Origin of the sequence: Streptomyces fructofermentans (assembly GCF_014651055.1) — a bacterium.
GTDB classification, from domain to species: Bacteria; Actinomycetota; Actinomycetes; order Streptomycetales; family Streptomycetaceae; genus Streptomyces; species Streptomyces fructofermentans.
Genome location: NZ_BMWD01000015.1, coordinates 57,672 through 115,342 on the forward strand (window position 1 = coordinate 57,672; position 57,671 = coordinate 115,342).

Annotated in this window: 41 protein-coding genes and 2 pseudogenes (2 of these 43 cut by a window edge); 29 read left to right on the forward strand and 14 right to left on the reverse strand. The window is 71.6% G+C overall.

Annotation, left to right across the window (positions count from 1 at the left end; translation table 11 throughout):
* Positions 1 to 178 carry the 3' end of a GTPase HflX gene (hflX, locus tag IE265_RS21030; protein WP_190037195.1) on the forward strand. 1,316 nt of this gene lie to the left of the window's left edge, so only the last 178 of its 1,494 coding nucleotides appear in the window; its start codon lies off the left edge, out of view; it ends in the stop codon at positions 176 to 178.
* Between the two features lie 226 nt (positions 179 to 404).
* Here hflX and IE265_RS21035 read toward each other — a convergent pair whose 3' ends face one another.
* Together IE265_RS21035 and IE265_RS21040 are read right to left on the reverse strand one after the other, a co-directional pair.
* A complete protein-coding gene (locus tag IE265_RS21035) occupies positions 405 to 1,604 on the reverse strand; it encodes a trypsin-like serine peptidase (protein WP_190037196.1) in 1,200 nt (399 codons plus the stop codon).
* A gap of 218 nt (positions 1,605 to 1,822) precedes the next feature.
* Complete coding sequence (locus IE265_RS21040) at positions 1,823 to 3,052, reverse strand: trypsin-like serine peptidase (protein WP_190037197.1); 1,230 nt, start codon at positions 3,050 to 3,052, stop codon at positions 1,823 to 1,825.
* A 329-nt stretch (positions 3,053 to 3,381) separates the two neighbouring features.
* Between IE265_RS21040 and IE265_RS21045 the strand changes: the two are divergent.
* The 4 genes and pseudogenes from IE265_RS21045 to IE265_RS21060 all read left to right on the forward strand — a co-directional run.
* Positions 3,382 to 4,812: pseudogene (locus IE265_RS21045) on the forward strand (diaminobutyrate--2-oxoglutarate transaminase family protein); the annotation flags it as partial.
* 531 nt (positions 4,813 to 5,343) lie between these two features.
* On the forward strand, positions 5,344 to 7,551 hold the full coding sequence (locus IE265_RS21050) for an IucA/IucC family protein (RefSeq protein ID WP_373302992.1): 2,208 nt from the start codon (positions 5,344 to 5,346) through the stop codon (positions 7,549 to 7,551).
* A gap of 30 nt (positions 7,552 to 7,581) precedes the next feature.
* Complete coding sequence (locus IE265_RS21055) at positions 7,582 to 8,409, forward strand: GNAT family N-acetyltransferase (RefSeq protein WP_190037198.1); 828 nt, start codon at positions 7,582 to 7,584, stop codon at positions 8,407 to 8,409.
* A gap of 283 nt (positions 8,410 to 8,692) precedes the next feature.
* Positions 8,693 to 10,705 carry an ATP-dependent DNA helicase gene (locus IE265_RS21060; protein WP_190037199.1) on the forward strand — a complete coding sequence of 671 codons (2,013 nt, stop codon included), beginning with the start codon at positions 8,693 to 8,695 and terminating at the stop codon, positions 10,703 to 10,705.
* 108 nt (positions 10,706 to 10,813) lie between these two features.
* Here IE265_RS21060 and lexA read toward each other — a convergent pair whose 3' ends face one another.
* On the reverse strand, positions 10,814 to 11,596 hold the full coding sequence (gene lexA, locus IE265_RS21065; RefSeq protein WP_190037200.1) for a transcriptional repressor LexA: 783 nt from the start codon (positions 11,594 to 11,596) through the stop codon (positions 10,814 to 10,816).
* Positions 11,597 to 12,170: 574 nt separating this feature from the next.
* On the opposite strand from lexA, the gene nrdR reads away from it, so the two are divergent.
* The 3 genes from nrdR (at position 12,171) to IE265_RS21080 (ending at position 17,134) form a co-directional block, all read left to right on the forward strand.
* A complete protein-coding gene (gene nrdR / locus IE265_RS21070; RefSeq protein ID WP_190037201.1) occupies positions 12,171 to 12,746 on the forward strand; it encodes a transcriptional regulator NrdR in 576 nt (191 codons plus the stop codon).
* Positions 12,747 to 12,897: 151 nt separating this feature from the next.
* Positions 12,898 to 15,801 (forward strand): vitamin B12-dependent ribonucleotide reductase, encoded by a 2,904-nt coding sequence (locus tag IE265_RS21075; RefSeq protein ID WP_190037202.1) that lies wholly within the window; start codon positions 12,898 to 12,900, stop codon positions 15,799 to 15,801.
* Positions 15,802 to 16,009: 208 nt separating this feature from the next.
* The gene (locus tag IE265_RS21080) at positions 16,010 to 17,134 is read left to right on the forward strand and encodes a hypothetical protein (RefSeq protein WP_190037203.1); all 1,125 of its coding nucleotides are present in this window, start codon (positions 16,010 to 16,012) and stop codon (positions 17,132 to 17,134) included.
* Between the two features lie 130 nt (positions 17,135 to 17,264).
* On the opposite strand, the gene IE265_RS21085 is transcribed toward IE265_RS21080, so the two are convergent.
* Positions 17,265 to 17,798, reverse strand: coding sequence for a TerD family protein (locus tag IE265_RS21085; RefSeq protein WP_190037204.1), 534 nt, complete (start codon positions 17,796 to 17,798; stop codon positions 17,265 to 17,267).
* A 155-nt stretch (positions 17,799 to 17,953) separates the two neighbouring features.
* On the opposite strand from IE265_RS21085, the gene IE265_RS21090 reads away from it, so the two are divergent.
* The 4 genes and pseudogenes from IE265_RS21090 (at position 17,954) to IE265_RS21105 (ending at position 22,896) form a co-directional block, all read left to right on the forward strand.
* Positions 17,954 to 18,559 carry a YdbC family protein gene (locus IE265_RS21090; protein WP_190037205.1) on the forward strand — a complete coding sequence of 202 codons (606 nt, stop codon included), beginning with the start codon at positions 17,954 to 17,956 and terminating at the stop codon, positions 18,557 to 18,559.
* A 196-nt stretch (positions 18,560 to 18,755) separates the two neighbouring features.
* Complete coding sequence (locus tag IE265_RS21095; protein WP_190037206.1) at positions 18,756 to 19,415, forward strand: histidine phosphatase family protein; 660 nt, start codon at positions 18,756 to 18,758, stop codon at positions 19,413 to 19,415.
* 12 nt (positions 19,416 to 19,427) lie between these two features.
* Positions 19,428 to 20,351 (forward strand): ADP-ribosylglycohydrolase family protein, encoded by a 924-nt coding sequence (locus IE265_RS21100; RefSeq protein ID WP_190037207.1) that lies wholly within the window; start codon positions 19,428 to 19,430, stop codon positions 20,349 to 20,351.
* 782 nt (positions 20,352 to 21,133) lie between these two features.
* A pseudogene (locus IE265_RS21105) lies at positions 21,134 to 22,896 on the forward strand (DUF4153 domain-containing protein).
* Between the two features lie 179 nt (positions 22,897 to 23,075).
* Here IE265_RS21105 and IE265_RS21110 read toward each other — a convergent pair.
* Positions 23,076 to 24,623: an MFS transporter gene (locus IE265_RS21110; RefSeq protein WP_190037208.1), complete on the reverse strand. Its 1,548-nt coding sequence runs from the start codon at positions 24,621 to 24,623 to the stop codon at positions 23,076 to 23,078.
* 199 nt (positions 24,624 to 24,822) lie between these two features.
* Between IE265_RS21110 and IE265_RS21115 the strand changes: the two genes are divergently transcribed.
* The 3 genes from IE265_RS21115 (at position 24,823) to IE265_RS21125 (ending at position 26,938) form a co-directional block, all read left to right on the forward strand.
* The gene (locus IE265_RS21115) at positions 24,823 to 25,446 is read left to right on the forward strand and encodes a TetR/AcrR family transcriptional regulator (protein WP_190037209.1); all 624 of its coding nucleotides are present in this window, start codon (positions 24,823 to 24,825) and stop codon (positions 25,444 to 25,446) included.
* Between the two features lie 92 nt (positions 25,447 to 25,538).
* Positions 25,539 to 26,240, forward strand: coding sequence for a ribonuclease HII (gene rnhB / locus IE265_RS21120; protein ID WP_190037210.1), 702 nt, complete (start codon positions 25,539 to 25,541; stop codon positions 26,238 to 26,240).
* A gap of 68 nt (positions 26,241 to 26,308) precedes the next feature.
* Positions 26,309 to 26,938, forward strand: coding sequence for a hypothetical protein (locus tag IE265_RS21125; RefSeq protein ID WP_190037211.1), 630 nt, complete (start codon positions 26,309 to 26,311; stop codon positions 26,936 to 26,938).
* A gap of 680 nt (positions 26,939 to 27,618) precedes the next feature.
* Here IE265_RS21125 and IE265_RS21130 read toward each other — a convergent pair.
* Together IE265_RS21130 and IE265_RS21135 are read right to left on the reverse strand one after the other, a co-directional pair.
* Positions 27,619 to 28,242 (reverse strand): hypothetical protein, encoded by a 624-nt coding sequence (locus IE265_RS21130; RefSeq protein WP_190037212.1) that lies wholly within the window; start codon positions 28,240 to 28,242, stop codon positions 27,619 to 27,621.
* Positions 28,243 to 28,465: 223 nt separating this feature from the next.
* Positions 28,466 to 30,628: a RecQ family ATP-dependent DNA helicase gene (locus IE265_RS21135; protein ID WP_190037213.1), complete on the reverse strand. Its 2,163-nt coding sequence runs from the start codon at positions 30,626 to 30,628 to the stop codon at positions 28,466 to 28,468.
* 133 nt (positions 30,629 to 30,761) lie between these two features.
* Here IE265_RS21135 and IE265_RS21140 point away from each other — a divergent pair, with 133 nt between their 5' ends.
* The 7 genes from IE265_RS21140 to IE265_RS21170 all read left to right on the forward strand — a co-directional run bounded on the left by IE265_RS21140 (position 30,762) and on the right by IE265_RS21170 (position 42,207).
* Positions 30,762 to 32,330 (forward strand): DUF4192 domain-containing protein, encoded by a 1,569-nt coding sequence (locus IE265_RS21140; RefSeq protein WP_190037214.1) that lies wholly within the window; start codon positions 30,762 to 30,764, stop codon positions 32,328 to 32,330.
* A gap of 395 nt (positions 32,331 to 32,725) precedes the next feature.
* Entirely contained in the window at positions 32,726 to 34,801 is a 2,076-nt protein-coding gene (locus tag IE265_RS21145) for a glycogen debranching N-terminal domain-containing protein (RefSeq protein ID WP_190037215.1), read from the forward strand.
* A gap of 130 nt (positions 34,802 to 34,931) precedes the next feature.
* Positions 34,932 to 35,732: an NUDIX hydrolase gene (locus IE265_RS21150; protein ID WP_190037216.1), complete on the forward strand. Its 801-nt coding sequence runs from the start codon at positions 34,932 to 34,934 to the stop codon at positions 35,730 to 35,732.
* 212 nt (positions 35,733 to 35,944) lie between these two features.
* Positions 35,945 to 38,257: an ABC transporter ATP-binding protein gene (locus IE265_RS21155; protein ID WP_190037217.1), complete on the forward strand. Its 2,313-nt coding sequence runs from the start codon at positions 35,945 to 35,947 to the stop codon at positions 38,255 to 38,257.
* Between the two features lie 161 nt (positions 38,258 to 38,418).
* Positions 38,419 to 39,306, forward strand: coding sequence for a FadR/GntR family transcriptional regulator (locus IE265_RS21160; RefSeq protein ID WP_190037218.1), 888 nt, complete (start codon positions 38,419 to 38,421; stop codon positions 39,304 to 39,306).
* 409 nt (positions 39,307 to 39,715) lie between these two features.
* The gene (locus tag IE265_RS21165) at positions 39,716 to 41,257 is read left to right on the forward strand and encodes an RNA polymerase sigma factor (protein ID WP_190037219.1); all 1,542 of its coding nucleotides are present in this window, start codon (positions 39,716 to 39,718) and stop codon (positions 41,255 to 41,257) included.
* Positions 41,258 to 41,391: 134 nt separating this feature from the next.
* Positions 41,392 to 42,207: a S1 family serine peptidase gene (locus IE265_RS21170; RefSeq protein ID WP_190037220.1), complete on the forward strand. Its 816-nt coding sequence runs from the start codon at positions 41,392 to 41,394 to the stop codon at positions 42,205 to 42,207.
* Positions 42,208 to 42,320: 113 nt separating this feature from the next.
* On the opposite strand, the gene IE265_RS21175 is transcribed toward IE265_RS21170, so the two are convergent.
* Entirely contained in the window at positions 42,321 to 42,551 is a 231-nt protein-coding gene (locus tag IE265_RS21175) for a DUF7455 domain-containing protein (RefSeq protein ID WP_190037221.1), read from the reverse strand.
* A 437-nt stretch (positions 42,552 to 42,988) separates the two neighbouring features.
* Here IE265_RS21175 and IE265_RS21180 point away from each other — a divergent pair, with 437 nt between their 5' ends.
* The 6 genes from IE265_RS21180 (at position 42,989) to IE265_RS21205 (ending at position 50,198) form a co-directional block, all read left to right on the forward strand.
* Complete coding sequence (locus IE265_RS21180) at positions 42,989 to 45,112, forward strand: DNA gyrase/topoisomerase IV subunit B (protein WP_190037222.1); 2,124 nt, start codon at positions 42,989 to 42,991, stop codon at positions 45,110 to 45,112.
* Positions 45,113 to 45,662: 550 nt separating this feature from the next.
* On the forward strand, positions 45,663 to 46,187 hold the full coding sequence (locus IE265_RS21185) for a DUF1453 domain-containing protein (RefSeq protein ID WP_190037223.1): 525 nt from the start codon (positions 45,663 to 45,665) through the stop codon (positions 46,185 to 46,187).
* Positions 46,184 to 47,335, forward strand: a complete 1,152-nt coding sequence (locus IE265_RS21190) for a sensor histidine kinase (protein ID WP_190037224.1) — start codon at positions 46,184 to 46,186, stop codon at positions 47,333 to 47,335. The genes IE265_RS21185 and IE265_RS21190 overlap by 4 nt, the downstream gene beginning before the upstream one ends.
* Positions 47,332 to 48,015 (forward strand): response regulator transcription factor, encoded by a 684-nt coding sequence (locus IE265_RS21195; protein WP_190037225.1) that lies wholly within the window; start codon positions 47,332 to 47,334, stop codon positions 48,013 to 48,015. The genes IE265_RS21190 and IE265_RS21195 overlap by 4 nt, the downstream gene beginning before the upstream one ends.
* A gap of 105 nt (positions 48,016 to 48,120) precedes the next feature.
* A complete protein-coding gene (locus IE265_RS21200; protein ID WP_190037226.1) occupies positions 48,121 to 48,609 on the forward strand; it encodes a DUF485 domain-containing protein in 489 nt (162 codons plus the stop codon).
* Positions 48,606 to 50,198 carry a monocarboxylic acid transporter gene (locus IE265_RS21205; protein WP_190037227.1) on the forward strand — a complete coding sequence of 531 codons (1,593 nt, stop codon included), beginning with the start codon at positions 48,606 to 48,608 and terminating at the stop codon, positions 50,196 to 50,198. The genes IE265_RS21200 and IE265_RS21205 overlap by 4 nt, the downstream gene beginning before the upstream one ends.
* Positions 50,199 to 50,324: 126 nt before the next feature.
* Here IE265_RS21205 and IE265_RS21210 read toward each other — a convergent pair whose 3' ends face one another.
* From IE265_RS21210 to IE265_RS21230, 5 genes are all read right to left on the reverse strand, one after another.
* Positions 50,325 to 51,017 (reverse strand): response regulator, encoded by a 693-nt coding sequence (locus IE265_RS21210; RefSeq protein WP_190037228.1) that lies wholly within the window; start codon positions 51,015 to 51,017, stop codon positions 50,325 to 50,327.
* A gap of 380 nt (positions 51,018 to 51,397) precedes the next feature.
* The gene (locus IE265_RS21215; RefSeq protein WP_190037229.1) at positions 51,398 to 52,078 is read right to left on the reverse strand and encodes a response regulator; all 681 of its coding nucleotides are present in this window, start codon (positions 52,076 to 52,078) and stop codon (positions 51,398 to 51,400) included.
* A complete protein-coding gene (locus IE265_RS21220) occupies positions 52,075 to 53,790 on the reverse strand; it encodes a sensor histidine kinase (RefSeq protein ID WP_190037230.1) in 1,716 nt (571 codons plus the stop codon). The genes IE265_RS21215 and IE265_RS21220 overlap by 4 nt, the downstream gene beginning before the upstream one ends.
* A 68-nt stretch (positions 53,791 to 53,858) precedes the next feature.
* Positions 53,859 to 54,809, reverse strand: a complete 951-nt coding sequence (locus IE265_RS21225; RefSeq protein WP_190037231.1) for a ferredoxin family protein — start codon at positions 54,807 to 54,809, stop codon at positions 53,859 to 53,861.
* A gap of 51 nt (positions 54,810 to 54,860) precedes the next feature.
* Positions 54,861 to 56,120, reverse strand: a complete 1,260-nt coding sequence (locus tag IE265_RS21230) for a citrate synthase (protein ID WP_190037232.1) — start codon at positions 56,118 to 56,120, stop codon at positions 54,861 to 54,863.
* Positions 56,121 to 56,219: 99 nt separating this feature from the next.
* Between IE265_RS21230 and IE265_RS21235 the strand changes: the two genes are divergently transcribed.
* Positions 56,220 to 57,386 carry a citrate synthase/methylcitrate synthase gene (locus IE265_RS21235; protein WP_190037233.1) on the forward strand — a complete coding sequence of 389 codons (1,167 nt, stop codon included), beginning with the start codon at positions 56,220 to 56,222 and terminating at the stop codon, positions 57,384 to 57,386.
* Between the two features lie 174 nt (positions 57,387 to 57,560).
* Here the strand turns inward: IE265_RS21235 and IE265_RS21240 are convergent, their stop codons facing one another.
* Positions 57,561 to 57,671 carry the end of a hypothetical protein gene (locus IE265_RS21240; RefSeq protein ID WP_190037234.1) on the reverse strand. The gene runs 126 nt beyond the window's last position, so only the last 111 of its 237 coding nucleotides appear in the window; the start codon falls outside the window, past its right edge; the stop codon is at positions 57,561 to 57,563.

Sequence of the window (57,671 nt, forward strand, 5' to 3'; positions counted from 1 at the left end):
CTCGGTCGAGATCGAGGCACTCGTGCCGTACACACTCGGCCGGCTGGTCGCGCGGGCCCACACCGACGGCGAGGTGATCTCCGAGGAGCACACGCCGGAGGGCACGCTGCTGAAGGTGCGGGTGCACGAGGAACTGGCCGCGGAACTGACACCGTACGTACCGGCTCGCGCGGTCTGATCCGCAGCACGGACCGACCGAAGGCCCGACCCCCTTGAGGGGGCCGGGCCTTCGCCGCGTTCGGGCCCGACTCCCGTGAGGGAGCCGGGCGTTCGACGCGTCCGGGCCCGACTCCCGTGAGGGGTAGGGCCGGTGTTGTGTGCGAGCCCTCAACTCCTCCAGGAAGCCAGGGGCCTTCGCCGTATGCGGGGCGACCCTCCTCGCGAGAGGGTCACGCGCGGGGCGCCTACTTGGCGCCGTACGTCCTGCTCATCGTGTCGTAGAGCTCCTCGGCACCCGCGCCGAGCCGCGGTCCGGCCAGCCAGGTGTTGTCGGACGGGCCGATCGACGTGTTCGAGACGAGCTTCGTCGTGCCGCCGACGACCCTGAACCAGCCGCCGCCGGACGAGCCGCCGGTCATCGTGCACCCGATGCGGTACATCGTCGGCAGTTCCTGGCCGAGCGACAGCCGGCCGGGCCGGTCGACGCACTTGTGCATGATCAGGCCGTTGAACGGGGGCGCGGCCGGGTAGCCCCAGGCCCCCATGGAGCCCGCCTTCGCCGCGTCCGGGGTGGAGAAGTCCACCTCCAGCGCGTTGCCGACGGTCTCCTCCAGGGACTTGGAGCCCGACTGGGGCTTCACGTGCAGCACCGCGTAGTCGTACGCGGCACCCGCGCCGCCCGACTCCGAGCCGCCCTCGATCCACTCCTTGGACGTCGAGGCCCAGTCGGCCCAGTACTGGCCGTACGGGGCGATCTCCCGCTCGGTCGCGCCCGCCAGCCCGGACTCGGACTTGCCGAGGTCGTTGTACGCGGGCACGAAGGCGATGTTGCGGTACCAGCCGCCGCCACCGCCCGCGTGGACGCAATGCCCCGCGGTCCACACGAGGTTGGACCGACCAGGGTTGCGCGGGTCCGCGACGACCGTGCCGGAGCAGACCATCGAGCCCTCGGGGGAGTCGAAGAAGACCTTCCCGACCGGCGCGGCGAAGTCGTGGTACGGGGTCTTCTCGCGACGGGCCGGCACCGGTGCGGGCGCGGGGTCGCTGACCCCCTGGTTCGCGGCGGCGTCCTTCGACGAGATGGTCTTGTCCGGGTCCTCGGCCGACTTCATCCGCTCGGGCTTCCAGAGGCCCTCGATGACCGGGTTCACGAAGTCCCGCGCCTCGCTGAGCCACTTGTCGCGGTCCCAGTCCTTCCACTCGCCGTCGCGCCACTTGTCGACGTCGATGCCGTGCTCCGCGAGCCGGTCGGCGATGTCGCGCGGAATCCCGATCCGGTCGTCGCCCGAGGACTTCGACCCCGTGGCGGACGGCTTGCCCGCGGCGCCGTCGTCGCCAGGGCCGCAGCCGGTGGCGGTGAACAGCAGGGCCGCCGCCAGCCCGCTGGCGGCGAGGACACGGCGCCGGTCGCGACGCCTCGTGAAGGACGGACGTATGGAACGCATGGTGCTGCTACCCCCGATGGGACGTGAAACGGTCGACTGGGCGCCGGGTCGCGGGGATCGCACCCCGCGAGTCCCGCACCGCACACCTGCCGTGCCCGGAACGGGGTGCGCGGGTGCCGGTGCGGCTTCCCGGGCCCGAGAGCGGGACCGGGACGGACCGGTGGCCGGCGGGCGGGGCTCCCCGGCCCCGTTCCGCCGTCCGTCCGTCCCGCCCACCGCTACTGCTTGTCGGCGAACTTCTCACTCACCGCGTCGTACAGCCCCTCGGCCTCCTTGCCCAGACGCGGGCCGGCCAGCCAGCCCGCGGTCACCGGGCCGATGGAGGTGTTGGACACCAGCGCGGCCTTGCCGTCCGCGCCGGTGGCCACCCAGCCGCCGCCGGAGGAACCGCCGGTCATCGTGCACCCGATGCGGTACATCGTGGGCTCGGACCTCGCGATGGACAGCCTGCCCGGCTTGTCAGCGCACTGGTACATGGTCTCGCCGTCGAAGGGCTTCGCCGCCGGGTAGCCGGTCGCCGTGATGGCGGCGACCTGCGGTACGGCCGGGGCGTTGAAGTTCACGGGCAGCGCCGAACCGACCGTCTCCTCCAGGGACTTGCCGTCGCCACCCTTCTCCGGCGTCACGTGAATGACGGCGAAGTCGTACGAGGCGCCCTGGCCTCCGGTGGCACCGCCCTGCTCGATCCACTGGTCCGAGGTCTGGGCCCAGTCACCCCACCAGACGCCGTACGGAGCGACCTCCTCCTTGGTGGCGCCCTGGAGCTCAGCGGCCGACCGGGCGTCGTTGTTGTACGACGGCACGAAGGCGATGTTGCGGTACCAGCCGCCCTTCTTGCCGGCGTGCACGCAGTGGCCCGCGGTCCACACCATGTTGGACTTGCCGGGGTGGGCCGGGTCCGCGACCACGGTCGCCGAGCAGACCATCGTGCCCTCGGGGGAGTCGAAGAACACCTTGCCCGCCTCGGGCGCGCTGTCGTGGTAGCCGGCGGGAACGGCCTTCGCCTCGACCGGCGCGGGCTCGGGGTCGGTCACACCCTGGTCGCCCGAGAGATCGCTCTCGTCGACACCCTTGCCCTGGTCGGGGTCCTCGGCCTCGCGCATCCGGTCCGGGTCCCAGAGGTCCTTGATGATCGGATTGACGTAGTCCTCGGCCTCGCGGAGCCAGTCGTCCCTGTCCCAGTCCTTCCAGGCGCCGTCCTTCCACTTGTCGATGTCGATCCCGTGTTCTTTCAGCCGGTCCTTGAGGTCGTCCGGGATCTTGATCTTGCCGTCGCCCGCCGCGGAGGCCGTGACGCCGGCGCCCGCCTCGGTGTCCTCGCCGGAACCGCACGCGGTGGCGGTCAGCGCCAGCGCGGTGGCCAGGCCGACCGCGCCCAGCTCGGGGAACGCTCTGCGGCGCGGGCGCCGCCCTCGGCGGTCGGCGAAGAGCGGGCGTATGGGTCGCATGGTGTGACTCCCCCTGGAGGTGAACGTTCAACTCTGTGCTGCCAGATGGGGCTTCGCGCGGATCCGGAACCCGCGCGCTCCCCCGGTGGACCGTCGGCGCTGATCAGCGGGAACCGCTGAACGGCACCACAGACTATGCCGTTGCTGTGGGGGACTTCCGACGGACCCGCAACGGTTCCGTCACGGCCCGGATCTTCGGTGCGCCGTTGCCCCTCGCGATTCCCGTCGTTGGTACGTACGGGGGACGTTCGGGCTGCGTTCATCCCCCCGCCGCCTGCCACCGGGCGGGCCGGCAACTCGCCTCTGAGCAGCGGGAGGACCAGACAGACGTGGCTGTGACCGAGCCCGCGCCCGAGGCGGCGCCCGCCGTGCCCGAGACCGCGGGCGCGCCCGCGTCGAGCGACGGCACGGGGGCGCGCGGAGCGCACGAGGGCATCCTGAGGCGTCAGTCGGCGCGCGAGTCCGCGGCGCGCACCTACGCGCGCGCCCTGCCGATCGTTCCCGTGCGGGCGCGCGGAATGACCATCGAGGGCGCCGACGGGCGCCGGTACCTCGACTGTCTCTCCGGCGCCGGGACACTGGCCCTCGGTCACAACCACCCGGTCGTCCTGGAGGCGATCAGGAAGGTCCTCGACTCGGGCGCCCCGCTGCACGTCCTCGACCTGGCCACCCCGGTCAAGGACGCCTTCACCACCGAGCTGTTCCGCACCCTGCCGCCGGGCCTCGCCGACCACGCGCGCGTGCAGTTCTGCGGCCCCGCCGGCACGGACGCCGTCGAGGCGGCGCTCACCCTGGTGCGCGCCGCGACAGGGCGCAGCGGAATCCTCGCCTTCACGGGCGCCTACCACGGGATGACCGCGGGGGCTCTCGCCGCGTCGGGGGGCGCCTCCGACGTACGGGTCGCCCGGCTGCCCTATCCGCAGGACTACCGCTGCCCCTTCGGCGTCGGAGGCGCGACCGGGGCCGAACTGGCCTCCCGCTGGACCGAGTCGGTCCTCGACGACCCCAAGTCCGGCGTGCCGCAACCCGCCGGGATGATCCTCGAACCGGTGCAGGGCGAGGGCGGGGTGATCCCCGCGCGCGACGACTGGATGCGGCGGATGCGCGAGATCACGGCGGCCCGCTCCATTCCGCTGATCGCCGACGAGGTCCAGACGGGAGTCGGCAGGACGGGCGCCTTCTGGGCGGTCGAGCACAGCGGGATCACCCCGGACGTGCTCGTCCTCTCCAAGGCCGTCGGGGGCAGCCTGCCCCTGGCCGTCGTCGTCTACCGCGAGGAACTCGACGTGTGGGAACCGGGGGCCCACGCCGGGACGTTCCGCGGCAACCAGCTCGCCATGGCGGCGGGCGCGGCGACCCTCGCGTACGTCAGGGAGAACGGTCTCGCCGGGCGCGCGGCCGACCTGGGCGCCCGCATGACGGCCCGACTGGGCGGCCTGGAGACCGACTTCGACCTCGTCGGCGACGTACGCGGGCGGGGCCTGATGATCGGTGTCGAGCTGGTCGACCCGCAGGCACCGCCCCCCACCACCGGGGGACCGCCGCCCCCCGCTCCCGGGCTCGCGGCCGCCGTCCAGCGCGCTTGCCTGCGGCGCGGGCTCATCGTGGAGCTCGGCGGACGGCACTCCAGCGTGGTGCGCCTGCTGCCTCCACTGACGATCAGCGACGAACAGGCGGACGCGGTGCTCGACCGGCTCGCCGACGCGGTGGCCGAGGTCGCGAAGAGCGCGGTGCCCGGGGTCGCGACGGAACGGGTGCCGGGGGCTCGGGCTGGCGGGGTGCCCGGAGGCCGGACCGAAGGGGTGCCGGGGGCTCGGGCCGGCGGGGTGCCGGTTCGCTCGGGTGCGGTGCCCGATGTGCGGATGGGCGCTGTGCCGAAGGTGCGTCCGGGCCCGGCCACGACTCCGGGCCCGGCCACGACTCCGGGCCCGGACCCGGGCCCGGCCACGGCTCCGGACCCGGCCGCGGCTCCGGGCGACGGGAACCGCCGGCGTGCGGTGAACGTGCACGCCCCGCGGTGCGAGCCCTCCGGGTGGCCGGCCCTGGTCGGGCCGCAGGGCTGCCCGCCGGAGGCCGCCGCGAGGGCCGAACCGGACGGACGCCTCCCCAGCCGCGCCCCGGAGGTTCCCACCCTGCCGAACCCGGCCACGGAGCCCGCCGGTTCGAACCGGTACCCCTGAGCCGGCGCGGACCGGCACCCCCGACGGCGAGGAATCAGCCAGGCGCCGCGTACGCCGGAACAACCACGGTTCGTCGCCGTACGAGCCCGAACCATCCAGCGAGGAACGCTCTTGAACGCCACTCCCGTACCCGACGGCAGTCCCCGCACCCTGGAACGGGGAGCCCGCGCAGGGCAGGATCCGCCGACCCCGCAGGTCCCGCCGAGCCCGCACGCGCCCGGCCCGGCGTCGCTCCCCGGGCAGCAGGGAGGCGCCGGAACCCCGGAGCACCCGCACGCCGCGGACCTGTTGGACCACCCCGACCCGTACACCGCTGCCCAGGCCGCGGGCATCGAGAACCTGCTGCGCTGCTGGGTACGCGAACAGGGCGTCACCGCACCCGACGGCGGAACCCTCCGCATCCCCCTGCCCGGGGCCGCCGTCTCCCTGATCGTGCCGGTCCACCACTGGTCTCCCACGGGCTGGCACCGGTTCGGCCTTCCCTGGTTGTCCGACGACCCCGACGGCGCGTTCCCCACCGACGCGGTGACGCTGGCAGCCATGCTCCGGCGCGAGACTCCGGCGGACAGCGCTCCCGCCGGAGCCCCCGGCCCCGCCTCGGACCTCGGCCTCGCCTCGGACCCCGGCCCCGCCTCCGAGACCGCCTCCGCCGTGCGCCCCGTTCCCTCCGAGCCGGACGCCGGTCCCACGCGGGCCGACTCCGCCAACGTGGGCAGGCCCGCCGGGCCGTGGAGCCCCGCCCTGCCGGACGCCGCGGCGGCGGGCGACGATCTGGTGGACCGCGTGGCCGACTCCGTACGACGGACCGCCGTGTTCGTCTCGGACCGCAGGGCGAACCCGTCCGACCACCCCGACCTCTTCCTCTCCGCCGAGCAGTCATTGCTCCTCGGACACCCGCTGCACCCCACCCCGAAGAGCCGCGAAGGACTGTCCGAGGCCGAAGCCCGGAACTACTCGCCCGAACTGCGGGGCTCCTTCCCACTGCACTGGATGGCCGTCGCGCCCTCCGTGCTCGCCACCGACTCCGCGTGGACCGAACGGGGCCGCCCCGTACCAGCGGCACAGCTCACGGCCCGGCTCGCCGCAGGGAACGCCGCGACGAGCGAGGGTCTGCCGGACCTGCCGGACCTCCCGGACGGATACGCCGTCGTGCCCATGCACCCCTGGCAGGTCCGCGCGGTCCGGCACCGCCCTGAGCCGGCCAAGCTCCTGGACGCCGGACTGATCCGGGACCTCGGACCCCTCGGCGCCCCCTGGCACCCCACCTCCTCCGTCCGGACGCTCTACCGCTCCGGCGCCCCCGCGATGCTGAAGCTCTCCCTCGGCCTGCGCATCACCAACTCCCGCAGGGAGAACCTCCGCAAGGAACTCCACCGCGGCGTGGAGGTCCACCGACTGCTGCGCGCCGGCCTCGGGGCACGCTGGCAGTCCGCCCACCCGGGCTTCGACATCGTCCGCGACCCGGCCTGGCTCGCGGTGAACGACCTGGACGGCGACCCCGTGCCAGGCATCGACGTGATGATCCGCCACAATCCCTTCGCGCCGACGGACGACGTCTCCTGCGTCGCGGGACTCGTCTCACCCCGCCCCCAGGGCCGGTCGTCCGCGGAGGGGACCCGGAACGCGTCCGAGGGCGACCGGCTCCGCGACCCGGCCGGGGAGCCGTCGAGCGGGCGGGGCGAGCCGCAGGCGCGGTCCCGTCTCGCCGGGATCGTGACGCGTCTCGCCGGCCGCACGGGCCGTTCGCGCGGCGCCGTGGCCGCCGAGTGGTTCCTGCGCTATCTGGAACACGTGGTCCGTCCCGTGCTCTGGCTCGACGGCGAGGCAGGGATCGCCCTGGAGGCGCATCAGCAGAACACCCTGGTCCTGCTCGACACCGAAGGCTGGCCGGCAGGCGGCCGCTACCGCGACAACCAGGGGTACTACTTCCGCGAGTCGCGTCGCGCCGAACTGGACGAGCGGCTTCCCGGCATCGGGGCGCGCTCCGACACGTTCGTGTCCGACGAGGTCGCCGACGAGCGCTTCGCCTACTACCTGGCCGTCAACAACGTGCTCGGCCTCATCGGCGCCTTCGGTTCCCAGCGGCTCGCCGACGAGCGCCTGCTGCTCGCCGCGTTCCGCGGCTTCCTCGGCAAGGCCGCCTCCGGTCCTGGCCGGCTGCGCACCTCCCTGCCGGGCCACCTGCTCGACTCGGCCGTCCTGCGCTGCAAGGCCAACCTGCTCACCCGGGTGCGGGGACTGGACGAGCTCGTGGGGCCGGTCGACACCCAGTCCGTCTACGGGACCATCGCGAACCCTCTTCATTCCCGCAGAACATGACCCGTCCAGCCTTCTGAGAGGAGCGTCGCCGTGACTCCCACCGATGCGAGCACCGACGCCGGTTCCGCCCCCTTCACCGACCACGGCAACGGCACGGGGCCGGGCACGGACTGCGAGGACACCCTCGAACTGCGCCTGCCCGGCGACTTCCTCGCGCTCCTCGGAGAGCGAGCCGAGGAACCTGCGGGAGCGGACCAGGCCGGCGAGGAGCTGGGCCCGTCGCGGCGCACGGCGGGTCGTCGCACCACTGCCCCTCTCTTGGCGCCACCGGTCACGTCCTCGGGCGACGACCTGCTCGACCGGGTCGCCGACTGGGGGCCGACGGCGACACCGGCGGGCGTGCTGCGGCTCCTCCCCGTACGCCTGGACCGTGACGTCCCACTCGTGAACCGCTGGATGCACGATCCCGCCGTGGCCGCGTTCTGGGAGCTGTCCGGGCCCGGGCCGGCGACCGAGGCGCATCTGCGGGCGCAGCTGACGGGGGACGGCCGCAGCGTCCCCTGCCTGGGCCTGCTGGACGACACCCCGATGAGCTACTGGGAGATCTACCGGGCCGACCTGGACCCCCTGGCCCGCCACTATCCGGCCCGCCCGAACGACACCGGCATCCACGTCCTCATCGGCGGGGTGGCCCATCGCGGACAGGGTCTCGGCACGACACTCGTCAGAGCCGTGTCCGACCTCGTCCTCGACCGGCGCCCGAACTGCGCACGCGTCGTGGCGGAGCCCGACCTCCGCAACATCCCCTCCATGTCCGCCTTCCTCAGCGCCGGCTTCCGCTTCTCCTCGGAGATCGAGCTGCCCGGGAAGCGGGCGGCCCTCCTGATCCGTGACCGGGCCCTTCGCGATCTGCTCTAGGCCGCCACTCCCAGTACACCGCTCGCGCCGTTCAGGTTCCCTTTCCAGGAGATCCCGTGCCGTATATCCCCGCCGCCGGGTCCGCCGGGTCCGCCGGGTCCGCCGGGTCCGCCGGGTCCGCCGGGCAAGCCGTCGCGGCACTGTCAGCGGCCGGTGCACGGGAGCTTCCGCAAGGACCGGCGGGTGGCTCCCGCGCGGGCTTCCGGGCGCCCGTCCTGATCACGCCCCCCGCCGTCGGCTTGATCGCCCGGTTGTCAGTGCGGCCCCGTAGGGTGGTCGCGCTATGACAGAGCCCTCACTCCCCGAACTCCTGCATGCCGCCGTCACAGCTGTCGGCGGTACGGAGCGCCCTGGCCAGGTGACCATGGCCGAAGCCGTCGAGCAGGCCATCGACGACGGCTCCCACCTGCTGGTCCAGGCGGGCACCGGCACCGGAAAGTCGCTCGGCTACCTGGTGCCCGCGCTCGCCCACGGGGAGCGGGTCGTCGTCGCGACGGCCACACTGGCGCTCCAGCGCCAGCTCGTGGAGCGCGACCTGCCGCGCACGGTGGACGCCCTGCATCCGCTGCTGCGCCGCCGCCCCGAGTTCGCGATGCTCAAGGGGCGGTCGAACTACCTGTGCCTGCACCGCCTCCACGAGGGCATGCCCCAGGACGAGGAGGAGGGCCTCTTCGACCAGTTCGAGGCGGCCGCGCCCACCAGCAAGCTGGGCCAGGACCTGGTGCGGCTGCGCGACTGGGCGGACGAGACCGAGACGGGCGACCGCGACAACCTCACCCCGGGCGTCTCCGACCGTGCCTGGTCGCAGATCTCCGTGTCCTCCAGGGAGTGCCTGGGAGCGTCGAAGTGCGCGTACGGAGCGGAGTGCTTCGCGGAGATGGCCCGGGAGCGCGCCAAGCTCGCCGAGGTCGTCGTCACCAACCACGCCCTGCTCGCCATCGACGCCATCGAGGGAGCCTCGGTCCTCCCCCCGCACGAGGTGCTCATCGTCGACGAGGCGCACGAGCTGGTCTCGCGCGTCACCGGAGTGGCCACCGGCGAACTCACCCCCGGGCAGGTCAACCGTGCGGTGCGCCGCGCGGCCAAGCTCGTCAACGAGAAGGCCGCCGACCAGCTCCAGACCGCCGCCGAGGGCTTCGAGCGACTGATGGAGCTCGCGCTGCCCGGCCGCCTGGAGGAGGTCCCGGAGGACCTCGGATACGCGCTGATGGCCCTGCGCGACGCGGCGCGCACGGTCATCTCGGCGATCGGCGCGACCCGCGACAAGTCCGTCGGCGACGAGGACGCGGTGCGCAAGCAGGCCCTCGCCTCCGTGGAGTCCGTCCACGACGTGGCCGAGCGGATCACGAACGGCTCGGAGTGGGACGTCGTCTGGTACGAGCGCCACGACCGGTTCGGCGCATCCCTGCGGGTCGCCCCCATGTCGGTCTCGGGCCTGCTGCGCGAGAAGCTCTTCGCGGACCGCTCCGTGGTGCTGGCCTCGGCGACCCTCAAGCTGGGCGGCGACTTCAACGGCGTGGGTGCCTCGATGGGGCTCGCCCCCGAGGGCACGACGGGAGAGGACGTCCCGCCCTGGAAGGGCCTCGACGTCGGTTCCCCCTTCGACTACGGCAAGCAGGGCATCCTGTACGTCGCGAAGCACCTGGCGCGTCCCGCCCGCGACGGTGACCGCGGCGACATGCTCGACGAGCTGACCGAGCTGATCCAGGCCGCCGGCGGCCGGACGCTGGGCCTGTTCTCCTCGATGCGGGCCGCGCAGCTCGCCGCGGAGGAGCTGCGCTCACGCATCCCCGAGTTCCCGATTCTGCTCCAGGGCGAGGAGACGCTCGGCGAGCTGATCAAGAACTTCGCGGCCGATCCGAGGACCTGCCTGTTCGGCACGCTCTCGCTCTGGCAGGGCGTGGACGTGCCGGGCACCAGCTGCCAGCTGGTCGTGATGGACAAGATCCCCTTCCCGCGGCCGGACGATCCGCTGATGAGCGCCCGCCAGAAGGCGGTGGAGGACGCGGGGGGCAACGGCTTCATGGCTGTCGCGGCCACCCACGCGGCCCTGCTGATGGCCCAGGGCGCCGGCCGTCTCGTACGGGCGACGGGCGACCGGGGTGTGGTGGCCGTGCTGGACCAGCGGCTCGCCACGGCCCGGTACGGCAGCTATCTGAAGGCCTCGCTGCCGGACTTCTGGTACACGACGGACCGCAATCAGGTGCGGCGCTCGCTGGCCGCGATCGACGAGGTGGCGCGGAAGGCCGAGGAGGCCGGACAGGTCCAGCAGGCCGAGTCGTCCGGGAATGCCTAGACACACGAGTGGGCCGCCCTCAGGGGCGGCCCACTCGCGTACGCGTCGGGACGGTGCAGGGCCCCGGAACCGGCGCAGGGGTCCCGGGGCCCGGTCAGGGGCGGCGACTCACACGCGCCGCAGCACCGCCACGACCTTGCCGAGGATGGTCGCCTCGTCACCGGGGATCGGCTGGTACGCGGAGTTGTGCGGGAGCAGCCACACATGGCCGTCCTCGCGCTTGAAGCGCTTGACGGTTGCTTCGCCGTCGAGCATGGCCGCGACGATGTCGCCGTTCTCCGCCACCGGCTGGCGGCGGACCGTCACCCAGTCGCCGTCGCAGATGGCGGCCTCGATCATCGAGTCGCCGACGACCTTGAGGACGAACAGCTCGCCGTCGCCGACCAGCTGGCGGGGCAGCGGGAAGACGTCCTCGACGGACTCCTCGGCGAGGATCGGGCCACCGGCGGCGATCCGGCCGACCAACGGCACGTACGACGCGGCGGGCTTGCCCGCCGTGTCCGTCGGCTGCACGGTCGACTGGTCGGAGCCCCGGACCTCGTACGCCCGCGGACGGTGCGGGTCGCGGCGCAGGAAGCCCTTGCGCTCGAGTGCCATCAGCTGGTGCGCCACCGAGGAGGTGCTGGAGAGGCCCACGGCCTGTCCGATCTCCCGCATGGACGGCGGGTATCCCCGGCGCTGCACGGAGTCCCTGATGACCTCGATCACCCGGCGCTGCCGGTCGGTGAGTCCGGAACTGTCCGCCCGGATGCCTGGAGGTCGTCCCGGCAGGGAGCGTGCGGGCTTGGGGCCCTCCTGGTTCACGACTTCATTCATGGCATGCACCGGCTCAAATCGGCCCTGGGAGCGGTCCTGGGCAGTGATGGTGGCACTGTCTGCGGTGGTGGTCACGTCGGCCCCTCTCGTTCGTCTCCCTGCTGGACAACGGTAGTGGCTTTCGAAAGGTTGCGCCAAACACACGTTCGAGTGAAAAATCGTGATTGACCGGACGTGATCATGCGTCTGGGTGTATGGCTAAAGCTGCTCGCGGCGGACAAAAGTGCTCATTGCTGTACTCTTCACCGCCGAGGCGTGGACCCCCGCGGGTCCGTGCCGGTCGCGAGCGGGCCACGGGCGGGCGGCGCGGGAGCGGGCGACAGTCTGCCACCAGGTGCCCGCCCCGCCGGGAACCGGCCCCCCTCGGCCCCCCTCGGCCCCAACGACTCCGTGGTGCCCACCGTATCCCCGTACGTCCCCGATGGGTACGGCCGTGCGGCACGTGCCCATACGGGCGCGACACGCGCGGACGGGGCGAATTTGTGGGCCAAGCCCCACATGTAGTGGTTGGATTGCCGCAGCAGCCCAGAAGTTGTGGTCCCCCGGTCCTTCGCGGTCACGGGCATCGCCTATGCTTGGGGCTGCTTCGAGGGGCTCAAGGGCCCTGGCGAGGCCATTGAGTCGTGCTGCGAAGGAGGGTTGGAGTTCGATGCACTGCCCCTTTTGCAGGCACCCCGACAGCCGTGTCGTGGACAGCCGTACGACGGACGACGGCACGTCGATCCGCCGGCGCCGCCAGTGCCCCGACTGCTCTCGCCGGTTCACGACCGTCGAGACGTGCTCGCTCATGGTGGTCAAGCGGTCCGGGGTCACCGAGCCCTTCAGCCGCACCAAGGTCATCAACGGCGTGCGCAAGGCGTGCCAGGGACGGCCCGTCACGGAGGACGCCCTCGCCCAGCTCGGTCAGCGGGTCGAGGAGGCGGTGCGTGCCACCGGGAGCGCCGAACTGACGACCCACGACGTGGGGCTGGCCATACTCGGCCCCTTGCAGGAACTCGACCTCGTCGCCTATCTGCGCTTCGCGTCCGTTTACCGGGCGTTCGACTCGCTCGAGGACTTCGAGGCCGCGATCACGGAACTGAGGCACGAGACGCAGGGCCCCGCGGCGGCCGATGACGACGCGCGCGGGGGATGCGGGGGAGCCGGGTGCTCCGGAGGGGCTGTCGAAGGCCCCGGCGGCCCCGGTGGCGCCGGTGTTCCGGTTCCCGCCACCGCCGCCGACTGACGGGAAGGCCGGTCGGGCCTGGCCGGCCGGCGGCGAGCACAGAGACCTGTCACGGGCAGCGGCGTAGGCGATGCCCGCGACACCAGACACACACCGTGCCACGGAAGAACGCGGCACTTCAGGGCGTTTTAGCCTGAAACAGGGAGACGGCATGACAGAGACGGCGAGCGGTCCGGCACGAGGGTCCCGAGCGAAGGCCGCCAAGGTCAGCAAGGGACTGCGCGTCGAGCGCATCCACACCACGCCGGGCGTGCACCCGTACGACGAGGTCGCCTGGGAGCGCCGCGACGTCGTCATGACCAACTGGCGTGACGGCTCGGTCAACTTCGAGCAGCGTGGTGTCGAGTTCCCCGACTTCTGGGCGGTGAACGCGGTCAACATCGTCACCAGCAAGTACTTCCGGGGCGCCGTGGGCACCCCGCAGCGCGAGGTGAGCCTCAGGCAGCTCATCGACCGCATCGTGAAGACGTACCGGAAGGCCGGCGAGGACTACAAGTACTTCGCCTCGCCCGCCGACGCCGAGATCTTCGAGCACGAGCTGGCGTACGCCCTCCTGCACCAGATCTTCAGCTTCAACTCGCCGGTGTGGTTCAACGTCGGCACGCCCCAGCCGCAGCAGGTCTCGGCCTGCTTCATCCTGGCCGTCGACGACTCGATGGAGTCGATCCTCGACTGGTACAAGGAAGAGGGCATGATCTTCAAGGGCGGCTCCGGCGCCGGCCTGAACCTCTCCCGCATCCGCTCCTCCAAGGAGCTCCTCTCCTCCGGCGGCAACGCCTCGGGCCCCGTCTCCTTCATGCGCGGCGCGGACGCCTCCGCGGGAACCATCAAGTCGGGCGGCGCCACGCGCCGCGCGGCCAAGATGGTCATCCTGGACGTCGACCACCCCGACATCGAGGACTTCATCCAGACCAAGGTCAAGGAAGAGGAGAAGATCCGCGCCCTGCGCGACGCGGGCTTCGACATGGACTTGGGCGGCGACGACATCACGTCCGTCCAGTACCAGAACGCCAACAACTCGGTCCGGGTGAACGACGAGTTCATGAAGGCCGTGGAGAACGGCGACTCGTTCGGCCTGCGTGCCCGCATGACCGGCGAGGTCATCGAGCAGGTCGACGCCAAGTCGCTGTTCCGCAAGATGGCCGAGGCGGCCTGGGCCTGCGCCGACCCGGGCATCCAGTACGACGACACGATCAACCGCTGGCACACCTGCCCGGAGTCCGGCCGGATCAACGGCTCGAACCCGTGCAGCGAGTACATGCACCTGGACAACACGTCCTGCAACCTCGCGTCGCTCAACCTGATGAAGTTCCTGAAGGACGACGGCAAGGGCCGCCAGTCCTTCGAGGTCGAGCGCTTCTCGAAGGTCGTCGAGCTGGTCATCACCGCGATGGACATCTCGATCTGCTTCGCGGACTTCCCGACGGAGAGGATCGGCGAGAACACCCGCGCCTTCCGCCAGCTCGGCATCGGATACGCCAACCTCGGCGCCCTCCTCATGGCGACCGGCCACGCGTACGACTCCGACGGCGGCCGCGCCCTCGCGGGTGCCATCACCTCGCTGATGACCGGCACCTCGTACAAGCGGTCGGCCGAGCTCGCCGCGGTCGTCGGCGCGTACGACGGCTACGCCCGCAACGCGCAGCCGCACCAGCGCGTCATGAAGCAGCACTCCGACGCCAACGGCACGGCCGTGCGTGTGGACGACCTCGACACGCCGATCTGGGCCGCCGCCACGGAGGCCTGGCAGGACGTGATCCGCCTCGGCGAGAAGAACGGCTTCCGCAACGCGCAGGCGTCCGTCATCGCGCCGACCGGCACCATCGGCCTGGCGATGTCCTGCGACACCACCGGCCTGGAGCCCGACCTCGCGCTGGTCAAGTTCAAGAAGCTGGTCGGCGGCGGCTCGATGCAGATCGTCAACGGCACCGTGCCGCAGGCCCTGCGCCGCCTGGGCTACCAGGAGGAGCAGATCGAGGCGGTCGTCGCCCATATCGCCGAGAACGGCAATGTCGTCGACGCCCCGGGCCTCAAGCCCGAGCACTACGAGGTCTTCGACTGCGCCATGGGCGAGCGCTCCATCTCCGCGATGGGCCACGTCCGCATGATGGCCGCGATCCAGCCCTGGATCTCCGGCGCTCTCTCCAAGACGGTCAACCTGCCGGAGACGGCGACCGTCGAGGACGTCGAAGAGGTCTACTTCGAGGCGTGGAAGATGGGCGTCAAGGCGCTCGCGATCTACCGCGACAACTGCAAGGTCGGCCAGCCCCTCTCCGCGAAGACCAAGGAGACGGAGAAGTCCGCGACGGACGCCGTCACGGCCAAGGCCGAGGACACCATCCGTACCGCGGTCGAGAAGGTCGTCGAGTACCGCCCGGTCCGCAAGCGCCTCCCCAAGGGCCGTCCCGGCATCACGACCTCCTTCACGGTCGGCGGCGCCGAGGGCTACATGACCGCCAACTCCTACCCCGACGACGGTCTCGGCGAGGTCTTCCTCAAGATGTCGAAGCAGGGCTCGACCCTCGCGGGCATGATGGACGCCTTCTCGATCGCCGTCTCGGTCGGTCTCCAGTACGGCGTGCCGCTGGAGACGTACGTCTCGAAGTTCACCAACATGCGCTTCGAGCCGGCCGGCATGACGGACGACCCGGACGTGCGGATGGCGCAGTCGATCGTCGACTACATCTTCCGCCGCCTCGCGCTCGACTTCCTGCCCTTCGAGACGCGCTCGGCGCTCGGCATCCACTCCGCCGACGAGCGGCAGCGGCACCTGGAGACCGGTTCGTGCGAGCCCTCGGACGACGAGGTCGACGTCGAGGGTCTCGCGCAGTCCGCGCCCCTCGCGCAGGAGCTGAAGGCCGTCGTCACGCCCAAGGTCGAGGTGCAGGCGGTCGAGCCCGCCCCGAAGCAGGTGCACACCAGCGCGGAACTGGTGGAGATGCAGCTGGGCATCCAGGCGGACGCCCCCCTGTGCTTCTCCTGCGGTACGAAGATGCAGCGGGCCGGTTCCTGCTACATCTGCGAGGGCTGCGGCTCGACCAGCGGCTGCAGCTGATCGCGGCACCCCGCTGAGGGTGCAGCAGCGTGGTTCGGAGCGGTGGAGCCGTGTCTCGGCTCCACCGCTCCGGTGTTCCCGGCGTCCGCCGGGCAGGGTCGCGGCGCCGGGCCGGACTCCCGCGGACCCGCGGGACGTCTTGCCGCGCGGGCAGCCGCGATGGCAGGCTCGGCGACATGACCAAGAGAATCGAGTCCTCCGTCCGCCGATGAGCGGGACGCCCGGGACGAAGCCGCCCGGAGCCGGGACCTCCCTGTTCGAGCACGCCCTTCGACTCCATGGGGCTACCCCCGACGCCGCGCTGCCGCGGAACGGCGAACCGTACCCGGACGACGCGTACCGCCGCGGGCGGCCGGCAGCGGAGCATCCGTGTCACCGCGACCGGATCGGGGCCGAGGTCGCCGCGGTCCTCGACGAGCACTTCGCCGACCCGGGGACGGACCCCGGTGTGCTGTTCGGCCGCTTCCAGGACATCCACGTCCCCATCCATCCGAACCCGCGCATGGCCGGAGCCGCCGCGCGAGGGGGAGACCGGGCGCGGGAGGCCGGGCGCCGGCTCGTCGTACACGGTACGGACAGGGACGACGTCGCCGTCGGTCTGGCACTGCTCGCCGAGGTGTGCACCGAGGACGACATTCCCCTGCTCCGCACCATCGGGCTCCTCTCGTGCTCCTTCGGCGCGCTCGCGGCGCACGCGCTGGAACGGCTGCCGGGTGGTGCGGGTCCTCTCCTGTGGCTGGCGGACCGGGTGGCCGGCTGGGGCCGGGTCTACGTCGTCGAGTCGTTGTGCCGACTGGCCGACGCGCATCCGGACGTCCGTCCCTGGCTGCTCCGGACAGCGGTGGACGGGGACTTCCTCAACGGATGCTTCGCGGGCACGGTCGCCGAGACGGTCGACCTCCGCCGGGCACTCGCCGGAACGGCCGCGGACCCCGGGATCGTGGACCACGCCGGCGAACTCCTCCACGTCCTGACCGGCTGCCAGGGCATGGGAATCACCCTCGCGGACCTCCCGCACGCCGAGGACGTGCTGGCCGCGTACCTGGGACACCTCGGGCGGCTCGGGCCTTCCCCGCGCCGGTACCGCGCGGTCGCCCATCTGGCCCTGGGCCTCGGTGAAGGCGGTGACGTGGGCTCGATCGGCCCCGCCCGACGCTGGTGGACCTTCCGCGACGGCTGTCGCGCACTCCTGGACCGCGAGGAGTGGTGCGCGACGGCGCGAGAGGCTCTCGCGGCCGGGGACGAGGACATGGCCCGGCTCGCCGAGCGGTCGGCCGGCGACCTGTGTTCGCGGGCGTTCGGCGACGCTCGGCCCTCGCCGCGCCACGGCTGACGGCAGGAGCGGTCGCCCTCCACGGCACCCCGAGCACGCAGGAGGGGCGGAACGGTCGATGCCGTTCCGCCCCTCCCGCATGCGCGGGGTCGTGCTGCGCCGCCCCGTCCGGGGTCGGCCGCTCGCGCGGTCAGGATTCGTGCGGGCTGCCCATGATGAGGGCGAAGGCCGCCGGGTCCGCGTCGTAGCCCTGGACGCGGGAGTGGAAGAGCCACTCGCCGGTGTCGTCGCGCAGGAACTCCCCGACGGTGGTGGCCGTAGAGCCCAGCACCTCGGCGAAGCCGTCCTCGGCGAGGACCGTGTAGGCCTCGCGGATCCGCAGGGCCGGATTGCGCACGTCGCCGAAGGCCCGCCGTCCGTCGCGCTGCTGTATGGCGACACCGACCACCACGCGCGCGTACCGCTTGTCGAGGCGGGTGAGTTCGAGGGTCATCACCTCGTCCCAGCCGAAGCCCTTGCCGTCCTTGCTGTCGCGGTCGAGGTAGATCGTGCCGTCCGGGGAGCGGCTGCCGAAGTGCACCACGTAGTCGGGTGCTCCGTGCGGGTCCGTCGCGAGGTAGGTGGCGGCGACGACGTCGAGATCGGTGGCCGGTTCGCCGACGGGACTCGGGTCCCATTTCACCGAGACCTCCGCCTTGCTGATGCCCTTGTTGAGGCCGTTCACCGGATTCTCCCCTCCTGGTCCCCCAGTGTCAGACACCCCAACTGCCTGGCAGTTGAAGCGTGTTGCCCATCGTGCCACGCCCACGGGGGCGCTCGTGCGGAGGCAGTCCACCGGAGCGTGACCGGCGCCACGTTCCTGGGCCGTACGATGGCGCGGTGCTGGTCAAGTGGATTCGCTGCACCGTGGTGGACCGCCGCGGTTTCGAACGGGGGCAGCGGAAATGGGCGGGGCTTCTGGGGGAGCCGGGATTCCGGGGACAGGGCGGGGGCTGGAGCCGGGGACGGCGCGAAGTGGCCCACATCTTCTCCTTCTGGGAGAGCCGTGCCTTCTACGACTCCTTCATGGCCCGCTCCCATGACCGGCTCGCCTCGACCCAGTCGGGCACGTTCAAGGACGCGCAGGTCAAGCTCTTCGACCACCGTTTCGACGTGAAGACCGGCTTCGAGCCGCGCTTCACCGAGGCCGACCTGGTCCGGGTGGCGCACTGCCGTGTCCACGAGGAGCGCGCCGAGCACTTCGCGCTGATGCAGGAGAAGGTCTGGAACCCGGCGATGGCGGGCTCGCCCGGCATGCTGCGCGGCCTCTTCGGCGAGGCGCCGGGCCACGAGTTCCTGGTCCTGTCGATGTGGAAGTCAGCCGCCGAGCACGGCAAGTACCGGGCCGAACGGGTCGAGCGGCTCGCCCTGCGCGCCCAGATAGAGGCGGACGTCGCGGCGCTCACGGGGGACATCGTGCAACTGGAACCCACCTGGACGGTCTGACCGGAGCCGACGTGGTGGTCGCGCCGGCCCTGCTTTCGGTCATTCGTTCGGTCGCGGGGCCGGGTCCGCGAAATCGCCATGTACGACCGGAAACAACCACGATTCGCGTGACCTCTGTCGTACGGATTGTGTGACCTGTGCCGTACCGACCCCGTACGACTGCTCGAACGGCCGTGTCCCGATCTAGGGTTTCGGTATGGCACGACCACGGCGCATCGTCCTTGTCCGGCACGGCGAGTCGGTGGGCAATGCCGATGACACGGTGTACGAGCGTGAACCCGACCACGCCCTGGCGCTCACCGAGCGGGGGTGGGGGCAGGCCGAGGAGACGGGCAAGCGGCTGCGCGAGGTCTTCGGCCGCGAGCGCGTAAGCGTTTACGTCTCCCCCTACCGCCGTACGCACGAGACCTTCCGCGCCTTTCACCTCGACCCCGACCTCGTGCGCGTGCGCGAGGAGCCGAGGCTGCGCGAGCAGGACTGGGGGAACTGGCAGGAGCGGCACGACGTACGTCTCCAGAAGGCGTACCGCGACGCCTACGGGCACTTCTTCTACCGCTTCGCGCAGGGGGAGTCCGGTGCCGACGTCTACGACAGGGTCGGCGGCTTCCTGGAGAGCCTGTACCGCAGCTTCGAGGCGCCCGACCATCCGCCGAACGTGCTCCTGGTGACCCACGGCCTCGCCATGCGGCTGTTCTGCATGCGCTGGTTCCACTGGACCGTCGCGGAATTCGAGTCGCTCTCGAATCCGGGGAACGCGGAGGTGCGGATGCTCGTTCTCGGGGAGGACGGCAGGTACACCCTCGACCGCCCCTTCGAACACTGGCGTGATCCGGAACCGTACGGAGTCACCGGATAGAGTGGCAGGGCAATGACCGCTGACTCCTCTCCCGACGGGCGCATGGACCGCGCCCTGTCCAGCCTGCGCGGACTCGCGGTGGGAGACGCGCTCGGCTCGCAGTTCTTCGTGCCCGCGAACTACCCGCTGCTCAAGCGCGCCGAGCTGCCGTCCGGTCCCTGGCGGTGGACCGACGACACCGAGATGGCGTCCTCCGTGGTGGCGGTTCTCGCCGCCCACCGACGCGTCGACCAGGACGCGCTGGCCCACGCCTTCGCCGACCACCACGACGCCGGCCGGGGCTACGGCCCGGCGGTCAGCCGCCTGCTGCGGATGATCGCGGAGGGCGGCGACTGGCGCGAACTGGCCTCGGCCCTGTTCAAGGGCCAGGGCTCGTGGGGCAACGGCGCGGCGATGCGGATCGCGCCTCTGGGCGCCTGGTACGCGGACGATCCGGAGCAGGCCACGCACCAGGCCGAGATCTCGGCCTACCCCACACACCAGCACCGCGAGGCCGTGGTCGGCGCCATGGCCGTGGCGGCCGCCGCCGCGCTCGCCGCGGCGCCGGGCGGGCCGCCGAGTCCGCAGGCGCTGCTCGACGGAGTCATCGCGCTCGTGCCCCGCAGCGCCGTGGGCGCCGGGCTGCGACGCGCGCGGGACATGCTCGACTACGGCGACGCGACGACGGTCGCCGCGGTCCTCGGCTGCGGGCGCCGGACGACCGCGCACGACACCGTGCCGTTCGCCCTCTGGTCCGCCGCGCGCGCCCTGGGCGACTACGCGGCCGGCTTCTGGGCGACGGCCCAGGTGGGCGGGGACATGGACACGACCTGCGCCATCGTCGGAGGCGTCGTGGCGGCAGGCGGCGGCGCGCCGCCCGCCGAGTGGGTGGAGCGCACCGAGGATCTCCCGGGCTGGCTGCCGGTGGAGGCCGGGGTCCCGGGGGTCGGCGCGTAGCTGCGCCCGGAGGCCCGTATCGGGGTCCGGTGCCCAGTCCTGCCCGCCGCGGCGAATCCCGCCCCAGCGTCCAGGCGCGCCCGCCGTCGTGAATCCGGCCCCAGCGTCCGGTCGCGCCCGCTGTCGTGACTCCGGCCCCAGCGTACGGTCGCGCCCGCTGTCGTGACTCCGGCCCCAGCGTACGGTCGCGCCCGCTGTCGTGACTCCGGCCCCAGCGTACGGTCGCGCCCGCTGTCGTGAATCCGGCCCCAGCGTACGGTCGCGCCCGCTGTCGTGAATCCGGCCCGAGCGTCCGGTCGCGCCCGCTGTCGTGAATCCGGCCCCAGCGTCCGGTCGCGCCCGCCGTCGTGAGTACGGGTCGCTCGGAGAGCCGTGCCGCGGACGTCGTTGCTCGCGTGGTCGGCGCTTCGGGCCCGGGTGCGATACCAGGGGCGACTCGGGCAGTGGTCTGTCCCGCCATCTCCCGTCTCACGCGTCTCTACTGTCACAGCCATGACACAGAAGATCCGTGCCCCGTCCTGGTCGACGCCGCGCGGATAGCCTGCCGCCACGCCGCTTGTTGATCATCACGAGCGCGCGCCGACGAGACACCGGTCCACGCACGGCTGCCGCCGCGGCCACGGGTGTGCGCCATGCGGGCCGGTCAGGAGGGGGTCCTGTGTCCGACACGCCGTCCGATGACGAGCCGAGAGAGGCGCAAGCGAAGGATTCGGCGGTCGGGCCGACCGCCGGGGTGGTTGGGGGTGCCGGTGCCGGTGCCGGTGCCGATTCGGCCCGTGCCGATGCTGATGCCGAGGCCGGCCAGGGCCGCAAGGCCGGTGAGGCCGATGCCGATGCCGATGCCGATTCTGGGGCCGGGGCCGGGGATGCCGAGTCGGAGGGCGCCGAGTCGGAGGGCGTCGAGGCGGAACGTTCCGTCGCTTCCGGGGCCGCCGGGGTCCGGGTGGCGGCCGGGTCCGTGAGGGCCGCCGCCAAGGCGGCCGACGCCTCCGGGCGCAATCCGCAGCGCGACCTGGGCCGGGGGCGTGCCGGCGTGCCGGAGGGCCTGCCCGGACCCGCCGTCGAGTCGTGGTTCGCCGACATCCATGCCGCGCCGCCGGCCCCCGTCATGACCGCCACGCTCTGGTCCGCCCTGGCCACCGGCCTGCTCAGCATGCTCATGCTCGAAGACGGCCTCGCCCTCAACCTCCTGCTGGTGGCGATACCGGCCACGTTCGGCACGTACGTCGCCGCCCGGAACGCGGGTCGGCAACTGCGCCGATGGACGGTGGTGTGGGGTGTCGCCGGGTTCGCGCTGCTTGCGATTCCACTGCTCCGCGACGCGGGATGACCTTCGTTCCTCGCTCTCGTCGCGGCCCTCGGCGCGGGGTCCCTGGCCCTGCACGGCGGGCGTACCTGGACCGGGATGCTGTTCGGCCCGATCGGCCTGTTCACCTCGCTGGTCACCGGCCCCGCGTGGGGCTGGCGCGGGCTGCGGGCGCGCACCGGCGGCGCCCGGGGCAACGCGGGCCCCGTACTGCGCGCCGTCGCGGTCGCGGCGGTGCTCCTCGTGGTCTTCGGCGCCCTGTTCGCGGGGGCGGACGCCGCCTTCGCGGAGATCCTCTCCGGGCTCGTGCCGGACGCCTCGGTGTCCGACGGTCCATGGAAGGCGGTCCTTCTCGTCCTCGGTGTGGCGGGCGCGCTCGCGGCGGCCCACACCGCCGCCGCGCCCGTGCAGTGGGACCGCGTCGAGGTACCCGCCGGCCGCCCCCGGGGCCGCGTCGAATGGGCGCTGCCGCTGGTCGTGCTCGCCGCGCTCTTCGCCGCCTTCAACGGCGTCCAGCTCGCCGTCCTGCTCGGTGGCTACGACTCCGTACTGGAGCAGACCGGCCTGACGTACGCCGAGTACGCGCGCCAGGGGTTCTGGCAACTGCTCATGGTCACCGTCCTCACCCTGCTCGTCATCGTTTTCGCCCTGCGCTGGGCCCCGCGCGACGACACCCGGGACCGCACCCTGGTGCGCGCCGTGCTCGGTACCCTCTGCGCGCTCGCCCTCGTCGTGGTGGCGTCGGCCGTGCGGCGCATGGACATGTACGTGGACGCGTACGGGCTGACGCGGCTGAGGATCTCGGTGATGGCCGTGGAACTCTGGTTCGGCCTGGTCATCGTGCTGATCATGGCGGCCGGTGTCTGGGGCGCCCGCTGGCTGCCGCGCGCGGTGATGGCCAGTGCCGTCGCGGGCGTACTGGCTTTCGGCTTCGCGTCGCCGGACGCCATGATCGCCGAACGCAACGTCCAGTTGTACGAGAGGACGGGCACCTTCGACCTCGACTACGCGCGTGAGCTGTCGGCGGACGCCGTACCGGCACTCGACGGGCTGGAGGAGCCGCTGCGGTCCTGTGCGCTGAAGACCGTCGCGCAGGAACTGGAGGACGACGACAAGCCCTGGTACGCCACGAGTTGGGGCGAGGCGCACGCGCGGACCGTGCTCGACGGCAAGGGAGTGTCCCCGGATGCCGACTGGCGGGTGTGCAGCCGGCTGGGCATGGAGTTGACGTACCGATGAGCTGAACCACGCCCCGTGACAACGGCGTCGCTGTCCGGGTGACCGGCAACTCGGGTTCGCGGCCGGGTGCGCGGCCGTGGAGGGCTGGTTGTGAGCACCGCGACCTTGCGCGGAGGCCGGGGCAGGCCCCTCCTGGGGTGTGCCCCGGCCTTCGAGCGTCCGGGCCAGCGGGGTTCCGTTCAGGCTCCGGCGGGGCCCGCCGTGCCCGCCAGCGCGTCCAGGTCGCTCCTGCGGACCCGGATCACCACCGTGGCGACGACCAGGGCGAGCACGGCCATCGCGACCGCCGGGACGAAGGCCGTGGAGATGCCGTGGGCGAGTACCTCGTGGCTCCAGGGCGCGGGCAGTTGGCGGGTCGAGGCGAACTCCGCCTTCTGCTCGGCCGAGGCCGTGGCCATGAAGTCCTGCACCTGCTTGTCCGCCTCGTTGCGGCTCGCCGTCCCGAAGACCGTGGTCAGGATCGAGAGGCCGAGCGAACCGCCCACCTGTTGCGTGGCGTTGAGCAGGCCGGAGGCGGCGCCCGCCTCATGCGTGGCGACTCCGGAGACCGCGGTCAGGGTCAGCGTCACGAAGTTGAGGCCCATGCCGAAGCCGAACAGCAGCATCGGACCGAGCACCCCGCTCGCGTACGAACTGGCCGGATCGATGAAGGTCAGCCATCCGAGCCCGACCGCCACGAACGCCGAGCCGATCGTCATGAACGGCTTCGGACCGAACACGGGCAGGAACCGTTGCGACAGACCCGCGCCGACCACGATCGCGACCGTCACGGGCAGGAAGGCGAGGCCCGCCTCGATCGGCGTGTACAGCAGCACGTTCTGCACGAAGAGAACGATGAAGAAGAACATGCCGAACATCGCCGCGGCCAGGCTCAGCATGATCACGTACGTACCGGAGCGGTTGCGGTCGGCGAACATCCGCAGGGGTGTGATCGGTTCCTTGGCGCGGCTCTCGATCAGTGCGAAGGACACGAGCAGGACCACCGCGGCACCGAACGAGCCGATGGTGAGGCTGTCCCGCCACCCCTCCTCCGAGGCCCGGATGAATCCGTACACGAGGGAGGCCATACCGGCCGTCGAGGTGAGCGCGCCCGCGATGTCGAAGCGTCCCGGGTGCCGTTCCGACTCGCTGATGTAGATCGGCGCGACCACGGCGATCAGCAGGCCGATGGGCACGTTGACGAAGAGGACCCAGCGCCAGTCGAGCCACTCCGTGAGCATTCCGCCGGCCAGCAGGCCGATGGCGCCGCCACCCGCCGAGACGGCCGCGAAGACGCCGAACGCCCTGTTGCGCTCGGGCCCTTCGGGGAACGTCGTGGTGATCAGCGCGAGCGAGGTGGGGGAGGCGATCGCGCCGCCCACTCCCTGGAGCGCGCGCGCCGCCAGCAACTGCCACGGCTCCTGGGCGAGTCCACCGAGCAGCGAGGCGGCCGTGAAGAGCAGGATGCCGGTCATGAAGACCCGGCGACGGCCGAGGATGTCACCGGCGCGGCCGCCGAGCAGCAGCAGACCGCCGAACGTGAGTGTGTAGGCGCTCACGACCCAGGTGAGGTCGGTGGTGGAGAACTTGAGGGCGCCTTGAATGTGCGGGAGCGCGATGTTCACAATCGTCGCGTCCAGTACCACCATGAGTTGGCAGGCCGCGATGACGGTGAGCGCGATGCCGGGATGCCCCTCCCGGCGGGCCGCTCCTGGCTTCTGATCCTGAATCAACGGAGAGGTTGTCACTATTGTTCCCCCACAGAGGTGTTAGTGAACGCTCGCGTTCACTGCCATGCAAACGGTAGTGAATCCCCGACAGTGAACGCAAGCGTTCACTGAACTTGCTTCCGGATTGCGTCACTTGACCGCTCGCGGATCCCCCGGTCCGCTGGGTGCGTGCCCGTTCGCGCACGCACCGCACAACCGCCCAAACGGAGACACGCTCATGACTACTTCGAGTTGGACGGCCGCCTCCGCTCAGGTGGCTTCCTCGCGCCGACGCGGCGCCGTGCTCGAACGCGCCATCCTCGATGCCGCCCTGGAGCAACTCAGCACCGTCGGCTGGAACGGGCTCACGATGGAAGGCGTCGCCGCCGGCGCCCAGACCGGCAAGGCCGCCGTCTACCGGCGCTGGCCCTCGAAGGAGGACCTCGTCGCCGACGCCCTCCAGGCCGCGCTGCCCCCGCTCCAGGGCGTGCCCGATCTCGGGAACGTGCGGGACGACCTGCTCGAACTGTGCCGGCGCGCGCGCCAGGCCATGTTCTCGCGCCCCGGGTTCGCCCTTCGCTCCGTCCTTCACGAATGCGACAGCTCTCAGGCCGAGCGGTTCCACGGAGTGATCTTCGAAGGCGTGATCGAGCCGACCGTCAAGCTGCTCCGCGAGGTGATCGGCCGGGGAATCGAGAGGGGAGAAGTGCGGCCCGACGCCGCGAACCCCTACGTCTTCGACGCCATCCCCGCGATGATGATGTACCGCTCGAAGGTGTGCGCGAGCGAATGGACCGAGCGGGACCTCGAAGAGATGATCGACCAGTTCATGGTCCCGCTGCTGAGGCCCGGGGTCGCCTGACCCGTCCCCGGGCGGCCGCCGCGGGGGGCCGGGGCCGCCCGGGGAGGCCTGGGTGTCGCGACGGGTTCCGGGCGGCGTAGTCTGAGGACGCCATGCCGTACGAACCACCCACCCACACCGTCGAGCGCTCGCTGCGCGCCACGACCGGAGCCAAGGTCGTCGCCGGCGTCGACGAGGTGGGGCGCGGCGCCTGGGCCGGCCCGGTCACCGTCTGCGCGGCGGTCACGGGCCTGCGGCGTCCGCCCGAGGGCCTCACCGACTCCAAGCTCCTCACCGTCAAGCGGCGCAACGTCCTCGCCGAGCAACTGGCGACGTGGGTGACCTCCTACGCCCTGGGCCACGCCTCTCCGGAGGAGATCGACAGCCTGGGGATGACGGCCGCACTGCGCCTGGCCGCCTGTCGCGCCCTGGAGGCACTGCCGGTGCGTCCCGACGCGGTGATCCTCGACGGGAAGCACGACTACCTCGGGGCGCCCTGGCGGGTCCGTACGGTGATCAAGGGCGATCAGTCCTGCGTCGCCGTCGCGGCCGCCTCGGTGATCGCGAAGGTCCAGCGCGACAAAATGATGGCCGAACTGGGTGCGGACCATGCAGACTTCGGATTTGCGGCCAACGCCGGGTATCCGTCACCGGTGCACAAGGCCGCGCTGGAGTTGCGGGGCCCCACCCCGTACCACCGGCTGTCGTGGGCGTATCTTGATGCGCTGCCCCAGTGGCGGCACCTCAAGAAGGTCCGCAGTTGGGCGAACGAAGGCGTTCCGGAGATCGAAGGGCAGCTCGGCTTCGATTTCTGACGGTTCCGTTCGCACTCACGTGCCACCCGCTCACGCGGGTCGCATCGGCGTTTGATAAAAATCAGCTCATGCCTCTCATTCCCGAGGAGCCTCAGATTCACGAGAGTGCCCAGGGTCCCCGCGTCGCTCCGGCCAGTGGCCGTACCGCGCCGACCCCCCGTCCCGTACCCGGCCCCCGTCCCGCGGCCCCGCCGCGGCCCGGCCGTCCGGGTCCTGTCCGGCCCGCGCCGCCGGTGCAACGAGCACCGCGCGACACGGCCGTGGTCAAGCCGGGGCCGTCCGCTCCGGTGGCCCCCGCCGCTGCCTCGACCCCGCAGATCCAGCTGATCCCGGCCTCGGCCCAGGGTGCGCTCGACGCGGCCGAGGAAGCGGTCGACCTGCTTCTCGAGTCGGGCCGGTCCCCCGGTGAGGTGCTGGTGATCACCACCGGCGAACCGCACCCGTGGGCCGCGCACGAACTGTCGTTCGGCGAGACCGCCTACTGGGCTCAGCACGACGCGGGAGACGACGTGTTCTACGCCGACGCCTCCGCCGTCGCTCGTGCCGCGTCCCGTCCCGTGGTCGTCGTCGCCGTCAACGGCGGGCCCGACTCCGTCGCCGCCACCGCCCTGCCACAGGCCCTCGGCCGAGCCGGTGCCCTGCTGATCGTCTGCGGTGACCCGCAGCAGATCAACTCGGTGCTGGGCGCCGGAGTCTGAGGACCCCCACCTTCCTTGGGTCCTCGGGGTGGAATGCCACTTCGGGTGGCATGACGCACGGTGGTCCGCTCGACGTGTGCCGGTACGGGGAACTGTGCCGGTGCTCCGAGGGCTCCGCCGTGCTCACGGCTCGGGTTTTGCCCGCTGTCCTTTGTGGGGGCGGCCCGTGCGCTGGCCGTGGCGTGGGCTTGTTTCTGCGTGTGCGTGTGCGTGTCCGTGCGCGGGTTGCGGTCGTGGCTGTCGCGGTTCGCGTGCCGGGGTTCGAGGCCGTGGAGCGCGGTGGTTTCGGAGTGCGCCGGCTTCTTCGAGGGTTGGCGGTTCCGGAGACCGGTGGTGGCTCGGCTGGGCGTCGCGCCATGACGTCGGTCGGATCCGGAGCCCGTGCGCGGGTTCGGCCCCGCTCCGTTGCGGTACGCCGTGGACCGTCCCTTCTCCGTGTGGCCGTGGCCTGATTGTGCGGGTGAGCCCTTCACGTGTGTGGGGGCTGCTCCTGGGTCGGGCCCTTGCCGCGTGCCGCCGCCGGTGTGCGCCCGCCGGTACCGGTCCGAGGTCGTCGGACCGGCTTGCGGGTCGTGTGGCGAGCGCGTTCTCGTGTTCCGGTGTTTCCGGTCCCCCGGAGGATGGACTGTCTCCGGTGCGGTGCGGTGCGGTGCGGTGCGGTGCGGTGCGGTGCGGTCGGGTCAGCGTGCGGCCGCGCGGCGCAGCAGCTCCGAGGCGGCGCCGCCGGTGCGGGGCTGCACGGGTTCGGCGGCGGCGAACGCTTCCATGGACTCCGGTATGGAGTCCGAGCTGGGGCGGCGTCCGCCCCGTCCCTCGCCGAGCACCTGCCAGCCGTCACGTGTCAGCGTGATGTACGCCCCGCAACGCAGCCCATGCAGAGTGCAGGCGTCCCGCAGCCCCCACATCCACGCTCCGTCCTCCTCCGTCCAGCGCGCGTCGCCGTCCCGGCAGTACAGCAGTACGGCTGTACGCACCGGAGTGCGGCGCCGCAGGTCGTGCGGGATGACCCGGCGCAGCTGCGCGAGCAGCGCGTTGCGGAACACCCAGCCGTCCGCCGGGGTCGGCCGGCGCGTGAAGGACGCGCTGGCGTTGAGCCGTTCGTCCGCGTCGAGGACGGCCACGACGGCGGTCGTGGGCCCGGGCCGATGCCGCGCGTGCAGTCCGCTGACGACCTCTCGCGGATTTCGCAACAGGGGAATCCCTGCGGCGGCCCATTCGGCGGGTTCGAGCATCCGGGCCAGTGGGTTGGCGGAAGCGGACGTCGATATCGATGCCGCCGAGGACGGAGCGAATCCGAAGGTCACGGTCCTCCCTTCGGGTACGAGCCCGCACTGCGGGCGGGGGTCGGACTTGGAGGGCGCATCGCGGCGCAGCCCGAACGGGCGGCCCGTAAAGGGCCGCGCGGGGCGCGAGACCAATTCTTCCTGTCGAACTTGGTTGCGGCAACGAGCAATTGGGGCCACTGACCGGTATCAGTGAAACTGTCACATATATCCCTGCACCAGTGTCGTCCGCAGAACGGGTATGTCACCCCTGCACTGCGAGGACCAGCGGCAACACCCCCTGCGCCCCGGCCCGCCGCAGCATGCGCGCGGCCACCGCGAGGGTCCAGCCCGTCTCGGTCGAGTCGTCCACGAGCAGGACGGGGCCCTCGGCGCGAGCCAGCTCCTCGGCGAGACCGGGGGGCACCACGAGGGCGCCGTCGAGGGCCTTCAGCCTCTGTGCGCTGTTGCTTCTCGACACCTGAGCCGCCTCGGCCCCGGCCGCGTACTCGATGGAACCCAGCAGCGGAAGCCGTCCGACCTCGGCGATCCGCGCGCCCAGCGACCCGACGAGCTGCGGTCTGCCGCGCGAGGCCATGGTGACGACGCCGACGGGCCGCGCCGAGGCGTCGGGGCCGCCCGAGGCCCAGCCGCCGGGTCCCCGGGCCCAGTCGGCGAGCACGTCGACCACGGCCTTGACCACGTCGTCCGGCACGGGGCCGTCCGGGGCCTGGGGCGCGAGCATCGGCCGGAGCCGGTTGCCCCAGCCGATGTCGGAGAGCCGGCCCAATGCCCGACCGGAAGAGGCCTGTTCGCCGACCGGGATGCGCCCCTTCAGATCGACTCCCACCGCGGCGAGGCCCGTCGGCCACATCCTGCGCGGTTCGACCTCGACTCCCGCCCGGTCCAGCTCGCCGCGTGCCGAGTCCAGGGAGGCCGACGACACGGCGTCCGTGAACCGAGGAGCCGAGCAGTTGTCGCAACGTCCGCAACGTGCCGCGCCCTCGTCGTCCAGCTGCCTCCGCAGGAACTCCATGCGGCAGCCGGTCGTGGTCACGTAGTCACGCATCGCCTGCTGTTCGGCCGCGCGCTGCTTGGCGACCCAGGCGTACCGCTCGCTGTCGTAGGTCCACGGTTCGCCCGTGGAGATCCAGCCGCCCTTGACGCGCCGGACCGCACCGTCCACGTCCAGGACCTTGAGCATCGTCTCGAGCCGGGACCTCCTCAGCTCCACCAGTGGTTCGAGCGCGGGCAGGGACAGGGGGCGGCCCGCCTGGGCTAGGACGTCCAGGGTGCGCCGAACAAGCTCCTCCGGCGGGAAGGCGAGCGACGCGAAGTACTGCCAGATCGCCTGGTCCTCCTTGCCGGGCAGCAGGAGCACCTCGGCGTGCTCCACTCCGCGGCCCGCGCGGCCCACCTGCTGGTAGTAGGCGATGGGGGAGGACGGCGACCCCAGGTGGACCACGAAACCGAGGTCGGGCTTGTCGAAGCCCATGCCGAGCGCGGATGTGGCTACCAGCGCCTTGACGCGGTTGGCCAGCAGGTCCTCCTCCGCCTGCTGGCGGTCCGCGTTCTCCGTCTTACCCGTGTACGACGTCACTGTGTGCCCGTTCTGTCGCAGGAACGCTGTGACCTCCTCCGCCGCGGCCACGGTGAGTGTGTAGATGATCCCCGAGCCGGGCAGTGCGTCCAGGTGCTCGGCGAGCCAGCCCATGCGGTGGGCGGCGTCAGGGAGTTGCAGGACGCCGAGGCTCAGGCTCTCGCGGTCCAGCGGGCCGCGCAGGACAAGTGCGTCGGTGCTGCCGCCGGTGCCCAGCTGTTCGGCCACGTCGGCGGTCACGCGCGCGTTGGCCGTGGCGGTGGTGGCGAGGACCGGGACGCCCGGGGGGAGATCGGCGAGCATGGTGCGCAGACGGCGGTAGTCGGGCCGGAAGTCGTGGCCCCAGTCGGAGATGCAGTGGGCCTCGTCGACCACGAGCAGACCGGTCGCCGCCGCGAGCTTGGGCAGTACCTGGTCGCGGAAGTCCGGGTTGTTGAGTCGCTCCGGGCTCACGAGGAGCACGTCGACCTCGCCGGCCGCCACCTCGTCCTGGATGGTGTCCCACTCCTCCGTGTTCGACGAGTTGATCGTCCGCGCGCGGATTCCGGCACGGGCGGCCGCCTCGACCTGGTTGCGCATCAGGGCCAGCAGCGGGGAGACGATGACGGTGGGGCCGGCTCCCTGCTGGCGGAGCAGCGCGGTCGCGACGAAGTACACGGCCGACTTGCCCCAGCCGGTGCGCTGCACCACCAGGGCCCGGCGCTTGTCGGCGACCAGTGCCTCGATGGCCCGCCACTGGTCCTCGCGCAGCCGGGCCTCGCCCTCCGGGGCGCCGACGAGGCGGGCGAGAACGGTGTCGGCCGCGGTGTGCAGTGCTTCGTTGCTCATGGCCCCATGCAACCCGATGGGTCGGACAAAGCGCGAATGAGACCCGTGGGCTGTGCATAACCCTTGGCGTGGGCATGGCCGGGGTTATCCACAGGGGCAAGCGGAATCCTGAGATCCGCGCGATGGTCACGGCATGACGAATCACAGCGAAACGACCGGGAATGTCGACGACGGTGACATCGGTGGGGCCGGAGCGCACGGCGGAGGCCGGGAGGGGGCGGCTGCGTCGGTCGGCGGACGGGACGGGACCGTCGGCGGCCCGCACGCCGAGCACCAGGTCACGCTCCGCACCCCGGGCGAACTGGCCGATGCGTTGCCCTACCTGCTCGGATACCGCCCCGAGGACAGCATCGTCCTCGTGGCCCTGCACGACCGTGACGGGCGGGGGCGGTTCGGAGGGCGGGCCAGGCTCGGCATCCCGGCACTCGACGACGACTGGCCGTCGGTGGCCGGGCAACTGGCTCACGGGCTGGTGAAGGGCAGCGAGCGCAGGGGCTCGCACCCCGAGAGCATGGTCGCCTTCCTCTGCCAGGACCCGAAGGACGGGGAGTCCGGCAGGCAGGTCATGGAACGGCTGCGCCCGTTGGCGCAACTGCTTCGTACGGCCTGCGGAGCCCTGGACGTGCCCGTCATCGAGGCCCTGTGTGTCTCGGACGGCCGCTTCTGGTCGTACTGCTGCCCCAGCGAGCGGTGCTGTCCCCCCGACGGCACTTCCATGGGGATGCCCGGCACGTCGGTGCTCGCAGCCGCGGCGACCTACGCGGGACTCCAGGTGCGGGGCACGCTCAAGGAGCTGCGGGCCAGGCTCAGCCCCTGGGAGACCGCCGGGGTGCGGGAACAGGAGACCGCGCTCGACGCGGTGAGCATGGCGTTGATTCCGCGCATCCTCGACGACGAGAGCCGGGCGGAGGTGGCGGACCGGACGCTGGACCTGGCCCGGCTGGTCATGCGCAGGCTGGCCGCCGTCGCCCCGGTGGTCGGCACGCTCACCGCGGATCGCCGGGACGACGAGGCGCTGGCCCACGACGAGGCCGCCACCCTGATCCTCGGACTCCAGGACCGCACGACGCGGGACCGGGCCGCGGCATGGATGGAGGGCGACGAGGCAGGACCGGCCCTGCGCCTCTGGCGGGCGCTGGCCAGGCGCTGCGTCGGTTCCTACGGCGAGCACGCCGCTGCCCCGCTGACACTCGCGGGCTGGGTCGCCTGGTCCTCCGGCGACGAGCTGGAGGCCCGCGAGGCTCTGGCGATGGCACTCGGAGCGGATTCCGGATACCTCTTCGCGCGCCTGCTCCACCAGGCGTGCAACGAAGGGCTGGACCCGGAGGCGATCCGGCGCTGCTTGCGCGGGGAGGGTTCCGATCGCCCGGAAGCCGAGACTCCGGGTTCCCCTCCCGCCTCGGACTCTGCTGGCGGGGTCGAGGGCGTCACGGGGCATGCCCAGACACGCTCGCCCCGGCCGGCCACCCGCCGCCGACGCAAGCCGCGGTCTCCGGAGAGCGGACCGGGTCGTCACCCCGCTGGGAAGGGCGCAGGACGTCCGGGTACCCGATCCGCCGTTGGCGGGGGTGGCCGTCCGGTGTCCGCAGCCGACGGCGAGCCCGCGATGGAGGGTCCGACCCGGAACGGGTGCGACGCGGGAGACACCGCCCCATCGCGCCGAGAGTCCGGCCGTAGGGGGAAGGGGCGGGGAGACACGTGAGTTCCGGGGACCAGCGTCGGATCGGGCGGTCCGCCGACCGGGGTCGGGTGCTCGGCGATGCCGCGCGGTGCGCTGGCGGGAAGCTCGGGAGGGTTTCGGTCCGCACCGGTCGACAGAGGCTGCTCCGGACCCGGCGAACCCGGCATTTCGTGTACTCGAGCTCAGCTCTGACGGCCGTCGCACACCGGTCTCCGCGGCAACCGGCCCACGGCCAATCGGTCGGCTTCCACCGGCCCGTGCGTAACCGGGAGGGGGCCACTCCGTTCACCTGGGTGTCGCAGCTCGTGGCCGGGCCGTGCCGCGTCGGAACGCCATGGTCGTCGCCCTCGCCCAGCAGCAGCCCCTCACACGCCGCCGAGCGCACCCAGCGCACGGAGCACAGAAGAAGCCGCCCCATGTCTCAGCCCACCCCTTCCTCCGGCCCGAACGGCGAGCGCCCGACGCCCGACGGGTCCACACCCCTCTCGACGCGCCCGGCCGGATCTCCGGCCACGCAGGCACGGATCCATCCGCCGCGTGGGACGGTGAACCCGCCGCCCGCGCACACCGCCCTCATCTGCGTCGCCCTGCCCGGACTCGCGATCTCCTCGGACCAGGGCCAGTTGACGGGTCAAGGGCTGGAGGGCTTCTACCGCTCCGGTCTGCGCATGCTCTCCCGCTGCCGGTTGCGGGTGGCGGGCCGGGAGCCACTGGCGGTCCAGGCACGCATGATCGCCGCCGATCAGGCCCGCTTCATGGCGACGCTGAGCCTGACCGCAGACGGCGGTCCCGATCCGGGCGTCACGGTCGAACGGCTTCGTCATGCCGACGGCACTGAGCGGATCACCCTGCACAACGCCTCGCCCCGCCCTCTGCGCCTCCCCGTCGAGGTGGCGCTCGGTACCGATCTCGCGGAACTGGCGGCGGTCGCCTCCGGGCGGGCTGGCCCCGAGCTGCCCGCGAGCGTCCACGACTCCGGATTGCGATGGACCAGTCCCACCGGCCACTGCGTCGTCATCGCGGAGCCGCCGCCCTCCGACGCCCTGGCCTCGGCCGGACTGCTGCGCTGGGAGCTGGAACTCCCACCCGGCGGCACACGCACCCTGGAACTGAAGGTGCGTCCGACAGGGGCCGGGCCCATGAGGACGGTCGCGCGCAGCGCCACGAACCCGCTCGCCCCGGCCGGGGCGGCAGGAGACGATCCGAGGGTCCACCCCCTGCTGCGCACGAGCATCGAGGACCTCCAGGCCCTCCTGGTGCGGGACCCCGACCACCCGTCCGACACGCACCTCGCGGCCGGCGTGCCCTGGCGCTGCGGTCTGGCACCGGCGGACGCCCTCGCCGCGGCACGCATGGCGCTGCCGCTGGGCACCCGGCTGGCGGCGGGAACACTCCACACCCTGGCCCGTGCGCACATCACTGACGAAAGCTCCCGGAGCGGTCCGATCCCGGGGCCGCGGAGGCACGTCGGCACGCATCTGCCGCCGAGCTGCACGGGACAGGAAGCGACCCTGCTGTATCCCGTGGTCCTCGCCGAGGCCAGACGCTGGGGACTTCCCGAGCAGGAGATCGAGAAGCTGCTGCCCACCGCCGAGCGCTGCCTCAAATGGCTGAGATCCGCAGCCGGCGCCGGAACCTACCTCCCCGATCCGCACCCCGGCGGGCCGTGGCGCTGCGAGACACAGGCACACGCCCATCGGGCGGCGGTGCTGGGCGCGGACCTGCTCGACGCCTACGGCAGGAGCGGTGGAGCCGAGCTGAGACAGTGGGCCGGCGAACTGAGATCCGCCTTCCGGCGGGACTTCTGGATCGAGAGCGGTGCGGGTGGCAGGCCCGCCGCGGCGCGCCTGCCGGACGGAAGGCTCGTGCCGCACCTCGGCGCGAGCACCGTCCATCTGCTCGACACGGGCCTGCTCGGAGCGGGCGAACATGCGCCCGGCCTGCTCGACAAGACCCAGACGGAACAGCTGGCCCGGCTGTTGGGCGGCCCCGCCATGGACTCGGGCTGGGGGTTGCGCAGCCTGGGCGCGAGGGAGCCCGGGTACAACCCGTTCGGGCATCGAAGCGGCGCCGTGCGGGTCCATGAAACCGCGGTCGCCGTCGCCGGGTTGGCGGCCGCGGGCTGTAAGGAGGAGGCCGGTTCGCTGCTGCGGGGCGTGCTGTCGGCCGCGGAGAGCTTCGGATACCGGCTGCCCGAGATGTACGCGGGGGAGCAGCGCGCCACGGGTGCCGGCCCCGTGCCGCACCCGACCGCCTGCCGGCCCGCGGCCACCGCGGCGGCCGCGGGAGTCCTGCTGATCACGGCCCTCGCCGGAGTCCGGCCGGACGCGCCGGCGCGGACCGTGACGCTGCGCCCCTTCGAAGGCGCACCTCTCGGCGAGATCGAGCTGACGGGACTGCGTATCGCCGGGGCCCCGTTCTCGGTACGCGTCAGCAGGCTCGGCCTGGCCATGGTGGAGGAGGCCGCCGACGGTCTTCAGCTGGGGGTGTGAGCGTCGGCGGGGGCACCGGTCGGACGGTCGACGCGGCCCGCCGCCGGGTGTCGGGCGGAGCCGTGGATCAGCCAGGGAAGCGACCGACGAAGGGAGTGTTTATCGTCAGGCAGACGACTATGATCGCGGCATGCCCTACGACCCGTCAGCCTTTCCGCCGTTCGCTGTCACCGTTGACCTGGTCGTGCTGACCGTGCGTCGTCACGCCCTGTGCGCGCTGGCGGTACGGAGGGGTGAGCCGCCCTTCCAGGGGCGGTGGGCGCTGCCCGGCGGCTTCGTACGGGAGGACGAGGACCTGTCGCAGGGCGCGGCTCGGGAACTCGTCGAGGAGACCGGGCTGACCGCCCACGATCCGTCCGATCCCGCGCAGGTCAACGGCGCGCACCTGGAGCAGCTCGCGACGTACGGCGACCCCAAGCGTGACCCGCGGATGAGGGTGGTCAGCGTGGCCCACCTCGCTCTCGCACCCGACCTGCCCGCGCCCAGGGCGGGGGGAGACGCGAACAGTGCCCGCTGGGCGCCGGTGGAGGAACTCCTCCAGCAGGGCGGCTACGGCCGGGACGGCGAGCAGGCCGCACCGCTCGCCTTCGATCACGCGCAAATCCTCTCGGACGGCGTGGAGCGCGCCCGCTCCAAGATCGAGTACTCGTCGCTGGCCACCGCCTTCTGCCCCACCGAGTTCACGGTCGGTGAGCTGCGACGCGTGTACGAGGCGGTCTGGGGGGTCGCGCTCGATCCCCGCAACTTCCACCGCAAGGTGACGGGCACACCGGGCTTCCTCGTGCCCACCGGCGGTACGACCACCCGGCAGGGCGGCCGCCCCGCGCAGCTGTTCCGTGCCGGCGGCGCCACACTGCTCAACCCGCCGATGCTCCGGCCCGAGGTCTCACACCTCGGCTCTGACACCTCGGCTCTGACGCCTCGGCTCTGACGCCTCGGCTCTGACGCCGGCTGTGGGGCCGACATCTCCTCGGGCACTCGGTTCGTCTCGGAGCGCGAGTGGACGGGGAGGCCCCGAGAGTTCGGGTGCGGACGGTTTCCGGGCCCCGCCGCCCGGTCAAGTGGCGCGGCTGATGCGGGGCGTGGATCGGAGCGCGCCCAGGGTACCCGCAAAACGGCACATATCGCGCTATCTTGCGTTGGGTGATCCAGGCCATCGGACTGACCAGCAACACCCGCAAGGAGCTTCCGCCCGCCGTCGACGACGTCTCCTTCGAGGCGCCCGCGGGCCGCGTCACCGCGCTCCTCGGCGCGCCGGGCGCGGGCAAGACGTCGGCCCTCCGGCTCATGCTCGAACTCCAACAGGGTCGCGGAATCACCCACTTCAGAGGGCGCCCGCTGCACCGCATCCCGCACCCCTCGCGTGAGGTCGGCGTTCTCCTCGGCGAGGTTCCGGGGCATCCGGCCCGTACCGTCCGGGGGCAACTGCGCATGCTCTGCGCCGCGGCGGGCGTACCGACCGGGCGGGCCGACGAAGTCCTCGAAGTGGTCGGGCTCGTCAGCCTGCGCGACGAACGCCTGGCCACGCTCTCGCGCGGCACGGACCGTCGTCTCGGCCTGGCCTGCGCGCTCCTGCCCGACCCGCACACCCTCGTGCTCGACGCCGCCGCCGACGGCCTCTCCCCTCGTGAAAGCCGCTGGCTGCACGGGATTCTTCGCGCGCACGCGGCGGAGGGCGGCACCGTGCTGTTCTCCACGGACGACCCGAAGGAGGCCGCCCGGACCGCGGACCGGGTCGTGACGCTGGAGGAGGGCAGGCTCGTGGCGGACCAGCCGGTTGCCGACTTCGCCCGTACGAGGCTCCGGCCGCGCGTCGCCGTCCGCAGCCCGCACGCGGCCCGGCTCGGTGCCCTGCTCGCCAAGGAGGCGCGTACCTCCCGTCGCTCGGTGGAGGTCGTGCACGAGGACGGCAACCGCCTCTCGGTGTACGGCAGCACCTGCGCGGAGGTGGGCGAGGCCGCGTACCGGCACGGCATCCTCGTTCACCAACTCGCCGACGAGGTGGGCGACATGGGTCCGACGCCCACCGTGCTGCCCGCGAACCGCGCCGAGGCCTCCGAGGGGCATTTGGGCGTCGCGGAGTGCCGTCCCGGCGCATCGGTCGGTGGAGCCGGGACCAGTGGAGGGGGCGATACGCCGGTTCCGGCCGGTGAGGTTGGCGCCGCGCACGCCGAAACCCCGGCCAGTGCCATCGACATGTCGACCCGTGCCGTGAGGCCGGATGTTGCCGCGGCAGCCCCTGGCGAGGTTCGTCCGGAGCGCGGGGCGTCGGCCTCGGGGATCACGCCGACCGCCCAGGCTTACGAGGCGCCCGCGGAGTGCCCCGTGCCCACTGACCCTCCCTCGGCGCCCGCCGGGGCCCTCGCAGAGCCCCTCGCGACGCCCGTCGGCAGCGCGGAAACCGCGGACGAGCGCGCGGACGGCACCGGCAACGCTGATGCGGCCGAGGGTGTCGAAGCGGCCGACACCCCCAATGGACTTCCCGGAGCCCCCGGAGCCCCCGGAGCCCCCGGAGCCCCCGGAGCCCTCGGTGCCGCCGGTGCCGCCGGAGCGGCCGGTGCCGCCGCAGCCGCCGACGCGGCCAGAGCTCATGGGGCCCCTGGTGACGTCGGTGCCGTCGGACGCGTCGAGCGGGATCGGACCGCAGGTGAGTCCCCCCTCCCGCCCCCCATCGCAGTCCGCCACGGCGCGGGCCCCCTGCGCCCGTTGCGCTACGAACTGCGGCGCGTGACAGGGGTCGGAACCGGTTACCTCACCGCGGTAGCCGTGCTCGTCAGTTCCGTCGTCATCTCCGTGCTCCTGGCCAGGGCCGGGCACACACCTCAGGCGCGACTCCTCGCCGCGTGGCCACGCGAGTTCCCCCTGCCGCCGGCCGCGCTCGGGGCGGGGCTGCTGGGGGCGATCGCCTTCGGTGACGAGTTCAGGCATCCCGCTCTCGCCGCCGATCGCGGCACCGTGCCCCGCCGACTGGGACTGCTCGTCGCCAAACTCCTCGTGGCCACCGTCACCGCGCTGCTGCTCGCCACGGTCACGGTGGGCGTGAACGCCGAACTGCTCTACCTCCTCTACGGACAGGAGCTGACCGGTGTTCCCGCGGACTGGCTCTCCCTGAGTGCGAGTTGGCTCGGTCTCATGGTGGGCTGCGCCTGGGCGGGCGTTCTCGCGGCGGGCATCTTCCGGTCGACGACGGCCGGACTCGCCGCGGTGGTCGCCGTACCGATTCTCGTCGTGCCGCTCGTACAAAAGGTCTTGGAGGGACCGTCTGTGCGGACGGCCGCCGGGATCTCCACGCGGCTCCGTGAGCTCGTTCTGGTGCCGTGGCCCTTCGGCGGTGAGCGCTATCTGACGGTCGTGGCGGGAGTGGTCGCCCAACCCGTGGGCGGGGCACTGATGTTGTCGGTCACCGCGCTGCTCTGCACGTATCTGTTCACGACCCTCCGGACGAGGGTCCGATGACGACTGTCCGTACACGCGCGTTCCGTCATGTACGCAACTCCGCTTAGAACGCCCATTTCTTTCCGATAAGGCGTCAATTGCGACGGGGTGAGCGATCACCCTTTCGTGTGCTTTTCACCAAAGACCTCAAGGGAGTTGGGGACGGAGCCGACAAAAGATCCGTGAGTACCCTTGCGCACACCATGATGACCAACGCCCGCTCCGCAGACTCCGGCCTCGCCGGACCGGGCGAACACAACCGCTACCCCTATGCGGAGACGGTCGGTGCCGACCGGCTCAGTTCCTCGGTGTGGGACGGCAGCGACCAGGAGCTCGGCCGCGTGGGCCGCCGTGCCGCCGGCAGCCGCGGCCGCGGACTGCACGGCCAGCTGGTTCAGCAACTTGGACAGATGATCGTCTCCGGTGACCTGGGTGCGGACCGACCGCTCGTGCCCGAGGAGATCGGCCAGCGATTCGAGGTCTCCCGCACCGTCGTGCGGGAGTCGCTCCGGGTGCTGGAGGCGAAGGGCCTGGTCAGCGCCCGCCCCAATGTCGGAACCCGTGTACGTCCGGTCAGTGACTGGAACCTCCTTGACCCGGACATCATCGAGTGGAGGGCTTTCGGGCCCCAGCGCGACAGTCAGCGACGTGAGCTGAGCGAGTTGCGCTGGACGATCGAGCCCCTGGCCGCCCGCCTCGCCGCCGGACATGGACGCGAGGACGTGCAGCAGCGGCTCACCGACATGGTCGAGATCATGGGGCACGCCTTCGGGCAGGGCGACGCGCTCACCTTCGCCAGGGCCGATGCCGAGTTCCACTCCCTGCTCATCCAGCTGGCGGGCAACCGCATGCTGGAGCACCTCTCCGGGATCGTGTCGGCCGCGCTCCAGGTTTCCGGCGGCCCGGTCGCGGGCTGTGACCGGCCGAGCGACGTGTCCCTCACGCACCACGCCCGCATCGTCGACGCGCTCGGCACCGGGGACGGTCCGGGCGCGGAAGCCGCCATGCGTCAGCTGCTGACGGTCCACCCCGAGGCGGAGCGTGTCGTGCCCGCGCCGCGCGAGCACTGATCGCGCGTCGAGCGCGATGTGGTCGGGAAGCGCGTGCCCCGCGAGGCGTCGCTCGGCCGGTGGACCGCCCGCCACCGGATCTCGCCGGATTTTCGAAGAATCCGGCGGGGTTCGGCAGTGCGATGAGATGCTGGGGTTGTCGGCTGACCGCCTTTGACGGTGTCTGACCGCTTTAGGGTGCTTACGGGGTGTGACTCGGGCCACGCAGATTGGGCGTAACGCTCATCGGAACAGCGCGATGACCTAAGAGGTGACAGCCGAGCAGGGAATACGGACGCCGAACAAGGCGCTGTGACTCTTCCCGGCCTCCCGCCCGCGCCGTCGGCCCATCCCCAGTCGGCGGTCGTCGGCCCCTGTTCCTTCGCGGACGGGGCCGGAAGCCGTTTTCCAACGTTCCGAGAGGTTGTTCGTGTCGGCCAGCACATCCCGTACGCTCCCGCCGGAGATCGCCGAGTCCGTCTCTGTCATGGCGCTCATCGAGCGGGGAAAGGCTGAGGGGCAGATCGCCGGCGATGACGTGCGTCGGGCCTTCGAAGCTGACCAGATTCCGGCCACTCAGTGGAAGAACGTACTGCGCAGCCTCAACCAGATCCTCGAGGAAGAGGGTGTGACGCTGATGGTCAGTGCCGCGGAGCCCAAGCGGCCCCGGAAGAGCGTCGCAGCGAAGAGTCCGGCCAAGCGCACCGCCACCAAGACCGTCGCGGCGAAGACGGTGACGGCCAAGAAGGCCACCGCCACCGCCGCTCCGGCGATGCCTGCCTCCGACGCTTCCGCCGAGGACGAGTCCGCCACCAAGGTGGCTGCCAAGAAGACGACGGCCAAGAAGGCCGTCGCGAAGAAGACCACCGCCAAGAAGGCGACGGCCAAGAAGACCACCGCCAAGAAGGACGACGTCGAGCTCGCCGACGACGACGCGGCGGAGGAGACTCCCGGTGCCGCCAAGGCCGGCGGCGACGAGCCCGCCGAGGACGGCGCCCAGGGCTTCGTCCTGTCCGACGAGGACGAGGACGACGCGCCCGCGCAGCAGGTCGCCGCGGCCGGCGCCACCGCCGACCCGGTCAAGGACTACCTCAAGCAGATCGGCAAGGTCCCGCTGCTCAACGCCGAGCAGGAGGTCGAGCTCGCGAAGCGCATCGAGGCCGGCCTGTTCGCCGAGGACAAGCTGGCCAACGCCGACAAGCTCGCTCCGAAGCTCAAGCGCGAGCTGGAGATCATCGCCGAGGACGGCCGCCGGGCCAAGAACCACCTCCTGGAGGCCAACCTCCGTCTGGTGGTCTCCCTGGCCAAGCGCTACACCGGCCGCGGCATGCTGTTCCTGGACCTCATCCAGGAGGGCAACCTCGGTCTGATCCGCGCGGTCGAGAAGTTCGACTACACCAAGGGCTACAAGTTCTCCACGTACGCCACCTGGTGGATCCGTCAGGCGATCACCCGCGCGATGGCCGACCAGGCCCGCACCATCCGTATCCCGGTGCACATGGTCGAGGTCATCAACAAGCTCGCCCGTGTGCAGCGCCAGATGCTCCAGGACCTGGGCCGCGAGCCCACCCCGGAGGAGCTGGCCAAGGAACTCGACATGACCCCCGAGAAGGTCATCGAGGTCCAGAAGTACGGTCGTGAGCCGATCTCCCTGCACACCCCCCTGGGTGAGGACGGCGACAGCGAGTTCGGTGACCTCATCGAGGACTCCGAGGCCGTCGTCCCGGCCGACGCGGTCAGCTTCACGCTCCTCCAGGAGCAGCTGCACTCCGTCCTGGACACCCTGTCCGAGCGTGAGGCCGGCGTCGTCTCGATGCGCTTCGGTCTCACCGACGGCCAGCCGAAGACCCTCGACGAGATCGGCAAGGTCTACGGCGTGACGCGTGAGCGCATCCGCCAGATCGAGTCCAAGACGATGTCGAAGCTGCGGCACCCGTCGCGGTCGCAGGTTCTGCGCGACTACCTCGACTAGGTCGTCCCGTACGCCACCGCGGGCCCGGTTTCCCCTTTTGGGGGAGCCGGGCCCGCGGTGTGTTTTGGCGTGCGGAGCGCGGTCGGCTGGATCACTCTGGGTGTCCCATGGCAACCCCTGAGTGAGGAGTGCGCATGCGTCGTCCCCTGGTTCGAGCGTTGGCCCTCGCGGCCGCGGCGGCCGTCATACCGCTGGCCGTTCCGGCACCCGCGGCAGCCGACGTCATCATCGGTGGCTTTCCGGTCGAGATCTCCGAGAGTCCCTGGGTGGTGGCCCTGTCCAGCCGTGACCGGTTCGGGGGTACGCGCGGGGGCCAGTTCTGCGGCGGTGTGGTGGTCGGCCGCTCGACCGTGCTGACCGCGGCCCACTGCATGAGCGAGGAGGTGCTCGGCGCGCCTCCGCGGCAGGCCCAGGATCTGAGGGTCGTCACGGGTCGCGGGGATCTGCTGTCCGGCGTGGGCAAGGAGATCGCCGTGACGGAGACGTGGATCAACCCGGAGTACGACAGCTACACGAACTCGGGGGACTTCGCCGTGCTCACGCTGGCGGAGCCGGTCGCCGACAGCTCGGTCATCCCCATGGCCGCTTCCGGGGACGCCGCGTACCGGGCAGGCACGGAGGCGGCGGTCTACGGCTGGGGCGACACCACGGGGAGTGGCGACTACGCGACCACCCTGAGGGCGGCCGGCGTGCAGGTCTTCTCGGACGCGGCCTGCTCGGAGGCGTATCCGGGCGGTGGCGACGGCGAGTACATCGCCGCCTCCATGGTGTGCGCCGGCCAGGAGGCCGGCGGCAAGGACGCCTGCCAGGGGGACAGCGGGGGCCCGCTGGTCGCCCAAGGGCGGCTGATCGGTCTGGTGTCTTGGGGGAACGGCTGCGGGCTCGCCGGCAGCCCTGGTGTCTACACGAGGGTCTCCGAGGTCGTCAGGGCGCTCGGAACAGGCCACTGAGCGTGCACTGACACGATGCCGTGCACGAGCGACGGAAGGCCGCTCCTGGGGCCAGGAGCGGCCTTCCGGTCACCGGCCTGTGCCGGAGTCGGCTCGTCGTCTAACGCGAAGTGTCAGTGCTCTTCGTCGTTGGCGCTTGCCGGGGCGGCCGTGAGCCGCTCCGTCTCGTCCTGTATCTCAGCAGCGACCTTCTTGAGTTCCGGCTCGAACTTGCGCCCATGGTGGGCGCAGAAGAGCAGCTCACTACCGCTGAGGAGGACGACGCGCAGATATGCCTGGGCGCCGCAACGGTCGCAGCGGTCAGCGGCCGTCAGCGGGCTCGCGGGGGTCAGAACAGTAGTCACGTCGCCTCTTCTCTAGCTCGACGAGCTGTCGTACCAGGGTCAACATCCAACCAGGCCGAAAACGTTCCCGCTCGTGGCTCTTCCTCGAAAAAAATCTTCGAGTCGGCTGTCTGCTGCCGGTTGGCGGCGAATGAGCCGTATTGCGTTTCTTCGTGTCTTACGGGTTCGCGCTCTGTCAGGTTCGGTCCTCCCGGCTGGCTTGCCGGTTGTTCATGAGGACGTGCCCGGAGCCTAAATGGTTCATGCCCCGAAGGGAACGTGATATGTACTTCACCCGATCGAGGGATCGAACAGGCATGCGACTCTGGACTAGTGTGACTTTGGACGAGGGTGGCGTTACAACGGCTCTACCAGGCCTCGGTACCCTCAGACCGGCGACCGAAGCCGTGCCCTTACCCAAAAGGGCCCCATCTGAAATTCAGCGAGGAGCGAACCGCGTGACCGCCGAGACGTCCGTGCCGTCCACAGCCCTGCTGACCGGAGCAGACCGTGACGGTTCCAACTACACCGCGCGGCACCTGCTCGTCCTCGAGGGGCTCGAGGCCGTGCGGAAGCGCCCTGGCATGTACATCGGCTCGACCGACAGTCGTGGCCTGATGCACTGCCTCTGGGAGATCATCGACAACTCCGTGGACGAGGCTCTCGGAGGCTACTGCGACCACATCGACGTGATCCTTCACGACGACGGCTCGGTCGAGGTGCGGGACAACGGCCGGGGCATCCCGGTCGACGTGGAGCCCAAGACCGGCATGTCCGGCGTCGAGGTCGTCATGACCAAGCTGCACGCCGGTGGAAAGTTCGGAGGCGGCTCCTACGCGGCTTCCGGCGGTCTGCACGGCGTGGGTGCCTCGGTCGTGAACGCCCTGTCGGCGCGTCTGGACGTGGAGGTCGACCGCGGGGGCAACACGCACGCGGTGAGCTTCCGGCGGGGCACTCCGGGTGCCTTCAAGGCGGACGGCCCCGACGCCGCGTTCGACGCCTCGAACGGCCTCCGCAAGCTCAAGCGGATCGCGAAGACCCGCACCGGTACCCGCGTGCGCTACTGGGCCGACCGCCAGATCTTCCTCAAGGACGCCAAGCTCTCCCTGGAGCACCTGCACCAGCGTGCCCGCCAGACGGCGTTTCTCGTCCCCGGGCTGACCATCGTGGTCCGCGACGAGTTCGGACTCGGCGACGGCGGCAGCAAGGGCGAGGAGTCGTTCCGCTTCGATGGCGGAATCAGTGAGTTCTGCGAGTACCTGGCCACGGACAAGCCGGTCTGCGACGTCCTCCGCTTCTCCGGGCAGGGCATCTTCAAGGAAACCGTGCCCGTCCTCGACGAGCACGGTCAGATGACCCCCACCGAGGTCACCCGTGAGCTCGGCGTGGATGTGGCACTGCGCTGGGGGACCGGCTACGACACGACGCTCAGGTCGTTCGTGAACATCATCGCCACGCCCAAGGGCGGCACGCACGTGGCCGGCTTCGAGCAGGCCGTCGTGAAGACGGTCAACGAGGTGCTGCGGTCGAAGAAGCTGCTGCGCGTGGCCGAGGACGACATCGTCAAGGACGACGCGCTGGAGGGTCTCACCGCCGTCGTCACCGTGCGGCTCGCGGAGCCCCAGTTCGAAGGCCAGACCAAGGAGGTGCTCGGCACCTCGGCGGCCCGGCGCATCGTGACGAACGTGGTCACCAAGGAGCTCAAGGCCTTCCTCACTTCCACGAAGCGGGACGCCGCCGCGCAGGCCCGCGTCGTCATGGAGAAGGCCGTCGCCGCAGCGCGCACGCGGATCGCGGCCCGCCAGCACAAGGACGCGCAGCGCCGGAAGACGGCCCTGGAGTCCTCCTCGCTGCCCGCCAAGCTCGCAGACTGCCGCAGCGACGACGTGGAGCGCAGTGAGCTCTTCATCGTCGAGGGGGACTCCGCGCTCGGTACGGCCAAGCTCGCCCGCAACTCGGAGTTCCAGGCGCTCCTGCCGATTCGCGGAAAGATCCTCAACGTCCAGAAGTCGTCCGTCACGGACATGCTCAAGAACGCCGAGTGCGGTGCGATCATCCAGGTCATAGGGTCCGGGTCGGGTCGTACGTTCGACCTGGACGCGGCGCGCTACGGGAAGATCATCCTGCTCGTGGACGCCGATGTCGACGGGGCCCACATCCGCTGCCTGCTGCTGACGCTCTTCCAGCGCTACATGAGGCCCATGGTCGAGGCGGGGCGCGTGTTCGCGGCTGTTCCGCCCCTGCACCGGATCGAGCTGAGCCAGCCCAAGAAGGGCCAGGACAAGTACATCTACACGTACTCGGACCGTGAGCTGCGGGAGACGCTTCTCGAACTCCAGCGGAAGAACGTCCGGTACAAGGACTCGATCCAGCGCTACAAGGGCCTCGGTGAGATGGACGCCGACCAGCTGGCCGAGACGACCATGGACCCGCGGCACCGGACCCTGCGGCGGATCAACATCTCCGACCTGGAGGCGTCCGAGCAGGTGTTCGACCTGCTGATGGGCAACGACGTCGCGCCGCGCAAGGAGTTCATCTCCAGCTCGGCCGCCACGCTGGACCGCTCGCGCATCGACGCGTAGGCGGTCGGCGAGCGGATGCCAGACCGCCCGGGCGGCCCGGACAGCCCGGCGGGTCTGGGCGGTCTGGACCTGCGAGGGTGACCGAGCCGGCCAGGGCTACTTCGGTGACGGGGTCGACACGGCTTGCGGTGGCGACCGGACCCGCCAGGGGTGACGGGGCAACCAGACCCGCCTGCGCGAACGGGGGCGACCGGGTCGACACGGCTGGCGCGACCGTCACGGCCGACGAGGTCGGATCGGCAGCATCGGTGTGCGAGGGACCGGTGTACGGAGGATCGGCGGGGGCGGCAAGGGTCGAGGTCGCCGACAGGCCCCTGCCCTGATCGGACGGACGGGAGGCCCCCTTGGTGGCGCCTCCCATCAGGGGCGTCTCAGCCGGGGGTATCTCCACCCGGGGGGCATCTCCACCCGAGGGTGGAGACCGGGTGCTGTCGGAATCCACCCATGATCCACCCGGGGTCCGATCTGCGGCCCCGCCCGCTTCCGTAGCGTCGAAGACGTCGCCGGCGTCCGCCGCCGACACCGCTCTTCCCCGCACACGGAGGCCGCGATGTCCGGGCTTGTCGACGCCTTGGCGATCCTCGCCGTGGCCGTTCTGGTGATCACCCGCCAGCTCGGCACCCGCCGCATGGACGCCGACCGGAGATGGTGGCTCCTGCCTGCGGTTCTGGTCTTCCTCGCGCTGCGGGAGCCGGCTCTGCTCGACCCGCACCATCGGACCGCCTCAGCACTTCTCCTGACCGCAGAACTGCTGATCGGGGCGGCGATCGGCCTGGGGTGGGCATGGACGACGACGCTCTGGCGGACGCCCGACGGTGTCCTGTGGAGCAGGACCACCAGGACCGGTGTCGCGGTCTGGACGGTCGGCATAGCCCTGCGGGCCGCCCTCTTCGGAGTGGGAGCCGTCCTCGGTCTACGACAGGACACCTCCGCCCTGCTCCTGGCGCTCGCGGTCACGCTGCTGATTCGCTCCGGGGCACTGGTCCACCGCGCGCGGTCACTGGGCCCGGTGATCGAGAAGGGCGCGGCATACGGTGACGGCCTGCCCAGGTCCGTGAAGAAGGAGCCCGTGTGACCGAGAACGTCTGGCTGCGCTGGCCCTCTCGGGAAGCGCTGTCCCGAGCGGGGCTGCCCGGGGTCAGGCGCGCTCTCGCCTGGGGTACACGCCTCGTGGCCCTCGGTGTCCTCCTCGGCGTCACGTTCACGGACAGTGACCTGCACGGATGGGAGATCGCCTGGGCAGCTCTCGGGGCGGTCGTCTGCGGGCTCGGAATCCGGGGCTTCTGGAATACCACCCTCGAACACCGGCTGCTGCCCTCCGCGCTGCTGCTCGCGCTGCTGCTCGCCCTCGCGGTGCTGGCGCAGGGCGCGGGCCTGCGAGCCGCCGCCGTCGTCCTGTGGTGCGGGTGTGCCATCAGTGCCATGGAAAGGCTGCCGCTGGTGGCCGCACTGCCGGCGACCTCGGTGGCGTTGGGAGCCTATGCGGCGGTCGATCGCGGCGGCTGGCCGACCGTGCTGGCCACCACGGCGGGTCTCGCCCTGGCGGGGTACGTCCTCAGGCTGGACGCGGAGGCCAGGGGGAACGCCCAGCGGCTGCTCGCCCAGGAGCGGGCCGCGCGGGTCGCCGAGGCGGAGTCGGCCGCACTCGCCGAGCGGGCCCGGATCGCTCGGGAGATCCACGACGTCCTGGCCCACAGCCTCTCCGCCCAGCTCGTGCACCTGGAGGCGGCCCGGCTGCTCATCGAGAGAGGGGCGGGACGCGACCAGATCCTCGACCGTGTCGTGGCCGCCAGAGGCATGGCCCGCGAGGGCCTCGCGGAGACCCGGCAGGCACTCTCCGCACTGCGGGGCGAGATGACGCCGCTGGAGGAGTTCCTGAGCGAGCTCGTCGCGGAGTCGGAGAATGCCGAGGTCACCGTCACGGGTGAACGGCGCCCGTTGCCGGCCGAGGCTTCGCAGGCGGTACGCAGGGTCGCGCAGGAAGCTCTGACGAACGTCAGGAAGCACGCTCCGGGCGCCGACGTCCGCATACGGCTCGAGTACGGCGAGCACGAAGTGACCCTGGACGTGAGGGATTCGGGTGCGCCGCCGGGGGAGTTCACGCACTCCGGGGCCGGATACGGTCTGCTGGGCATGAGGGAGCGGGCCGAGCTGCTCGGCGGATCGCTGGAGGCGGGCCCGGGCGAGGAGGGATTCGTGGTGACGCTGAGGGTGCCCGTATGACGGAGGACGGCGGGGCGCCTGCCCGGGTCGTCGTGGCCGACGACCAGACCGTGGTGCGCGAGGGCATCGTCATGCTGCTTGGTCTGCTGCCCGGCATCGAGGTCGTCGGTGCCGCCGCCGACGGTGACGAGGCCGTCCGACTGGTCGCGGAACTCGACCCGGACGTCGTGCTGATGGACCTGCGCATGCCCCGCTGCGACGGAGTGGAGGCGACCGCGCGCATCAGGGCCGAGTATCCGAGGACGCAGGTCGTGGTGCTCACCACGTTCGACGACGACGCGTCGCTGTTCCCGGCGCTCGGTGCGGGGGCACGCGGCTACCTCACCAAGGACGCGGACGGGGACGAGATCGTCCGGGCCGTGCGGAGTGTGCTGTCCGGAGACGCCGGGCTGTCGCCGAGCATCCAACGGCGGCTGCTGGAAAGGCTGTCGGGGCCGGAACCAGCCGAGCCGGAGCGGTCCGCGCCGGCGGCGGACGGGCTCACCGCGAGGGAGACGGAAGTCCTCGTCCTGATCGCCGACGGCCTGAGCAATCAGGAGATCGCCCGTGCGCTGCACGTCTCCACGGCCACGGTGAAGACCCACATCAACAACCTCTTCGCCAAGACGGGGATCAAGGATCGCTCGCAGGCGGTCCGTTACGCCTTCCGTAACGGACTCGTGCGGCCACCAGGGGGTTGAGTCACCTGATGGGGTGAAGAGCGCGGAGAGAAGAGTCAGGGATCTTCCCGATCTGTCCATCCTTGGGACACGCGGCCGGAACGGGCAGCGGACAAGGAGAGTTCGGTGGAGAAGTACGACGGTCCCGACTCCGGAAGGGTCCGGATCGACGACCCCTGGTACGACGCGCTCGCCTCCGGCTGGGGTGAATTGGACGGCACGGGCGCGCCCGCTCCCACCGTGCCGCCCGCGCGCCAGGAGCAGGACGACCGCGCGGCACGGGCGGCCGACGTCTACCTGGAGGTGCAGCGCAGCGCGGCCTTCCAGGAGGTGCGCAGCCGCTACCGCAGGTTCGTCGTCCCGGCTGTCGCCGTCTTCTTCAGCTGGTACCTGGCCTACGTGGTGACGGCGACGACGGCACCGGGCCTCATGGCGCGGCCCGTCGCCGGCGCGGTGAACGTGGCGATGCTGGCGGGACTCGGTCAGTTCCTCACGACGTTCCTGTTCACCTGGGCCTACGCGCGGCACGCACGGCTGCGCAGGGACCGGGCGGCGCTCGATCTGCGGTGGGACACGCAGGAACTGACGCGCGGCGTCGCGGGCGGTGAGCGGTGACCGGGAACCATCAGACGCTGGCACTGCTGCTCTTCAGCGTGTTCGTGGCGGTCACGCTGGCGATCACGACCTGGGTGAGCCGTCATCGGCATGGCTCGGCGGAGGAGTTCTACGCGGGCGGACGACTGTTCTCGCCGATGGAGAATGGTTTTGCCATCGCGGGCGACTACATGTCGGCCGCTTCGTTCCTCGGAATCTCCGGGCTGATCGCTCTCTTCGGCTACGACGGGCTGCTCTATTCGGTGGGCTTCCTCGTGGCGTGGCTCGTCGTGCTGTTCCTCGTCGCCGAACTCGTGCGCAACTGCGGCCGGTTCACGCTGGCCGACGTGGTCGCCGCCCGGATGAGCGAGCGCCCGGTGCGGATCGCCGCGGGAACGTCCTCGGTGACGGTCTCCGTTCTCTACCTGGTGGCGCAGATGGTGGGCGCCGGCAGTCTGGTCGCGCTGCTGCTCGGCGGTACCAGCGAGGCGGCGCAGGCCTGGACGGTCATCGGGGTCGGCGCGCTGATGATCGTCTATGTGTCGATGGGAGGCATGCGGGCCACGACCTGGATCCAGATCGTCAAGGCGGTCCTCCTGATGGGCGGGGCGATCACGCTCACCGTGCTCGTGCTGGTCAGGTTCCACGGCGACTTCAACCAGTTGCTGCGTACGGCCGCGGAGCGGAGCGGACACGGGAGTTCGTTCCTCGCGCCCGGTCTCAAGTACGGCGGGGACTGGACGGCCCGTCTGGACTTCATCAGCCTGGGCCTGGCCCTGGTGCTCGGCACCGCGGGTCTGCCGCACATCCTGTCGCGCTTCTACACCGTTCCGACGGCCCGGGCCGCGCGCCGCTCGGTCGTCTGGTCGATCGGCCTGATCGGCGGGTTCTACCTGATGACGATCGTGCTGGGCTTCGGGGCCGCCGCGATCGTCGGCTCCGACACCGTGCGCGGGTCGAACGCGTCGGGCAACACGGCGGTTCCGTTGCTGGCGCTCGACCTGGGTGGCGGACCGGCCTCCTCGGGAGGAACGGTTCTTTTCGCGATCGTCGCCGCGATCGCCTTCGCGACCATTCTGGCGGTGGTCGCCGGGATCACGCTCGCCTCCTCGACGTCCGTGGCCCACGACCTGTACGCGTCGTTGCGCCGCCGGCACGCCAAGCCCCGCAGTGAGGTGGCCGTCGCACGAACCGCCGCGGTCGGCATCGGAGTTGTCGCCATCGCGCTCGGCCTGCTCGCGCGCGACCTCAATGTGGCGTTCCTCGTGGGACTCGCCTTCGCCGTGGCCGCGTCGGCGAACCTTCCCGTGCTCCTGTACTCGCTGTTCTGGCGGAACTTCACGACCCGTGGCGCCGTGTGGTCCGTGTACGGAGGGCTCGGGCCGGCGCTCGTGCTCGTCCTGCTGTCGCCGGTCGTGACGGGGAGCCCCGCCTCGCTGTTCCCCGGTGTCGACCTCCAGTACTTCCCGTTGGAGAACCCGGGCCTGGTGTCGATCCCCCTGGGCTTCCTCGCGGGCTGGCTGGGCACGGTGACCTCGGCGGAGCCGCCGGACGAGGCCAAGCACGCGGAGACCGAGGTGCGGGCGCTCACGGGTGCCGGCGCGGTCTGAGTTCCACGCGTACAAGGGGGGTCCGGCCAGCGACTTCCCGGTGCTGAGGCACCGAGGGAGCCCCCGTGCGCCCGTGGATCGTGCGGGCGTACGGGGGTGCATGGCAGCCCGGGCATCACGGGACGATCAGGGCTTCACCCACGCGTACCGGTGCTCGGGGCGCCCCGTGTCGCCGTACTTGAGGGAGAGGTGAAGACGCCCCGCCTGCTCCAGATGGCGGAGGTAGCGCTGAGCGGTGGAGCGGCTGAGGCCCGTCTCGGCGGCGACCTCGTGGGCGGACAGCGGGTGGTCGGCCCGGTGCAGGACAGCACAGATCAGGTCCGACGTCGGCTCCGAATGGCCGCTGGGCAGGCCGGGGGACGAAGGGACCGGTGTCGTGCGCAGCGCGCCGAAGATGCGGTCGACCTGCTCCTGCCCGGCAACGCCCCGGTCGCCGACCCGGTCGACCGTGCGGCGCAGGGCGGCGTACGAGTCGAGCCGGGTGCGCAGCGCGGCGAAGGTGAAGGGCTTGACCAGGTAGTGCAGGGCTCCGAGGCGCATCGCGGTGCGCACGGTCTCCACGTCGCCGGCCGCTGTGATCATGATGACGTCGGACCCGTAGCCGATCTCCCGCATCTGCTGGACGAGTTCGAGGCCGGTCCGGTCGGGCAGGTAGTGGTCGAGCAGGATCAGGTCGACGGACCCGCGGGCCACCGCGGCCAGTGCCTGGGCGGCGTTGTGCGCGCGGTCGACCACCCGGAAACCGGGCACTCTGCCCACGTACTTGGCGTTGATCTCGGCGACACGGAAGTCGTCGTCGACGACCAGGACGTCAATCATCGGGCCTCTCTCCCCGAGCCCGGGCGACCGGTGGGCCCGCGCTGTCGGCTCCAGTGTTCTAGCGCGAGCAGAACGAGCACAACACCCTTCTGCGAGCAGAAGAACGCCTTGCGCCCACAAGACTGATGCCGTGGCCGCCACGCTCTCTACCGTCCCGGGGCATGGGCACGCCCACCCGCCCCGCCGACCGACCGCGGGGGCGGGCGGCAGGTGCTCGGGGCGGTCGTCCCTGCGTGGCGGACACCGGATGCGGGCCCGGCGACAACGGGCCCGGCGGGGTTCGCGGCGCGGCCGCCCGCCGACCCTCGTACGGCTGAACTCCCCTGCCGGCCCGTACGGAGGAGGGACACGGTTGCTTCCCCCGGACCCCGGCCGTGTCCTCAGGCGCGGGTCGCCCAGACGTAACGGTGCTCCGGGCGGCCCGCGTCACCGTACTTCAGCGACAGCGTGGCCCGTCCGGTGCGCTCGAGGAGCTTCAGGTAGCGCTGGGCGGTCTGCCGGCTGAGCCCGGTGCCGTCGGCGACATCCTGGGCCGACAGGGGCCCCTCGGCCGTCATCAGCGCCCGGCGCACGGTTTCCGCGGTGGTCGGGGAGTGGCCCTTGGGCAGATCGGGCTCCGAACCGGCGGAGAGGGCGCCGAAGATGCGGTCGACCTCGGACTGCTCGGCCTCGCCACCCCCGTCGAGCGTGCGGCGCAGGTGCGCGTACGCCTCCAACTTGGCCCGCAGCCCCGCGAAGGCGAACGGTTTCACCAGGTACTGGAGCGCGCCGTGGCGCATCGCCGCCTGGACGGTCGAGACGTCACGGGCCGCGGTCACCATGATCACGTCGGTCTGATGGCCGCGCCTGCGCATCTCCCGGACGACCGCGAGCCCCGTCTCGTCGGGCAGGTAGTGGTCGAGGAGCACCAGGTCCAGGTCCGGCAGCTCCTCCAACCGCCGCAGCGCCTCCGCGGCGGAGTGCGCCTCGGCCGCGACGCGGAACCCCGCGACCTTGGCCACGTAGGCGGCGTTGACCCGGGCGACCCGGACGTCGTCGTCCACGACCAGTACCTCGATCATCGCGACTCCTCTGCGGCTGCTGCGGCCTCTTCTGCGGCCCCTTCGACGGACGTGGTGAAGTTCTCCAGGAGGAAGCCGGCGGCGGGCTCCGGGGCGAGGCCCGGATCCGCCAGCGCCTCGGGGAGCACGACGGTGAACACCGCGCCGCCTCCGTCCGCCTCCGCGACCCGTGCGCTGCCACCCTGCCGTTCGGCGAGCCGTCGCACCAGGGAGAGACCGATGCCCCTTTTGCCGTGGGCGGGCGGCTGTTTCGTGGACCAGCCGTCCGTGAAGATCAACTCGCGTTGTCCGGAAGGGATGCCCGGTCCGGTGTCGCGCACCGTGAGGACCGCCGTGCGCCCCTCTGCACGCAGTTCGACCTCCACGCGCGCGTGGCCGGTGCCCGCGACGGCGTCGAGCGCGTTGTCGACGAGGTTCCCCATCACCGTCACCAGACCCCGGGGATCGATCAACCGGTCGGGCAGCAGCGTCCCGTCGGAGATCCGCAGAGCCACTCCGCGCTCCGCGGCGACGGTGGCCTTGCCCACCAGGAGGGCGGCCAGCAGGGGATCGTGGATCTTCTCGGTGACCTGCTCGGCGGTCGCCCTGTGCTCGCCCACCACCTCTCCGACGAACTCGACGGCCTCCTCGTACATCTCCAGTTCCAGCAGTCCGAGCAGTGTGTGCATCCGGTTGGCGTGCTCGTGGTCCTGGGCGCGCAGGGCGTCGATCAGCCCCCGGGTCGAATCCAGCTCGCGGCCCAGCCGCTCCACCTCGGTGCGGTCGCGCAGGGTGGCCACGGCACCGCCGTCGTCGGTCGGCATGCGGTTGGCGACGAGTACCCGCTGACCTCGGACCGTCAGCAGGTCGGTCCCGGTCACCGTGCCGGCCAGCACGTCGGTCGTACGGCCTTCTCCCAGCGCCTCGGCCAACGGCTCGCCCACCGCTTCGTCGCCGATGCCGAGCAGGCGCCCCGCCTCGTCGTTGAGGAGCCGGATCCGGCCCTCCCGGTCCAGCGCGACGACGCCCTCCCGGATGCCGTGCAGCATCGCCTCGCGCTCCGCCAGGAGCCCCGCGATATCGGAGAAGGCCAGGTCGCGCGTCTGTCGCTGGACCCGCCTGGAGATCAGATAGGCGGCCAGCGCCCCCACCGCCAACGCCCCGCCCGCGTACGCGAACAGACCGGGGATCGCATGGATGAGCCGGGCCCGCACACTGTCGTACTCGATGCCGACGGAGACCGCCCCGACGATGTCCCCCTCGTCGTCGCGCAGCGGCACCTTGCCGCGTGCGGAGCGGCCGAGCGTGCCGCTGTCGATCTGCATGACCTCCCGGCCCGCCAGCGCCTGCCGGGGATCGGTCGAGACGCGTTCGCCGATCTCCGCGGGGTTGGTGTGCGACCAGCGCACGCCGTCCATGTTCATGACCACGACGTACTCGGCGCCACTGGCCAGGCGTATCCGTTCAGCCTCGGCCTGCACGGGTCCGTCCGCCGACGCGGGCGTCGACGTCAGTTCCTCGGCGAGCCGCGGCTGCGCCGCCGTCGTCTGCGCGATCGCCAGCGCGCGGCGCATCGCCTGGTCGTCCAACTGCTCGCTGAGCGGAGCGAGGAACAGACCCGTCGCGAGGACCGCGACACCGGCGGCTATCGCCACCAGCATCAGCAGCACCTGCGAGAACATCCGCCTCGGCATCCCGAGGCGCAGTCGTCGTGCGGGAGGCGTGGGACTCATGCCATGACGGTACGGGGAAGCGCGTCCGGCGCCCGAGGGGGTGTGGGTGGTACTCGTGCGGGCCGTGGTCAGCCGGCGTCGGCAGGCTCCGGGACGGCTTCGGTCAGTTCCCTGACCGCCATCACGTCCATCCGCGCGGGGGAGCCGAGGGCCGAGCCGCAGCTCTCGGGGCGGGGCGGCAGAGAGGCGCCCCGGGCCACCGTCACGAGCCATCGGCGGCCGTCCGTGTGCGCGACCGTGACCTCCCAGCGAGGAGCGGCGCCGGCCGTGCCGACGACGGCGAGCACGCCCGCCGCGTACTCGTGGGCGGCCGTGCGCACCGCGAGCTCCGCGGCCTGCCCGGGCCGCTCCCAGGCGGAGCTGCCCCGGCACCCCTCGGTGACGACCCGCCCTTCCCGCACGCCCTGGAGCACCTCCTTGACGGCATGCGCCTCGGCGCGCCCGTACGCGTACCCGGACGGCAGCACCAGGACCGTGGGGGAGAAGCGGTGGCCCCCCAGGTGCGTGACCTCCCAGACGCCCTCCACCCCGGAGGCGGCGAGTTCGGCGGCGAGTGGGCGGCCCAGGAGCGCGCAGCAGCGGTCGCGCTTGCCGTTGGTGCAGACGAGGGCCAGCGGTTCCCCGGTGTGGGGGCGGCCGTCGAGAGCGGAGTCGAAGGTGCCAGGCAGGCCCGCGCCCAGCCCGGCGAAGTCGAGGTCGAGCAGGCGCCGGGGGTCGGACGTGACGGCCTGGTGGAGCCACGTGTTCCCCGGCGCGGTGTGGGCCGCGTACACCCGGCGTTCGGAGATGGTGCGGCAGTCGGCGTGGCGTCCCGGGCGGCGGATCAGCGCGATGCGTACGCCGATGCCCTCAGCGGCCTTCTCCAGGGCGCGGCCGAGCACGGGGTCCAGGTGGCTCGACGTCAGCGCGTCAGCACCCCAGGGGCCCGGCTGCTCGATCAGGAGCCAGGTTCTCGCAGTGGCGGCGGTCCCCGCGAGGGGCTCCTCCAGGTCCCGGGAGACCTTGGCGCACGTACTCACAGAGGTGAGCCTAACCTGACTTGAACGACGGTGACGTACGGGGCGGGAGTGTCACCGCCCCGGAAGGGGCTGGGGCGGCCGCGGGCCCACGTACTGACCGCTGGGGCGCATCCGCAGCGGGGCCTCGCCGTACTCCTCCAGCGTGTGCGCGATCCAGCCCGCCGTGCGCGCCACGGCGAAGATCGTCTCGCCCGCCGAGCCGTGCATGCCGGAAGCGACCGTGAGGACCGCGAGGGCCAGGTCGACGTTGGCGTGCAGAGGTACGTGGCGGGCCGTGGTCGTCACGACGTCGCGGGCCGCGGCCAGCACGGGGGCGGCGCCGGGGACCTCCTCCAGCAGGGCGAACAGCGCCCGCGCGCGCGGGTCCTCGCCGGGATAGAGCCGGTGGCCGAGCCCGGGTACGCGCCGGCCCGCGCGCAGCTCGTCCTCGACCACGGGTGCCGCCGAGCCGCGGTCGAGGACGTCGAGGAGCATCCGGTGCGCCAGACCGCTGGCCGCGCCGTGCAGAGGGCCCTCCAGGACGCCGAGGCCCGCCGAGACGGCGGCGTAGGCGTGGGCGCGCGCTGACGCGGCGACCCGGACCGCGAGGGTCGAGGCGGCCAGGTCGTGGTCGACGAGCAGGGCGAGCGCCGTGTCGAGGGCGCGCAGGGACGCCTCGTCGGCTGTCCGGCCGCTGAGCCCTGCCCACAGGCGGTGGGCCAGCGGGCCGTCGTCCGGGCGGCCGTGCCGCTTGGGCGGCAGGGCGGCGACCAGGGTGGGGATGAGGCTGCGCGCCGTACCGAGGACCGCCTCCTCGGAGAGGTCGAAGCGCAGCGGGTCCGCGGTGGCCGCGGCGATGGCCGCCACGCGGAGCCGGTCCGTCGGGCCCGTGTGCTCGGGCAGAGCGCCCACGGCGCGGCGGGCGACGGCGACCGAGGCCTCGGGTGCGGTGAACGTGATCCCGGGGCGCATGACCCCCGTCCAGAGCCACTCGGCCACCTCCTCGTACGAGTGCCGCGCCGCCAGCTCGGCCGCGTCGACGCCTCGGAAGTAGTACCGGTCCTTGTCGATCAGGGTGATCCGGGTCCGTACGGAGAGCGTGCCGGTCGCCGGTGAACTCCGCACCGGTTCGCGCCTGTTGCGGCGGGCGAGTGCCTCGACCTCCCTGGTGTCGAAGGTGCTGCCCCGGCCGCCGGGGCCGCGGCGGCTGGAGAGCTGGCCGCGGCTCACGTACGCGTACACCGTCTCGGGCTTCACTCCGAGCAGTTCGGCCGTCTCCCGAGTGCTGAGGCGCCGGCTCTCGGAGGTGCGGTCCTGTTCTTGATCCCTCATGCGGGCCACCGTATCTGTACAGGTCTCATATTGATTCAATCAATATTGACAAGAAATAAGTCAAGCATGGACAGTCGAATCAAGTCCAGGGAGGAAAGCATGTCGATCAACCGGGCCGAGACCGCCCCTGTCGATGTACCGCGAGGACTCGCGGGCGTCGTCGTCACCGACACCGTGCTGGGTGACGTCAGAGGGACCGAGGGCTTCTACCACTACCGCCAGTACTCGGCCGTCGATCTCGCGAGGACACGCGGCTTCGAGGACATCTGGCACCTGCTGATGCACGGTGAACTCCCGGACGAGGCGCAGCGTTCCGCCTTCGTCGCACGGACGGCCGAACTGCGGCGGCTGCCCGCGGAGGTACGGGCGGCGCTGCCCGTCATCGCCGCGGCGAGCGAGGGATCGGGGGCGCTGTCCGGGCTGAGGACCGCGCTGTCGCTGCTCGGTGCGGCGCGGGGGTTCAAGCCGGTGTACGACCTCGACACCGAGCGTCGACGGGCCGACGCGCTCGCGGCGTCGGCCGCCGTGCCGACACTGCTGACCGCGCTGTACCGGCTCGGGCAGGGGCTCGAACCGGTCGAGCCGCGTGACGACCTGCCCTACGCGGCGAACTACCTCTACATGTTGACGGGTTCGGAGCCGGAGCCCCAGCGGGCCCGCGCGATCGAGCAGTACCTGATCTCGACCATTGATCACGGATTCAATGCGTCAACGTTCACGGCCCGGGTGATCACGTCGACAGGTGCTGACGTGGCCGCCTGCCTGGTCGGCGCGGTGGGGGCACTCTCGGGGCCGCTCCACGGTGGTGCCCCGAGCAGGGCGCTGGACACCCTCGACGTGATCGGAACGCCCGACCGCATCGACTCCTGGATCCGGGAACGGGTGCTCGCCGGCGACCGCATCATGGGCTTCGGGCATCCCGTGTACCGCACGGAGGACCCCAGGTCCCGGATGCTCCGGGGCATCGCCGAGCAGTTCGGCGGCCCGCTGGTCGACTTCGCTGTTGAGGTCGAACGCAGGGTGGAGGCGATCCTCGCGGAGTTGAAGCCCGGCCGTGAGCTGCACACGAACGTGGAGTTCTACGCGGGTGTCGTCATGGAGCTCTGCGGGCTTCCGCGCGAGATGTTCACGCCGACCTTCGCGGCGGCGCGGGTGGTGGGGTGGAGCGCCAACATCCTCGAACAGGCCGAGGATCCGAAGATCATCCGCCCGGCGGCCCGTTACGTGGGACCGGGTGCGCCGGTGGCCGTGCCCGCGGTGGCTTGAGGGCCTTGCCTGGAGCCGTCGCATGCATGGGTGGACGCGCGGAGGGCCCGGTCGCGCACCGTGCACATAGTCCAGTCAACGGAGTTCGTGCACAACGAAATTGACCCGGCATCGTGTTGATGCCGGGTCGGTCGACCACGCCAGGGCGAGGTGAACCCTGTCCGGAGAGTCCGGTCAGGCCTCGGGGATGTCCGCCTTCGCGCGCACCAAGGTGTCGCGCGTGATCACCACGATGCGTTCGTAGTCGGCACGTGAAGCGTCGGGCGGAAGCTCCGCGTCGAGTTC

Coding starts and splice junctions, on each gene's coding strand:
- IE265_RS21035 (WP_190037196.1), bottom strand. CDS start 1,604: ATGCGTTCCATACGTCCGTCCTTCACGAGGCGTCGCGACCGGCGCCGT.
- IE265_RS21040 (WP_190037197.1), bottom strand. CDS start 3,052: ATGCGACCCATACGCCCGCTCTTCGCCGACCGCCGAGGGCGGCGCCCG.
- IE265_RS21060 (WP_190037199.1), top strand. CDS start 8,693: ATGACAGAGCCCTCACTCCCCGAACTCCTGCATGCCGCCGTCACAGCT.
- nrdR (WP_190037201.1), top strand. CDS start 12,171: ATGCACTGCCCCTTTTGCAGGCACCCCGACAGCCGTGTCGTGGACAGC.
- IE265_RS21075 (WP_190037202.1), top strand. CDS start 12,898: ATGACAGAGACGGCGAGCGGTCCGGCACGAGGGTCCCGAGCGAAGGCC.
- IE265_RS21080 (WP_190037203.1), top strand. CDS start 16,010: ATGAGCGGGACGCCCGGGACGAAGCCGCCCGGAGCCGGGACCTCCCTG.
- IE265_RS21095 (WP_190037206.1), top strand. CDS start 18,756: ATGGCACGACCACGGCGCATCGTCCTTGTCCGGCACGGCGAGTCGGTG.
- IE265_RS21100 (WP_190037207.1), top strand. CDS start 19,428: ATGACCGCTGACTCCTCTCCCGACGGGCGCATGGACCGCGCCCTGTCC.
- IE265_RS21115 (WP_190037209.1), top strand. CDS start 24,823: ATGACTACTTCGAGTTGGACGGCCGCCTCCGCTCAGGTGGCTTCCTCG.
- rnhB (WP_190037210.1), top strand. CDS start 25,539: ATGCCGTACGAACCACCCACCCACACCGTCGAGCGCTCGCTGCGCGCC.
- IE265_RS21125 (WP_190037211.1), top strand. CDS start 26,309: ATGCCTCTCATTCCCGAGGAGCCTCAGATTCACGAGAGTGCCCAGGGT.
- IE265_RS21135 (WP_190037213.1), bottom strand. CDS start 30,628: ATGAGCAACGAAGCACTGCACACCGCGGCCGACACCGTTCTCGCCCGC.
- IE265_RS21140 (WP_190037214.1), top strand. CDS start 30,762: ATGACGAATCACAGCGAAACGACCGGGAATGTCGACGACGGTGACATC.
- IE265_RS21145 (WP_190037215.1), top strand. CDS start 32,726: ATGTCTCAGCCCACCCCTTCCTCCGGCCCGAACGGCGAGCGCCCGACG.
- IE265_RS21150 (WP_190037216.1), top strand. CDS start 34,932: ATGCCCTACGACCCGTCAGCCTTTCCGCCGTTCGCTGTCACCGTTGAC.
- IE265_RS21170 (WP_190037220.1), top strand. CDS start 41,392: ATGCGTCGTCCCCTGGTTCGAGCGTTGGCCCTCGCGGCCGCGGCGGCC.
- IE265_RS21185 (WP_190037223.1), top strand. CDS start 45,663: ATGTCCGGGCTTGTCGACGCCTTGGCGATCCTCGCCGTGGCCGTTCTG.
- IE265_RS21195 (WP_190037225.1), top strand. CDS start 47,332: ATGACGGAGGACGGCGGGGCGCCTGCCCGGGTCGTCGTGGCCGACGAC.
- IE265_RS21210 (WP_190037228.1), bottom strand. CDS start 51,017: ATGATTGACGTCCTGGTCGTCGACGACGACTTCCGTGTCGCCGAGATC.
- IE265_RS21215 (WP_190037229.1), bottom strand. CDS start 52,078: ATGATCGAGGTACTGGTCGTGGACGACGACGTCCGGGTCGCCCGGGTC.
- IE265_RS21220 (WP_190037230.1), bottom strand. CDS start 53,790: ATGAGTCCCACGCCTCCCGCACGACGACTGCGCCTCGGGATGCCGAGG.
- IE265_RS21230 (WP_190037232.1), bottom strand. CDS start 56,120: ATGAGGGATCAAGAACAGGACCGCACCTCCGAGAGCCGGCGCCTCAGC.
- IE265_RS21235 (WP_190037233.1), top strand. CDS start 56,220: ATGTCGATCAACCGGGCCGAGACCGCCCCTGTCGATGTACCGCGAGGA.